General features: G+C 51.5%; 65 protein-coding genes and 2 tRNA genes (1 of these 67 running past the window's edge). 20 read left to right on the plus strand and 47 right to left on the minus strand.

Going from position 1 to position 50,654, the window contains the following annotated elements; all coding sequences use genetic code 11:
• The 7 genes in view from F459_RS22370 to F459_RS0113470 are tightly spaced (at most 16 nt apart) and all read right to left on the minus strand, a layout consistent with a single transcriptional unit that may run on beyond the window.
• Positions 1-293 carry the 5' portion of a hypothetical protein gene (locus F459_RS22370; RefSeq protein ID WP_020613242.1) on the minus strand. 28 nt of this gene lie to the left of the window's left edge, so only the first 293 of its 321 coding nucleotides appear in the window; the start codon lies at positions 291-293; its stop codon lies off the left edge, out of view.
• On the minus strand, positions 286-609 hold the full coding sequence (locus F459_RS0113445; RefSeq protein WP_020613243.1) for a hypothetical protein: 324 nt from the start codon (positions 607-609) through the stop codon (positions 286-288). Before F459_RS0113445 ends, F459_RS22370 begins: the two co-directional genes overlap by 8 nt.
• Before the next feature lie 5 nt (positions 610-614).
• The gene (locus F459_RS0113450) at positions 615-887 is read right to left on the minus strand and encodes a hypothetical protein (RefSeq protein ID WP_020613244.1); all 273 of its coding nucleotides are present in this window, start codon (positions 885-887) and stop codon (positions 615-617) included.
• Positions 884-1,075, minus strand: coding sequence for a hypothetical protein (locus F459_RS0113455; protein WP_020613245.1), 192 nt, complete (start codon positions 1,073-1,075; stop codon positions 884-886). The genes F459_RS0113450 and F459_RS0113455 overlap by 4 nt, the downstream gene beginning before the upstream one ends.
• A gap of 16 nt (positions 1,076-1,091) precedes the next feature.
• Positions 1,092-1,385: a hypothetical protein gene (locus F459_RS0113460; protein ID WP_020613246.1), complete on the minus strand. Its 294-nt coding sequence runs from the start codon at positions 1,383-1,385 to the stop codon at positions 1,092-1,094.
• 3 nt (positions 1,386-1,388) lie between these two features.
• Positions 1,389-1,691, minus strand: a complete 303-nt coding sequence (locus tag F459_RS0113465) for a hypothetical protein (protein ID WP_020613247.1) — start codon at positions 1,689-1,691, stop codon at positions 1,389-1,391.
• Positions 1,688-1,888, minus strand: a complete 201-nt coding sequence (locus tag F459_RS0113470) for a hypothetical protein (protein ID WP_020613248.1) — start codon at positions 1,886-1,888, stop codon at positions 1,688-1,690. Before F459_RS0113470 ends, F459_RS0113465 begins: the two co-directional genes overlap by 4 nt.
• 99 nt (positions 1,889-1,987) lie before the next feature.
• On the opposite strand from F459_RS0113470, the gene F459_RS0113475 reads away from it, so the two are divergent.
• From F459_RS0113475 to F459_RS0113485, 3 genes are all read left to right on the plus strand, one after another.
• Complete coding sequence (locus tag F459_RS0113475; protein WP_020613249.1) at positions 1,988-2,377, plus strand: helix-turn-helix domain-containing protein; 390 nt, start codon at positions 1,988-1,990, stop codon at positions 2,375-2,377.
• A 207-nt stretch (positions 2,378-2,584) separates the two neighbouring features.
• On the plus strand, positions 2,585-3,211 hold the full coding sequence (locus F459_RS0113480) for a hypothetical protein (protein ID WP_020613250.1): 627 nt from the start codon (positions 2,585-2,587) through the stop codon (positions 3,209-3,211).
• A gap of 89 nt (positions 3,212-3,300) precedes the next feature.
• Positions 3,301-3,561: a hypothetical protein gene (locus tag F459_RS0113485; RefSeq protein WP_020613251.1), complete on the plus strand. Its 261-nt coding sequence runs from the start codon at positions 3,301-3,303 to the stop codon at positions 3,559-3,561.
• Here the strand turns inward: F459_RS0113485 and F459_RS0113490 are convergent.
• The 12 genes from F459_RS0113490 to F459_RS0113545 form a co-directional block, all read right to left on the minus strand.
• Positions 3,544-3,915, minus strand: coding sequence for a hypothetical protein (locus tag F459_RS0113490; RefSeq protein ID WP_020613252.1), 372 nt, complete (start codon positions 3,913-3,915; stop codon positions 3,544-3,546). The genes F459_RS0113485 and F459_RS0113490 overlap by 18 nt on opposite strands.
• A 285-nt stretch (positions 3,916-4,200) precedes the next feature.
• A complete protein-coding gene (locus tag F459_RS0113495; RefSeq protein ID WP_020613253.1) occupies positions 4,201-4,416 on the minus strand; it encodes a hypothetical protein in 216 nt (71 codons plus the stop codon).
• Positions 4,398-5,831, minus strand: a complete 1,434-nt coding sequence (locus tag F459_RS23255; protein WP_020613254.1) for a phage head morphogenesis protein — start codon at positions 5,829-5,831, stop codon at positions 4,398-4,400. Before F459_RS23255 ends, F459_RS0113495 begins: the two co-directional genes overlap by 19 nt.
• Complete coding sequence (locus tag F459_RS0113505; RefSeq protein ID WP_020613255.1) at positions 5,824-7,413, minus strand: DUF935 domain-containing protein; 1,590 nt, start codon at positions 7,411-7,413, stop codon at positions 5,824-5,826. Before F459_RS0113505 ends, F459_RS23255 begins: the two co-directional genes overlap by 8 nt.
• Positions 7,400-8,902, minus strand: coding sequence for a terminase large subunit domain-containing protein (locus F459_RS0113510; RefSeq protein WP_020613256.1), 1,503 nt, complete (start codon positions 8,900-8,902; stop codon positions 7,400-7,402). The genes F459_RS0113505 and F459_RS0113510 overlap by 14 nt, the downstream gene beginning before the upstream one ends.
• A 9-nt stretch (positions 8,903-8,911) precedes the next feature.
• On the minus strand, positions 8,912-9,466 hold the full coding sequence (locus tag F459_RS0113515; RefSeq protein WP_020613257.1) for a DUF3486 family protein: 555 nt from the start codon (positions 9,464-9,466) through the stop codon (positions 8,912-8,914).
• A 3-nt stretch (positions 9,467-9,469) separates the two neighbouring features.
• Positions 9,470-9,760, minus strand: coding sequence for a VpaChn25_0724 family phage protein (locus F459_RS0113520; protein ID WP_020613258.1), 291 nt, complete (start codon positions 9,758-9,760; stop codon positions 9,470-9,472).
• Complete coding sequence (locus F459_RS0113525) at positions 9,757-10,149, minus strand: hypothetical protein (RefSeq protein ID WP_020613259.1); 393 nt, start codon at positions 10,147-10,149, stop codon at positions 9,757-9,759. Before F459_RS0113525 ends, F459_RS0113520 begins: the two co-directional genes overlap by 4 nt.
• Positions 10,149-10,445, minus strand: a complete 297-nt coding sequence (locus F459_RS23960) for a hypothetical protein (protein ID WP_154651688.1) — start codon at positions 10,443-10,445, stop codon at positions 10,149-10,151. Before F459_RS23960 ends, F459_RS0113525 begins: the two co-directional genes overlap by 1 nt.
• Complete coding sequence (locus tag F459_RS0113535) at positions 10,357-10,650, minus strand: hypothetical protein (RefSeq protein ID WP_020613261.1); 294 nt, start codon at positions 10,648-10,650, stop codon at positions 10,357-10,359. Before F459_RS0113535 ends, F459_RS23960 begins: the two co-directional genes overlap by 89 nt.
• Complete coding sequence (locus tag F459_RS0113540; protein WP_020613262.1) at positions 10,647-11,060, minus strand: hypothetical protein; 414 nt, start codon at positions 11,058-11,060, stop codon at positions 10,647-10,649. The genes F459_RS0113535 and F459_RS0113540 overlap by 4 nt, the downstream gene beginning before the upstream one ends.
• Positions 11,061-11,073: 13 nt before the next feature.
• On the minus strand, positions 11,074-11,748 hold the full coding sequence (locus F459_RS0113545; protein WP_020613263.1) for a hypothetical protein: 675 nt from the start codon (positions 11,746-11,748) through the stop codon (positions 11,074-11,076).
• 271 nt (positions 11,749-12,019) lie between these two features.
• Here F459_RS0113545 and F459_RS0113550 point away from each other — a divergent pair, with 271 nt between their 5' ends.
• The gene (locus F459_RS0113550) at positions 12,020-12,460 is read left to right on the plus strand and encodes a GTP-binding protein (RefSeq protein ID WP_154651689.1); all 441 of its coding nucleotides are present in this window, start codon (positions 12,020-12,022) and stop codon (positions 12,458-12,460) included.
• A 1-nt stretch (position 12,461) separates the two neighbouring features.
• The gene (locus F459_RS0113555) at positions 12,462-13,139 is read left to right on the plus strand and encodes a vitamin B12 dependent-methionine synthase activation domain-containing protein (RefSeq protein ID WP_020613265.1); all 678 of its coding nucleotides are present in this window, start codon (positions 12,462-12,464) and stop codon (positions 13,137-13,139) included.
• A gap of 61 nt (positions 13,140-13,200) precedes the next feature.
• Here the strand turns inward: F459_RS0113555 and F459_RS0113560 are convergent, their stop codons facing one another.
• The 3 genes from F459_RS0113560 to ilvB are packed head-to-tail and all read right to left on the minus strand — an operon-like array spanning position 13,201 to position 16,651.
• The gene (locus F459_RS0113560) at positions 13,201-14,481 is read right to left on the minus strand and encodes an NAD(P)/FAD-dependent oxidoreductase (RefSeq protein WP_020613266.1); all 1,281 of its coding nucleotides are present in this window, start codon (positions 14,479-14,481) and stop codon (positions 13,201-13,203) included.
• The gene (ilvN, locus tag F459_RS0113565; protein ID WP_020613267.1) at positions 14,481-14,981 is read right to left on the minus strand and encodes an acetolactate synthase small subunit; all 501 of its coding nucleotides are present in this window, start codon (positions 14,979-14,981) and stop codon (positions 14,481-14,483) included. Before ilvN ends, F459_RS0113560 begins: the two co-directional genes overlap by 1 nt.
• On the minus strand, positions 14,978-16,651 hold the full coding sequence (gene ilvB / locus F459_RS0113570; RefSeq protein WP_020613268.1) for a biosynthetic-type acetolactate synthase large subunit: 1,674 nt from the start codon (positions 16,649-16,651) through the stop codon (positions 14,978-14,980). The genes ilvN and ilvB overlap by 4 nt, the downstream gene beginning before the upstream one ends.
• Positions 16,652-16,864: 213 nt before the next feature.
• Between ilvB and F459_RS0113575 the strand changes: the two genes are divergently transcribed.
• Entirely contained in the window at positions 16,865-17,458 is a 594-nt protein-coding gene (locus F459_RS0113575) for an epoxyqueuosine reductase QueH (RefSeq protein WP_020613269.1), read from the plus strand.
• Here the strand turns inward: F459_RS0113575 and F459_RS0113580 are convergent.
• From F459_RS0113580 to F459_RS0113595, 4 genes are read right to left on the minus strand one after another with little or no spacing between them, the layout of a single operon-like run.
• Entirely contained in the window at positions 17,427-18,644 is a 1,218-nt protein-coding gene (locus F459_RS0113580) for a nucleoside-diphosphate kinase (protein ID WP_020613270.1), read from the minus strand. The genes F459_RS0113575 and F459_RS0113580 overlap by 32 nt on opposite strands.
• Positions 18,645-18,672: 28 nt before the next feature.
• Complete coding sequence (locus F459_RS0113585) at positions 18,673-19,896, minus strand: aminotransferase class I/II-fold pyridoxal phosphate-dependent enzyme (RefSeq protein WP_020613271.1); 1,224 nt, start codon at positions 19,894-19,896, stop codon at positions 18,673-18,675.
• Entirely contained in the window at positions 19,893-20,738 is an 846-nt protein-coding gene (locus tag F459_RS0113590; protein ID WP_020613272.1) for an SDR family oxidoreductase, read from the minus strand. The genes F459_RS0113585 and F459_RS0113590 overlap by 4 nt, the downstream gene beginning before the upstream one ends.
• Entirely contained in the window at positions 20,735-21,259 is a 525-nt protein-coding gene (locus tag F459_RS0113595) for a MarR family winged helix-turn-helix transcriptional regulator (RefSeq protein WP_020613273.1), read from the minus strand. The genes F459_RS0113590 and F459_RS0113595 overlap by 4 nt, the downstream gene beginning before the upstream one ends.
• A 139-nt stretch (positions 21,260-21,398) precedes the next feature.
• Between F459_RS0113595 and F459_RS0113600 the strand changes: the two genes are divergently transcribed.
• Positions 21,399-22,601 carry a YgeY family selenium metabolism-linked hydrolase gene (locus F459_RS0113600; RefSeq protein WP_020613274.1) on the plus strand — a complete coding sequence of 401 codons (1,203 nt, stop codon included), beginning with the start codon at positions 21,399-21,401 and terminating at the stop codon, positions 22,599-22,601.
• 51 nt (positions 22,602-22,652) lie between these two features.
• Here the strand turns inward: F459_RS0113600 and F459_RS0113605 are convergent, their stop codons facing one another.
• Both F459_RS0113605 and F459_RS0113610 read right to left on the minus strand, forming a co-directional pair.
• On the minus strand, positions 22,653-24,032 hold the full coding sequence (locus F459_RS0113605; RefSeq protein ID WP_020613275.1) for a sensor histidine kinase: 1,380 nt from the start codon (positions 24,030-24,032) through the stop codon (positions 22,653-22,655).
• Positions 24,025-24,744, minus strand: a complete 720-nt coding sequence (locus F459_RS0113610) for a response regulator transcription factor (protein ID WP_020613276.1) — start codon at positions 24,742-24,744, stop codon at positions 24,025-24,027. The genes F459_RS0113605 and F459_RS0113610 overlap by 8 nt, the downstream gene beginning before the upstream one ends.
• A 73-nt stretch (positions 24,745-24,817) precedes the next feature.
• On the opposite strand from F459_RS0113610, the gene F459_RS0113615 reads away from it, so the two are divergent.
• Positions 24,818-26,368, plus strand: a complete 1,551-nt coding sequence (locus F459_RS0113615; protein ID WP_020613277.1) for a RecQ family ATP-dependent DNA helicase — start codon at positions 24,818-24,820, stop codon at positions 26,366-26,368.
• Here F459_RS0113615 and F459_RS23630 read toward each other — a convergent pair.
• The gene (locus F459_RS23630; protein WP_081623736.1) at positions 26,274-27,251 is read right to left on the minus strand and encodes a C40 family peptidase; all 978 of its coding nucleotides are present in this window, start codon (positions 27,249-27,251) and stop codon (positions 26,274-26,276) included. The two genes, F459_RS0113615 and F459_RS23630, sit on opposite strands and share 95 nt — an antisense overlap.
• Positions 27,252-27,254: 3 nt before the next feature.
• Complete coding sequence (locus tag F459_RS0113625) at positions 27,255-28,355, minus strand: mandelate racemase/muconate lactonizing enzyme family protein (protein WP_020613280.1); 1,101 nt, start codon at positions 28,353-28,355, stop codon at positions 27,255-27,257.
• Positions 28,356-28,510: 155 nt separating this feature from the next.
• On the opposite strand from F459_RS0113625, the gene F459_RS0113630 reads away from it, so the two are divergent.
• A complete protein-coding gene (locus F459_RS0113630; protein ID WP_020613281.1) occupies positions 28,511-29,632 on the plus strand; it encodes a GNAT family N-acetyltransferase in 1,122 nt (373 codons plus the stop codon).
• Between the two features lie 15 nt (positions 29,633-29,647).
• Here the strand turns inward: F459_RS0113630 and F459_RS0113635 are convergent, their stop codons facing one another.
• The 8 genes from F459_RS0113635 to F459_RS0113670 all read right to left on the minus strand — a co-directional run bounded on the left by F459_RS0113635 (position 29,648) and on the right by F459_RS0113670 (position 39,996).
• Positions 29,648-30,601, minus strand: a complete 954-nt coding sequence (locus F459_RS0113635; protein WP_020613282.1) for an ABC transporter permease — start codon at positions 30,599-30,601, stop codon at positions 29,648-29,650.
• Positions 30,601-31,674 (minus strand): ABC transporter permease, encoded by a 1,074-nt coding sequence (locus F459_RS0113640; RefSeq protein ID WP_020613283.1) that lies wholly within the window; start codon positions 31,672-31,674, stop codon positions 30,601-30,603. The genes F459_RS0113635 and F459_RS0113640 overlap by 1 nt, the downstream gene beginning before the upstream one ends.
• Before the next feature lie 5 nt (positions 31,675-31,679).
• Positions 31,680-33,260 carry an ABC transporter ATP-binding protein gene (locus F459_RS0113645; RefSeq protein ID WP_020613284.1) on the minus strand — a complete coding sequence of 527 codons (1,581 nt, stop codon included), beginning with the start codon at positions 33,258-33,260 and terminating at the stop codon, positions 31,680-31,682.
• 83 nt (positions 33,261-33,343) lie between these two features.
• A complete protein-coding gene (locus tag F459_RS0113650; protein ID WP_020613285.1) occupies positions 33,344-34,471 on the minus strand; it encodes a BMP family ABC transporter substrate-binding protein in 1,128 nt (375 codons plus the stop codon).
• Positions 34,472-34,581: 110 nt separating this feature from the next.
• Complete coding sequence (gene thrA / locus F459_RS0113655; RefSeq protein WP_020613286.1) at positions 34,582-37,056, minus strand: bifunctional aspartate kinase/homoserine dehydrogenase I; 2,475 nt, start codon at positions 37,054-37,056, stop codon at positions 34,582-34,584.
• A gap of 106 nt (positions 37,057-37,162) precedes the next feature.
• A complete protein-coding gene (gene rpmB, locus F459_RS0113660; protein ID WP_013255336.1) occupies positions 37,163-37,390 on the minus strand; it encodes a 50S ribosomal protein L28 in 228 nt (75 codons plus the stop codon).
• A gap of 92 nt (positions 37,391-37,482) precedes the next feature.
• The gene (locus F459_RS0113665; protein ID WP_020613287.1) at positions 37,483-39,219 is read right to left on the minus strand and encodes a hypothetical protein; all 1,737 of its coding nucleotides are present in this window, start codon (positions 39,217-39,219) and stop codon (positions 37,483-37,485) included.
• 3 nt (positions 39,220-39,222) lie between these two features.
• Positions 39,223-39,996 carry a DUF4037 domain-containing protein gene (locus F459_RS0113670; protein ID WP_020613288.1) on the minus strand — a complete coding sequence of 258 codons (774 nt, stop codon included), beginning with the start codon at positions 39,994-39,996 and terminating at the stop codon, positions 39,223-39,225.
• Positions 39,997-40,044: 48 nt separating this feature from the next.
• On the opposite strand from F459_RS0113670, the gene F459_RS0113675 reads away from it, so the two are divergent.
• Complete coding sequence (locus F459_RS0113675; protein WP_245540174.1) at positions 40,045-40,599, plus strand: hypothetical protein; 555 nt, start codon at positions 40,045-40,047, stop codon at positions 40,597-40,599.
• On the opposite strand, the gene F459_RS0113680 is transcribed toward F459_RS0113675, so the two are convergent.
• Entirely contained in the window at positions 40,581-42,278 is a 1,698-nt protein-coding gene (locus F459_RS0113680; RefSeq protein ID WP_020613290.1) for a diguanylate cyclase, read from the minus strand. The two genes, F459_RS0113675 and F459_RS0113680, sit on opposite strands and share 19 nt — an antisense overlap.
• A gap of 80 nt (positions 42,279-42,358) precedes the next feature.
• On the opposite strand from F459_RS0113680, the gene F459_RS0113685 reads away from it, so the two are divergent.
• Positions 42,359-42,823 carry a metal-dependent transcriptional regulator gene (locus F459_RS0113685; protein ID WP_020613291.1) on the plus strand — a complete coding sequence of 155 codons (465 nt, stop codon included), beginning with the start codon at positions 42,359-42,361 and terminating at the stop codon, positions 42,821-42,823.
• Here F459_RS0113685 and nth read toward each other — a convergent pair.
• Entirely contained in the window at positions 42,789-43,442 is a 654-nt protein-coding gene (gene nth, locus F459_RS0113690) for an endonuclease III (protein WP_020613292.1), read from the minus strand. The two genes, F459_RS0113685 and nth, sit on opposite strands and share 35 nt — an antisense overlap.
• 81 nt (positions 43,443-43,523) lie before the next feature.
• Here nth and F459_RS0113695 point away from each other — a divergent pair.
• The 9 genes from F459_RS0113695 to F459_RS24565 all read left to right on the plus strand — a co-directional run bounded on the left by F459_RS0113695 (position 43,524) and on the right by F459_RS24565 (position 46,371).
• Positions 43,524-43,596 (plus strand) — tRNA-Pro (locus tag F459_RS0113695).
• Between the two features lie 8 nt (positions 43,597-43,604).
• Positions 43,605-43,678: transfer RNA gene (locus tag F459_RS0113700), tRNA-Arg, on the plus strand.
• Positions 43,679-44,009: 331 nt separating this feature from the next.
• Positions 44,010-44,525: a GNAT family N-acetyltransferase gene (locus tag F459_RS0113705; protein WP_020613293.1), complete on the plus strand. Its 516-nt coding sequence runs from the start codon at positions 44,010-44,012 to the stop codon at positions 44,523-44,525.
• A gap of 266 nt (positions 44,526-44,791) precedes the next feature.
• Complete coding sequence (locus F459_RS23015) at positions 44,792-45,064, plus strand: type II toxin-antitoxin system RelE/ParE family toxin (RefSeq protein WP_020613294.1); 273 nt, start codon at positions 44,792-44,794, stop codon at positions 45,062-45,064.
• Positions 45,061-45,357 (plus strand): helix-turn-helix domain-containing protein, encoded by a 297-nt coding sequence (locus F459_RS0113715; protein WP_020613295.1) that lies wholly within the window; start codon positions 45,061-45,063, stop codon positions 45,355-45,357. Before F459_RS23015 ends, F459_RS0113715 begins: the two co-directional genes overlap by 4 nt.
• Before the next feature lie 13 nt (positions 45,358-45,370).
• The gene (locus tag F459_RS0113720; RefSeq protein ID WP_020613296.1) at positions 45,371-45,634 is read left to right on the plus strand and encodes a DUF2442 domain-containing protein; all 264 of its coding nucleotides are present in this window, start codon (positions 45,371-45,373) and stop codon (positions 45,632-45,634) included.
• Between the two features lie 69 nt (positions 45,635-45,703).
• Positions 45,704-45,982 (plus strand): BrnT family toxin, encoded by a 279-nt coding sequence (locus F459_RS23635; RefSeq protein ID WP_081623737.1) that lies wholly within the window; start codon positions 45,704-45,706, stop codon positions 45,980-45,982.
• A gap of 4 nt (positions 45,983-45,986) precedes the next feature.
• Positions 45,987-46,202 (plus strand): CopG family antitoxin, encoded by a 216-nt coding sequence (locus F459_RS0113725; protein ID WP_020613297.1) that lies wholly within the window; start codon positions 45,987-45,989, stop codon positions 46,200-46,202.
• A gap of 40 nt (positions 46,203-46,242) precedes the next feature.
• On the plus strand, positions 46,243-46,371 hold the full coding sequence (locus F459_RS24565) for a hypothetical protein (protein WP_020613298.1): 129 nt from the start codon (positions 46,243-46,245) through the stop codon (positions 46,369-46,371).
• 295 nt (positions 46,372-46,666) lie between these two features.
• Here the strand turns inward: F459_RS24565 and F459_RS23965 are convergent, their stop codons facing one another.
• From F459_RS23965 to F459_RS24690, 7 genes are all read right to left on the minus strand, one after another.
• Entirely contained in the window at positions 46,667-46,837 is a 171-nt protein-coding gene (locus F459_RS23965; RefSeq protein WP_154651690.1) for a hypothetical protein, read from the minus strand.
• A gap of 174 nt (positions 46,838-47,011) precedes the next feature.
• The gene (locus F459_RS0113735; RefSeq protein ID WP_020613299.1) at positions 47,012-47,473 is read right to left on the minus strand and encodes a hypothetical protein; all 462 of its coding nucleotides are present in this window, start codon (positions 47,471-47,473) and stop codon (positions 47,012-47,014) included.
• Between the two features lie 151 nt (positions 47,474-47,624).
• Complete coding sequence (locus F459_RS0113740; protein ID WP_020613300.1) at positions 47,625-48,572, minus strand: alpha/beta fold hydrolase; 948 nt, start codon at positions 48,570-48,572, stop codon at positions 47,625-47,627.
• Between the two features lie 71 nt (positions 48,573-48,643).
• Positions 48,644-48,943, minus strand: a complete 300-nt coding sequence (locus tag F459_RS0113745) for a hypothetical protein (RefSeq protein WP_026295033.1) — start codon at positions 48,941-48,943, stop codon at positions 48,644-48,646.
• Positions 48,944-49,210: an integrase core domain-containing protein gene (locus F459_RS24685; RefSeq protein WP_407636029.1), complete on the minus strand. Its 267-nt coding sequence runs from the start codon at positions 49,208-49,210 to the stop codon at positions 48,944-48,946.
• A gap of 577 nt (positions 49,211-49,787) precedes the next feature.
• On the minus strand, positions 49,788-50,231 hold the full coding sequence (locus tag F459_RS23970) for a hypothetical protein (protein WP_169517952.1): 444 nt from the start codon (positions 50,229-50,231) through the stop codon (positions 49,788-49,790).
• Between the two features lie 276 nt (positions 50,232-50,507).
• Positions 50,508-50,654, minus strand: a 147-nt coding sequence (locus F459_RS24690) for an ATP-binding protein (RefSeq protein ID WP_169517953.1), incomplete at its 5' end; no start/stop codon positions are given.

A 50,654-nucleotide genomic window follows, 5' to 3' on the forward strand; every position in this document is an offset into this window, starting at 1 on the left:
TGGATGTACTCGATGTTCAGACGGTTCACCTTCTCCATCACCGTCATGATGTTGCGCTGCACCACCCGCATCAGCTCCGCAAAGGTCGGGGTGATCCGCCAGCCGCCGGAGGGCAGCTTCTCCGCCCAGCCCACCGCCTCCAGGTTCTTCAGGTCCCGGAAGATCGCCGTAGTGCCGCCGCCGATCTCGCCGGCCAGCTCCCCCGCGGTAATGCCGTCCAGCTCATGGCCCACCAGGTGCTGCATCACCTTGATCAGCCGCTGTTGTCCGTTGTTGAGGTAGTTCTCAGCCATGGGCGCCCTCCACCGGCATGGCGATGGTGGTGAGGTAGGTCCCGTGGTGACTGCCCATCTCTATGTAGCTCACCAGCCGGTAGCCGATCGCCGCCACCGCCTTCACCATCACCTCCATGGTCACGTCCAGGTTGTCCCGCCGGGGCGGCTCGATCACCTCGATGATCACCACGCCCATCCCCTGGGGGTTGATCCGCGCCACAAATCCGTAGTCCCGCAGGTGACTCTCCATCCGCGCTTTCAGCGCCCTGCGCATCAGCCCCGGATCGGGGACGGTTTCGGTCCTGGTCTCGATAGCCGTTGTCTGTGTAACCATGCTGATTACCTCCTCTGGTCTTCGTATGTCCTCGTCAACAGGTGGCCCCAGCGCTGGGTGTAGGCCAGTGCCGCCCGGACGTAGGCTTCATGGGTTGCGGGGTCCCGACTCACCCGGCTGCGCAGCTCCGCCAGGTGCGCCGTATCCATCCGATACCGGACCGCCCGCACCCCGGAGGTGATCATCACCTTCCACACCGCCCAGGCCCGGATAATCCGGCCCACAAGAGACCCCAGGTGAAAGAAGGTGAACGCCACCAGTCGCTGCTTTCGCCTCATGCCATGAGCTCCTTCTGTACCGCGCTGATCTCCTGCCCCAGGGCGTCGATCCGATCGTTCACCCGGTCGAGCTCGGCCTCGCTCATCGCCTCGCTCTGCTTGCGCTTGTACAGCTCGTGCAGGTTCACCCGCAGCTCCTTGAGCCGATCCTTTGCCGGCCGCGTTGTCGCTTCTGGATTCCACTTCATACTCGCTCCTCCTTCTTCACCACAGCTCCAGCTGGTCCCGTTGCGTAACGATCCGCCACGTCTTGGCCAGCTTCCCGGTCACCTCGCAGCGGCGCTTGCCGCTCTCGGTGATCACACCCTTGTCCAACAGCTCCGTCCGACGGGGGCGTATCTGGTTGGGGTCCCCCGCGCCGGCCAGCTGGGCAAGCTCCCGGTCGGTGTGCTCCGGGTATCGTCGGATCAGCTCGTACACCAGATGCTGCCGTTCCCCGAGGGTCTCGAGGATCTCGTGGTAGCTCTCCACTGATGTGACGGCGATCCGCTTCCTCATCCGCTACGCCCCCTTGACCATCGACGGATCAATCTGGGTGCGCCCGGCAAGGATCGCCTCCCGCTCGCCCGCTGCCCGGTCGTACCGGAGCATCGCGTCGATGATCGCGTCACGGTAGAAATCCCCTTTCTTGAGATGGTGATTCCTCTTGAAAAACGCCTCCATCGCCTCGCGGTCGCCTTTCCTCAGGATTGCCGACACCGAGACGTAGTTCACGTCAGCCGGTCGCGGCTTCCGTGCGCTCTGCCCGGACTTCTTCGCCGTAGTACGCTTCCGTTTCCACCACAACAACCTGGATAGCTTCATACCGCCTCCTCGACGCCCTCCGACGCCTTTCTCTTCTGGTACCGACGGATCTCACGGATGATCGCGTCCCGGTAGAAATCCCCTTTCTTGAGCCGCCGGTTCTTCTGAAAGAACCGCTCCAGCTCCTCCAGGTCTTCCGGCAGCCAGGCGGGGGTGATTGCTCTGTACACCCTATTATTGGTCAACCGCTTGTTCATGCCCTTATTATCGGTTAACCGTTGGGAAATGTCAAGATTTTTATGTATTTTTTTGGTTAACCGATTATAATGCCGATAAGGAGGGGGAGAGGTATGTAGGTGGGACGCCAAGACACGAGGAAGCGGCACAGGTTCAAGGAGACTCTATCTCACGAGCTACAGAAGGCTCGTGGGATTCAATCTCGAGTTGCCAGAGAAGCGGATGTGAAGCAGTCGTCAATTAGCTACTGGACCAACCCGGAAACCACCGCTCTTCCCACCGTCGAGCAGGCGTACGATATCGCCCGGGCTCTCGGCGTTTCCCTGGAATACCTTATTACCGGCGAGGGCGCCGAGCCGCCACCGGCACAACCGAGGCTGTCAAAGCAGGAGGAGCGACTGGTAGCCGCCTTCCGGCGCCTCACGCCGGATCAGCGTAGCCAGATCGTCGCCATGATAGAGACCTTCCTCCCTCGGGAGGATACCGGCAATCAAGAGGAGGCGGGATGATCGGGGCGGGGTCTGGTACGCAAAGCCCTCCGGCGGTAATCCTGGAGTTTCCCACCGGGCGGCGGGTGGAGTAAGGCAAAAACGAAACTGGTTTCGTTTTTCAACCCCCTCTTGGGGCGGCGAATGCAATACTGGTTTTGAATTTCGGCACAACGAAAAGGGCAACTGGTTTCCCTTTTCAGGCAATACATACACCAGGAGGTATCTATGAAAAAGGCATTGAAGTGGATCGGCGGGGCGGTCGTCGTCATTATCGTAATCTCCGCAATCTTTAGTGGTGGCGGAGAAGAGTCAGCCACACCGGTAGAACGTACTGTGTCCCCGTCGGAACCGGCCCAAGAACAACCGGAAGAATCCCGCGCCCAGCGCGTCCGCGCCGGGATGCACAAGGTTGGAACCGATATTCCGCCAGGCGAATACCTCGCCTTCGCCAACAACCGCGCCGGCGGCTACTGGCAAGTGAGCTCCGACAGCACCGGAGACATGGACTCCATCATCGCCAACGACAACTTCACCACCTTTGCCTACGTCCAGGTTGAAGACGGTGAGTACCTCACCCTCACCAACTCCCACGCCTTCCCTCGGGACCAGTACACCGACCCCCTCGTCGAGCCCGGCGAAAAGCCTGGACCCGGCACGTACAAAGTCGGCGTGGACATCGAACCAGGCGAGTACCGCCTCGTCGCCGATGATGATCAAGCCTACTACCACCGCGCCCGCAGCCCCCGGGGCGTCATGGACTCCATCATCACCAACGAACTGTTCAGCGGCTCAACCTACGCCACCATCCAGTCCGGCGAATACTTCAAGATCCAGGGCGCCCACATCGAGTAGGGCGCCGGATCACTACCCCGGCGGGAGAAAGTGGTGACTGGTCACTACTTTGGGGAATGCCGGTAGAACGGTAGGGGAAGGAGGAGGAGATGGATAAGGAAAAGGCAATGAAGAACCTGGGAAAGATGGGAGAGCGGCACGCTCAGAACATGGACACGTTCGCTGACAAGTATGTCGACATTCAGCTCGGCAAGGCGGTCAAACATCTCGCAGAGCAGGGTACGGAAGTCACAACGGAATCGATAGTTCAGTACCTGAAAGAAGAGATTGAAAGACGATCGCTGATACCCGGCGAGGACGTGTATGCAGAATCGGCGCGGAGAGCGATCGCCTTACTCAACAGGCAATAACGTGTAGCGAACCAACGCACCAAGAACCGCGAGCTTCCGCTTTTCGTCGTTGCTTTCAAGCAGCTCTTTGACACGGGAGTCTATCTCAGCGTCGAGCGTTTCTTGTGTGATCTTCTGCTGGTCGAATCCGTCTCGGCCATATTCAGAATCCGGCCCGAACCTCGTCACGAAAAATCGAGTAAGTGCATCTTGCGGGGCGCTGGTTTCAATTAATCGCTCCGCAATCTTTTCGGGGGGCATTCCTTCTTCGAGCGCCTCAGCAATTGGGATTGCCATCGGCTGACGCGACCGCCGCTCTATGTTGTTTAACTCGTCCAAGAGCCTGATCGCCATGTCGTCATCTCGGTCCGGCATCTTCACTCCTCCACGGCGTAGTTCGCCGTCAACACAACAACGATATGCTCAGTCTCAGCGCGGCAGTCCGGGCACGGAAACTCGGCATAGTCTCCGGTATCAAGCGGTACGGTGGAGTCTTGTTGCTCCTCATGATAGCACCCGCAAACCGTGCATCGTACTTCAATCATGCTTCCCAGTATCCTCCCGCCGGAGGCTCATTCCCACGTACGAGCACTTAGTATTTGGACGCAAAAAAGCCGCCCGTTTCCAGGCGGCTCTTCCGTCGTTCCGGCCCTCGGGGCCTCACGGTTCATCGATCGGGTTTTCATAGTCGGGAATACCCTCTTCATCCAGCGGATACAGCTTCCCATCGATCCGCGCCGCTTCCCGGCCGTCATCCAGCACCACCACCACGTCGTAGACCGGTAGTCCACTGGTATCCGCCGCCGCGATCTCCTCCTCGGTAAACCGCCGCACCGGGCGGCCGGAGTAGTCGCTGTCTAATCCTTTTTCAGCCATCCCATCACCTCAAACAACGTGTCGATCTCCTGGGCGATCGGCACAAACTCATCGTGTGTCCACTGTTGAAGTCTAATACCCGGATGCTCCGACTGCAACGTCGTATCCAGCTGATCCTTCATCGTCTGGTTGCCGCTCTTCCAGGCGATGTACTGGGAGTACGCCCGGGCCCAGAGCTCTTCATTACTCTGCAGGTACCGCCGGAACTTCGGGTCCTGAATCGCCGACAATCCCCGGACGGTATCGGTATCCCTGATCCGGTCAATCACCCGCCGCATCTCCGGCATGCTCTGATTGACCGATTCAAACCCTCGTCCGGGTAAGCCGTTGTGGTCGATAAAGTGCCCCACCTCGTGAGCCGCCGTCATCTCCGGGTGGGGGCCGCGGGCCATCTTGATCTTGTTCGCGGTACCGTCTGGATAGAAACTGAATGCGCCGTAGTAGCTTTTTGCCTGGCTTCGCGCTACATCGATCTTCGGCAGCGGCCCGTCTCCGTGCACGCTTTCAATCGCCCGGAGCGCCTGCCGTGTCGCGTCTCCCAGGTCCCCATGGACCCGCACATTCAACGCATCCGATACCGGCGTACCGGACGGTCCCGCCGGGCTCACCGTCTGGGTGAAGCTCACATCCTTCTCCCGGAAGATCTCACCCAGCTGCTCCATCCGCCCGGCGCCGGCGTTATGTTCAAATCCCGGGTCTATCCCCTCGTATCCGGTGTACCTCTCGCCGGTGCGCTTGTTCACATACTCCCGGGGATTTCGCTTCGGCGCCGTCGTCTGGATCGGCTTGCGCCCCGGCTGCCCGTCGCCCTGTACCGGGGCGGGGATCCCGCTCCGCTGGTAGCGCTGAAACTGCGCTTCGCTCACAAATCGGGTGGTGCACTTACACCCCCACCCGTTACGGGGGTTGTGGGTACTCCAGAACGAATCATCCTTCGGGAGAATCAGTCCGTCCCAGGAGAGGTGCTCCGGCCGGTGCTCCTTGCTCGCCCCCACTCGGTACATCACGTAGGGGTGGCTCGCCGAGCGTTGCCCCCGCTCCCAGACTCCCGCCTGGTACGCCTGGCCAAGGTTGACATCCCAGATCGTCTTGAGCCGCCGGGAGCTGCCCAGCTGTGCCTCAACCCGCTCTCCCGTCTCGGGATCGGTAACCTCCTGCCGCCCCCACCAGCCCCGACGGGAGAGGTTGTCCGCCATCTCGTTCCGCCACTGTCGGAACGGCTTTCCTTCCGACATCGCGGTGGTGAGAGACTCACGGATATCCGAGAGGAGATCCAGATCCATCGCCTTGGCCACGGTAAACGCATGGTTGTGCTCCTCCCGCCACACGTCCTGGTAGCTAAACGCCGGCCGGAGATTCTTCCGGTCCAGGTAGTCGATCGCCTCTTGCGGCAGCGGCCCTACGTTGTCACTCATCAGCCTGGAACTCCGCGTCCCCCAGCGCCCGGGCCTTGAACATATCCAGCGCCAGCGCCCTGGTCACGCCGGTGGTATCGATCCGTGCCAAGAGCTCCGGCAGCCGCCGCTCAAACTCCCCGTAGGAGTTGCACTCCGTCGAGAGCTCCGCCACCGCCTTGTGGAGCGGCTTCACAAGCGGCTTCCACTCGGTCGCCTCTGCGATCATCTCCAGCTCATCGTTTGCCTCGGACGCCGCGTTCATCGCCGCCGCGGCGCCTTCCGCGTTCCCGGCAGTCGCCTGTTCTTTTGCCGGGGCGCCCTCCGAGTTGGCCGGTTGTTCCACCGGCGCGGACCCGCCCACCAGTACCTCGTCGTCATCGCCCGGCTCGGTCAGTCCGAGCTTGGCGTAGAGCTCGCTCCGTTTCACCGGGAATCCGAGCGGCACCAGCTTGGAGACGTTATCCACCAGGCCGTTGACATCCTCCGGCCGTGGGACCGGGAGGCGGAGTTTCGGGTACTGCTCCTGGGGTCCGAAGTTGAGATTGATATACGGGATCACCAGGTCCCGGTTCAGCGTGGTCTCAAGCTGACGGGCGTCCGCCTCCATAATGTCCAGCCGAACCTCGTGCTGAGCGTCCTCGTTTCCCAGCTTCCCGGGAGTCCCCTCGGTCGTGGCTGTCTGGCCGAGAATACCCTTCGACAATTGCGCGTCCACCCACCTCGCCAGCTTCTCGAAGTGATCGGTACTACCGCCGGGCTTCACTCCTTCAACGATCTCGATCGCCATGGCATCAGGGATCACCGCGCCAATGTCCCGGCCGATGTTCCGTACCGCCCGCTTGAGCACGTCAATATCGTTCTTGGTAGCGTTCTTCCCGTACTTCCCCACCCGGATCGGGTAGCCGAACACCTCCACAAACGCCGCCCACCCGGCAACGTCGAAGCTCTTGATCAGGTGGTAGTACGCCGCAACCAGGGCAAAGCCGCCCCGGATCGGGAGCCCCGACTTCAACAGCGGCTCGTGTTTCACGAACTTGTAGAGCGGCAGTTCAACCTTGTCCGCCCCTTCCCGCAGGAGCAGCTTCCGCCCGGTCACCGTATCGTAGTCAAACCACCGAGGGTCCCGCCACTCGTACCGCGCCGGCCGCCAGGGGGTACGATCGGTATCCCACATGATTTCATTCACCGAAAACCCTTTCCCAAGGGCATCCAGGGCGTTGGTCACCAGCTCGGCAAACTCCGGGCGGTCTATAATGTTCTGCTTTACGCTCTCAGCCATCTCATGAGCGGTGTCCGAGTCGTCCGCGGGTGTCACCGTCGGATCCAGTCCCACGATCGAGAGCTTCCGTGTCCCGAGGACGCTCCGGTAGTGCAGGTCCCGCTCTTCCATCTCTTCCGCAAGGGTCAGGTAGTCCTGGATATCACCAGCCTTCGCTCCCTGGATCAGGGTTGCCAGTCGGGAGGGATCGAGAGTTGCCGCCACCTCGCTGGCGTTCCATCCCTGCCGAACACTGAAGGCGTCCGGGCCGGATACCTCCTCACTCAGAGATTGCTTATTCAAGCCTTTCAGCGCATCGCGCAGCCGCTTACCAATCGTCATTGTCGCCTTGCCTCCATGGGTTGGGTGCCGTCACCGGCTCGTACTGATACGGCTGGTAGGTGTTGTCGTCGTTCACCTGGGCGTACACCGCCATAACTCCGGCAATCACCGCATCGCCGTGCCGCTTTTTCCCGTCGGCGTCCCGGGTATGCTCGGCGATCATCGGAATCCCTCGGTCCATCACCACCGCTCGGTGGTCGTCCAGGATTCCGGCGTGCTTCGGGATCCGTATCGCGTCGTCCTCAAACTTCGCCTTGTACTTCGGCATGTACTCCAGATAGAACTGCCGGGCAATCATCACCTGGTGCACATATGCAGGGCCGTACCTCTGCGCCGCCAGCTCGGCAATCATCTGTCCGTTACCCCGGGCATCGATCGCCGCACACGAGAATCCCGGCAGCTTGTCCGCCGCGTAGCAAAACACCTGGAACTGCTGCATGAACGGTATGTTCCGCAGCTCCACATACGCAATCGCCTCGAGGGCAAGCTCGGAGCTTTCGAGAAACAGCCCGATCACCGACAGGTCTCCCGATCGGGCAAAGTCCATGCCGATATACCCTCGGGGGCGTCGCCCGCTCTCTGCCGACCGTAGCCGCGCCGCGGTAAGTGCCGGCGCCAGGCTGTCGGCGATCCAGTCTTCGGTGTCCGCCGTCCTTCTGGCGTCCGCAAGATAGGTGAACTCGTCGCTCTGCTCGTAGGCGGCAACCGGTATCGTCTGATCCATCGACCGTTCAACCAGAGCCCTGGGAAAATACTTCGACCCGCTCCGGCTCGGAATACAGAATAGCTCCTCGTCGGCGCCGTCGCCGTAGAACTCCACCAACTCCTCGAGCCACCGTTGTTCACCCTCGGCGGTCCATACTGCATTCTCTTTCTTGGACGCGTTGCGCATCTCGAGGATCCGGCGATAGAGTCCTTGCTCAATCGCCTCGTCGATCGTGATCCGGTGAAGGCTGTAAGGGCGCTTCCCGGCGCGGATGTCCTTTATCAGCTCGTTGAACGGATTGTCCTCGCCGTTGTGGGTGCTGATTATCCGCACGCTACCGCCCCACATAAGGAGTGCCATCGCCGCCTTGAGCACCTCGGCGAGGTTCTCTACAAATGCCGCCTCGTCCAGAATCACCCGACCCTGGCGTCCGCGAAGCGTCGTTGGCCGGGAGGGTAGGCCCATGATCCGACGGCCGCTGGGAAAGGCGATCTTGTAGGCGGTAATGTCCTTGTCTTCGTCCCGGACGATCTCCTCTTCCATATCGCTCGCCGCGTACTGGAAGTTCCGGGCCCACTCGGCACAAGTGAGGATAAAGTCCTTGGTGAACTCCATATTGTAGGAGATATAGAACACGTCGGTACCGTTGTCCGCCGCAGCGGTAAGCACCGCGTCCGCCGCCTCCGCCCAGGTAAGACCTACCCGTCGGGACTTCTCGGCAACCTTTACCTGAGCATCATCCTCGATCCATTTTTGTTGATAGGGAAGCAGCACCGCATCCATCGCGCCCCCTTACGAGATCCCGAGGATACGGTTCTTGATGAGGAGTATCGTCTCCGGTTTCACCCCGGCGGTCTTTGCCGTCTTGGCTACATCCTCGGCCGCAACCGCCACCTCCTGCTTCAGCTTCCGCTCCCGCTCAGCATTAGTGTGCGCCGCCTGCTCCAGATCCCGAACACCCCGTGCCACCTTGTTGATCAGGTTCGCCAGGGCGGGAATCCGCTCTTCGGGATCACCGTCCTGGAGCTCCTGCAGGTTGAGCATGAGATCAAAGACTACAAGCCGCAGCTGGTGGTTGATCACTTTCCCGAGTTGGTTCTGCTTTTCTTCTCCGTACTTGTCCAGATAGGCATCCGCCAACTCTCGGGCTTGCCGGTTCCGTTCGGTAAACTGCCGCATCTTCAGCGCATAACGGTTGACAGCTGACTTACTCACCACCTTCTCGCCGGCAGCATCGTTGATCGTGTCGGCAATTGCTTGCTGGGTAACGTTGGGATCGTTCAGGAGCTCAATCAGGGTACTGCGAAGCTCCGGGTCAAGTCGGTCGATACTCGATTTTCCGCCCATGACTCACTCCGGGATAGGGCGGTCCACACCCTCCACGCGAGCATGGCCTTTCGCTACATCCAGCCCGAGCCTGGTGAGCTTTGCAACGATGATACCGTTCCCCAGATCCTCGGCGGCTACAAGGTTCTGCTCCTTCAACCACTGGATCTGCTCATTCACCTGGGAAACACCGACGCCGTGACCATAGGCCACCAGGAGGCGCTGGAGCATCTCGTTGCTCAAGGAGTAGTCGTTGTCGTTTTCCATCCCCTGCAGCATGATGATCCGCTGGTTGGGACCGAAGATATCTTTCATCCATCCTCCTTACGTCGCGCCATAAAGCGCTCCTGCAGGACCCGCACGATGTTACTGATACCCTTGAGCTCCCCCTCCATGTTGGATAGTCGGTCCAGCAGGGTGGTGAACGTCCGGTTCTCCAGATTGCTCACCCGTACATGCAGCTTGTTCACATCGTCGCTTCGTTTCTGCTCCATTCGATCGATCCGAGCATTGATCTTCTCCTCAAGCTCGTCCAGGTTCGTCTCGAGCTTCTCATGTAGTCCGTCGACGGCTTTTTGCAGGCTACTGGTCACCTGCTCCTGGTGCTCCCGCTTGTCCTTGCGGAGTCGGTGGTTGAGGCTCAGAAATGCCACGATCAACCCTGACAGGCTGATTCCGGTGCTGATCCATACGCTGTAGTCCACTACTCCTCCTTTCCGCGATAGAACTCCAGGGTGTCCCGAAGGTCTGCAATCTCCCGCCGATACTCGATGATGTTGTACCGGAGCGCCCGGTAGTCATCGTAGGTCAACAGGAGTCCGCTGAGCTCCGGCACATCCTTAAAGTGCACCGGCTTGATATCCGCCGGCGCCGGGAGAGGAGGGTGTACCGCCTCCGGTTCCGCTACGCTCTCAATCGTCTGACAGCTTGTCAGGAAAGAGAGCGTTAGCGTCATGAAACAGATCGGAATCATCCGTTTCATCCACACGCCGCTTCTCATCCGCAGCCTCCTGTCTGTTCTCTTGGCGATCTCCCATGAGATCCTGCATATCGTCCAGTTTGTCGTTCGCCCGATCAATCGCCGCCTCGGCCGCTCGGTTCTCCTCCCGAAGCCGTGCGTTCCGCTTGAACAGAAACCACAGCAGACCGAACTCGAGAGCTACCACCCCAAGCAGTACCAGTACCGCCGTAACACCGATACTCACGCGCCCGCCTTGGCTGCGCCGTCCGTACTGGTCGCCGCCTTGTTGGCCTTCATCCCGGCAATCATGATCGCGATAATCCCCACGATCCCCGGCCCGAGAAAACCGATCGCCAGCTCGAGGTTCATCCCACTGAGCTCCTGCCGGACAATCGTCACCACAAAGATCGCCCCCATGAGCGCCATCGCGATCCAGTATTTCCACATGTCAGCTCGCTGGTACTGCCCCTTCGGGAGCTCACCGGTACTCTTGACGATCGCCCGGAGATCCAGCGCGGTATAGGCTGAGGCCGCCGCCAGGAACGCCCCGGCCATCGCGCCGATCACCGAGGTGCTGCCGAGGTACCAGATCGAGAGCGCCGTAATGATCGCCGCAAAGATAAGCAGGCTCAGCTGCTTGTGTCGTACCTTCATAACCACTCCTTTTTCAGACCGCCGATCGGATCACGTGGGCCCACTTCTTCCGATCGCCGGATCGCTTCATGATCCGCATGAAGTCGATCGGGCTCATCGGCGTGTTGTTGCCGTGGTGATCCGTGTAGCTGGTCAGGTAATTTCCGTATGGGTCGTCGATAAACAGCTGGGTCAGCTGCTCAAACTTCGGCGGAAAGTGATCCTGCTCGTTCCCTTGCGGGTAGGCGATCCGGCACCCGGCCAGGCTCACCACGTGACTGAGCTCGCCGCCTCCCTGCAGCGGGAACAAGCCAGACAGCACGATCCCCGCGCCGTCGGTCAGCTCATGGATCAACACGTCCAGATCCCAGTCCACCCGGAAGGTACTCACCTCTTCGCCGAGGAGCTCGTTCACTCCCCAGCTCAACACGGCGTGTACCTCATTCGGAGGATAGAGCGCTTCACCTGTCGCCTTGTCAATCGCCCAGGGCGTCAACCGCCGCAGCGCTTCCATCCCTTTCTCCCCGCGCAGAAACGCGGTAAGATGGTCTTCTGGCTGTACACCCGCCGGCGCCGGAAGATCCCGGCCCGCCTGTTTCAGCGCCATCACCATCGATGTGGTATTACATGAGGCGTGAGGAATCAGCGCGTTATTGCGCTGGGTGTGATAGTCGTTGTCCTGGCTGAAATTGTAGACCCTCGGATTCATACTCCGAGGATAGCCGCCACGTGGGGAGTCTTTAACGTACGACTACTTAGTAATTTGATGTAGGAAGGTACGGCGCCGGCGTTTTCGCGTTTGGTCCCAGGCTCGGTATAACACGCCGTCACCGTGGTTATCGCGTTCGATTGGTCCGCCGTTTTCGTTTCACACCGTGCAAGGCCGCGTTCATTTTCCGTCCCACGATATCCCGTTAAATCCCGCCGTATCCCGGAGTTTTCTCGTCATATCGTGGATCTTTTCACATCACGTCTCAGTAGTGGCTTCCCTCGGTCCCGGAAAGCCGATGTACACCGTCACCGAGGCAAAGATTAATGCTGAAATTCTGACAGGGAATGCTCAAAGTTTCACCATGAAGCCCAATGCGAGGTATAAGGGTTGGGGAGCCTGCGGAAGGCCCAGTTCCTGCATCTTGCGAACAGCATCGCCAGTTGATCCCGAAAAACTGCATGCATTTCTCATAGAGGCAAAACGCTTCGCCTTCCGGCTGAAAGGATACCTGCCGCTTGCTCCCGAAGGGCTGCTCCACTTGGTGGATTGCAGTGATTCACAGATTTCCATAAGGCCGGCTGCCTTCGGCCCAGGGGGAAAAAGGAAAGAGGGGCTTGTAGTAATCGGCAAAAAACTCGCTCCCCCGAACCAGGAGGTAATTACCACCTGGAAGCAGCAGGTGGGAACGGATATCCATATCGAAGAATAGCATGAAAAAGCACTACATAGAGGCGAAAGAGTTTACCATTCCCTTTGAAACCCTTGCCAGAAGAGTCAGGCTCGATCTCGCCCCGGATATGGAAGGTTCCTTGCGCGGGCTTCTGGAAACGGCATTGAAGATCGCCCGCCCCCGGGGAATCTGGATGACAACATATATAGAAAAAAGAGACGATCAGGGATTTAGCAGTGGAGGCGAACGCTTTTCCAGTAGCCTTGCCGCAAGAAACGTGGCAGCGGTGCATCGCATCTTTCCCTACCTCGTCACCTGCGGTCCGGAGTTCGATGAAATGGAACTGCCGGGAACGGATATGCTCGAAGGCTTTTGGCTCGACGAGATCAAGGAACTCGCCCTTGGGGCCGCCCTCAAGGCTGTGAGAACGGATCTGCGCACGACCCATAAGACCACTACCATCCATTCCATGAACCCGGGATCGGGAAACATCGATGTTTGGCCCATCGAAGAACAGCGTCCCCTTTTCAGGCTTATCGGAGAAGATGCCCAAAGATGGAGTGGTGTCACATTGACCGATTCGCTGCTCATGGTGCCGAACAAAAGCATATCAGGCTTCTTTTTTACCGGAACCTCCAATTATGAAAGCTGCGCCTACTGCGACAGGCATGACTGCCCGGACCGCAGGGCCCCCCGTCTCCGCGCTAAAAAAGCCTAAGGAACCATACACACGACTGCCTGATTGCGTTGAGAGAAGTGTTCCGAATAGTGGTGATGGACTATGAGGCGAGTATCCCCTCGGCCGCCCGAATTCCGCTTGCCCAGGCAGCGGTAATACCACGGCTGGTACCTGCTCCGTCACCCGCAAACCAGATGGAATCCGTCACGCGAAAATGGCGATCGCAGAACTCCGGACGGTTCGCATAGGTTTTCAGCTCGGGATAGTACATGATGGTGCTGGGATGCATGACCCCCGGTACGATGGTATCGAGCATTTTCATGGACTTCCAGATGTTACGGAGGATTTTCGCAGGCATGGCAAGGGAGATATCCCCCGGAGACGCTCCGGCCAGCGTCGGCTTAAAATCATACAGATCACCGGTAAAGCTCCCCTGTTTCGAACGCTTGCCGAGACGAAAGTCCCCTACCCGCTGCATCAAAGGACTGCCTCCTCCCATCAGCATGGCCTGAAGACCAAGATTTTCGGCAAACTGCTGACCACTTACAACCGGTTCGGTCAGACGGACGGTATTGAGAATGGCAAAGTTGGCAAGACCGTTGTTTTTTCCCCTGGCGGAAGAGTATGCATGGCCGTTCACCGAATAGAAGGTCTCTTCCCGGGAGCTTTTGTAACGTTCCTGTACCACATGTGCATTACCACTGTTCGTACAAAAGGTCCGTACTTTCCCGGGAAAGAGGAATTTCGGGTCGTAATAATCGCGGACAATGGAGTAATGCTCCACCCGGGTTTCTACGCGAATTCCAATGTCGACGGTATGATCCACGTATGCAATGCCAAGCTTGTCCATAAGCTTCTGAAGAAAAAGGAAGCCCTTTCTTCCCGGAGCCACAAGAAGCGAGGAATAGCCGAAACGACTATCGCCGGCGGTAACAACCCGTGCATCCTGGTCGATATCCTGTACCTCCGAGCCGAGAGAGAAGCGCACTCCCCGCTCTTCCAGACGTTTGGTAAGGACTTTGATCAACTCAAGCCCGCCGTCGGTGCCGAGATGTGTCTGCTGAACATTCAACAGTTCAACTCCCAGACGTTCCGCACGGCGCTGATAGACCAGCAGGTTCGTCTTCGCAAGAATCGTCGGTGCAAGTTCCCGCTTTACCAACTCAAGATAGTGTTCAGCCTCTTCCTTCTCCCAGTTTTCCCGGGGAAAACCGATTGGATAGGTAAAGTTCATCTTGCAGTCGTTTCGAAGCCCCCCGGTGCTGTAACGCTCACCATCAACCAGGAGAATCGATAGCTTCGGCGAAGCCTCGGATATGGCAAAAGCTGCCCCCAGACCGGCAGGACCTGTTCCAATAATAACGACATCAAAGGTTTCCATTAAGCTCCCTTTCCATTCCCGACCTTTTTTCCCCGTTCCAAAGCAATGCGGCCGGTCCTAATGGTTTCAAGTATTCTGAATTGTGAAACCAGATTGATGGCACTGTCAACCGATGCACTGTCCCCGGTAAGCTCAATGATCCAGATATTTTCCGAAGAATCAAGAATGTTGGCATGGAGTGAGGTGACTATCTGAAGAAGCTGCGGTCTCTCCTCCTCGCGAACCTCGAGTTTTACAAGGGCATGCTCCCGCTCTATGATACGCTCACGGTCGATGTCCCAGACCTTGATGACGTGCACCAGTTTCTGAAGCTGCTTACGGACCTGTTCCAGAACCGCATCATCCCCGGAAACGACAATGGTAAAACGGCTTTTCCCCTGTATTTCGGTATTTCCGACGGCAAGACTTTCGATATTGAAGCCCCGACGACTGAACAGACCAGAAATTCGTGTCATGACACCGGGGGTGTCATCGCACAAGATGGAAATGGTATGCTTCATGCTTCTACTCCTTCAATAAGGTCGGTAAGGGTGGAACCTGTCACCATGGGATAGACATTTTCTTCCTCTTCCACCATGCATTCAATCACCTTCGGACCACGAACCGTCTCAAAATCTTTCAGGACATCCTTCAGCTCGTCGGCAGAGGCGACGCGGCGGCCGGCAGCCCCGAGGGCCTCTGCTGCAAGGGCAAAGGAGACACTTCCGCCTATTTTACTCGCATCGAAGCCTCCCCCGTAAAAGGCATCCTGCAGTTGTTTTATCATTCCAAGGCGCCTGTCATGAATAATCACCGCGGTAAGATCCACATCCAGTTCCGCCGCACAGGCAAGCTCCTGAATGTTCATCATAAAAGAACCGTCACCGCTCACAAGCAGCACCCGTTTGTCGGGCCTTGCCAAGGCAGCTCCGATGGCGGCGGGCAGGCCGAAGCCCATGGTACCGAGCCCTCCGGAGGTAATAAAGCTCCTGCCCCCGCGCACGGGGAAGTATTGGGCGGCATAAATCTGATGCCGCCCCACATCTGTGACCAGGATCGGATCCTGAAAATAGGTTTTCACGTCTCGAAGGATGGCGGGAGTCGAGAAGTCGCCATCTCCCCCCGGGAGAGGATGCTCGGATGCGAAAACCGAAAGTTCATCGCTCCAGGATGAGTCGGCGGAGCACTCTATCTGCTCGCACAAACGGGGAAGGATATCCCCGATATCACCGACGATGGGCAGGTAGGCCGGGACATTCTTTCCGATCTCCGCGGGATCGATGTCGATATGGATGATCTTCGCATCGGATGCAAAGCTGGCCAGGGAACCTGTGGAACGATCGCCGAAGCGAGTTCCCACGGCTATGATAAGATCGGCTTCGGAAACCGCCTTATTGGCCACACATCTGCCGTGATAACCGAAAAGCCCAAGATTACGGGGATGTTCGTTGTCCAGAGCCGATTTTCCCATCAGGGTATGCACAACAGGAATCGAGCTCTTATCAACAAAGGAAGCAAAAGCATCGAAGGCATCGGCAAGAAAGATACCACCGCCTGCAATGATCAGAGGCCGTTTTGCTCCATTGATCATTCCCGCCGCCCGTTTTACCTGTCCGGTATGCCCCTTTATGGTCGGAGCGTAGCCCTCAAGCTGACGGTTTTTTTCATTTGTCGTCGAAAACTCAGCAGTTAAGATATCCTTCGGAATGTCGAGCAGAATCGGTCCTTTTCGTCCGGTCGAAGCAAGGTAGACGGCCTGTTCCACTATGGGACCGATCTCTTCGGCATCCTGTACAAGATAGTTGTGCTTCGTAATGGGAATAGTGATGCCGGTGATATCGACTTCCTGGAACGCATCATTACCGATCATATTCCGGGGGACCTGACCGGTGATGGCAAGTATCGGAGAACTATCCATATAGGCCGTGGCGATGCCGGTCACAAGGTTTGTGGCACCGGGGCCGCTTGTGGCCATGCAAAAGCCGACCCCGCCGCCTGCCCTGGCAAAGCCGTCCGCCATATGTGCCGCTCCCTGCTCATGGCGTGCAAGGATGGGGTGAAGGGGACTGCGGGAAAGTGCCTCGTATATTGGCAGGTTGGCACCTCCCGGATATGCAAAGATATATCGTGCTCCTTGCCGTTCCAGCTCCTTCACCAAGCGCTTTGCGCCTGTCGATTTCCCTTTCTTCACGTTCCACCTCCGGCGATAATCTCGGAAACAAAAAAAGGGCCTGTCGCCAATCGGCGGCAGGCCCTGGAATTGCTCCGGTATTCCCTATCCGCTTCTTCGGCGACCTGCGTCAACGACTACTAGTACGACTACTACGAGAACAGATAGAGATACGACAAGATTTCGTACAGTCGCCGTCATCGACACAAAACTCCTATAGATAGGTTCAAGCTTATGGAAGAGAGTGTAAATGTATGCTACGCTTCGGTCAAGATGGCAACTGAAGGAAAAGGCGTAAAGATACTGCTCCACGCATGCTGTGCTCCCTGCGCAGCCCCCTCGGCCGAGAGACTTTTAGAGGAGGGGTTTCTTCCCACCCTTTTTTATTCAAATCCGAATATCGCACCTGAGGCAGAATGGAAACGGCGGCTTGAGGCCCTGGAAGTGCTCGCAGATGCCTTCAAACTTCCGCTTATCGTGGAGAGGTACGACCATGCATCCTGGCTCTCTTTGGTCCGAGGCCTGGAAAAGGAACCGGAAAGGGGCAGACGCTGCACTATCTGCTTTCGCAGATCAATCGATGCGGCGGCAGAAAAGGCACGGCGTCTGAATATTCCCCGTTTTACAACAACCTTGACCCTTAGTCCCCTGAAAAATACCCGCCTTATATTTGCACTCGGTAACCGGCACGAAGGCTTTCTTGAACGGGATTTCAAAAAAAAGAGCGGTGTGGCCAGAAGCGTCGAACTGTGCCGAAGCCTCGGACTCTACCGCCAAAACTACTGCGGATGCGAATTCAGCCTTCGACCCGGGCAATGTAATCCTTAAGCACCCTTCCGCAGTTGTTCTCTTCAATCTTCAGGATCTTCATCTCACGCTTGGCATTCTCCGGCGAATCGGAAGCGTGTGCCGTGTTTACCATGACATTGCTTCCGAACTCCCGACGGACGGTCCCCCCCGGCGCCTTTGTAGGATCGGTAGGTCCAAGCACATCCCGTATCTTATTGACGGCATCGACCCCCTCGTATATCAGAACCATGCTTTTTACCTTTCCCGGATTGTGCTGTTCGTCCACAGGACAATCCTCGGGCCGAATGCCCGACATAAATTCGACAATCTGCCCGAACTGGTCCTCGGCATAGTACACACCAAAGGTGTTGGTAATTTCGCGTCGAAGCTCCTCACCTATCGAAATTCCGAACTCCCGCTCCAGCGTGGCCGTTGCCTTTTTACCGAATACCGGAGAAAGCTTATCCCGCAAAACATTTTTTACCGGCCCGTAAAACTCCAGGGCCTGAGCTACCGACATGCGCTGCACCTTACAACCGATGATACGCAGACCAGTGCGGCTGAACATATCAATAATGGTCCCCGGACGGCTGGATGCAAACTGCCAGTTATCGGGTTTGATGATAACAAGTGTCCGTTCGATCTTTTCCGGCTCGGGATAGGTCATATTGTCGATCAAATTCGGCTCACTGTCGATGAAGTCGGCAAAGACCTTCATATGCTTCAGTGCAGTCTCCTGATTCCGGGGTGTCATCACCGCGGGTTCAAAGTAGCGCACATTGTGGGGATTTTCTCTATCGAGAATAAGGTCGGCATAGGTATCCCGAATCGTCTCGCCCGTAAGCGATTCCGGACCCCGATTTTCCTGGTACAGGGCACCGGCTACATCCGAAAGCTTTTTACAGGCATCTGTACCTCGGAAAAGCATCATAAGCACCCGATGCCGTCGCCCACCGCTAGGTACGAAATTCTGACGGACATAGTCGGCAAGAAGCCTTCCTGCGGAAGGCAAATTGGTATCCTCGTGATGGGGAGGCGTATTTTGTTCAAGGGAAGCGGCATAGGCCTCGGCAAGTTCATTTGAGGGAGCAAAAATCTGCGCCCCAACCAACTCAAGGTCGACGCGGGACAGAAGCCGTGAAATGACACCACCGGTTCTGCTTTTTGCAATGGTATAGGGTGTAGCCAGAATATAGGAAATTTCGTCGCTTTTCTCTTTCTCCATACATTAATCCTCTTGTTTCTCGTATTCTTTAGATAATATGCAGCTTTTTGGCCTCTTCTTCGGCAATATCCAGGAACATATCCAACTCAGCATCCGTATGGATGGACATGTAGCTGGTCCTGATAAGCGCCCGGTTGGGAGGAACGGCAGGACTAATAACGGGATTAACATAGATACCACGTTCAAAGAGGGCCTTCCAGAACATGAAGGTTTTTTCATTATCGCCGATAATCAGGGGAATAATCGGAGTCGACGCAGTTCCAATCTCAAAACCAAGCGAGGTAAAACCGTCAAGCATCTTTCGGGCTATCTGCTGAAGGCGATGGATGCGCTCGGGTTCCGTCTGAATAATAGTTAAAGCTTCCAAGGCGGCTGCCACATTGGAGGGAGGCATGGAAGCACTGAATATGAGGGGCCGGGCAAAATGTCGGATATAATCGATAATGTCCCTGTCTCCGGCAACGAAACCGCCGATGGAACCGAAAGCCTTTGAAAAGGTACACATGGTAAGGTCGGTAAGCAGGCTGTCGCCATAGTACTCACAGGTGCCTCGCCCTGTCTCTCCGACCACCCCGATGGCATGGGCCTCATCAAGATAGAGAGCCGCACCATATGTATCGGCAATGGCCTTTAGCTGTGGAAGCGGTGCAATATCCCCTTCCATGGAAAAAACGCCGTCGGTAACCAAAAGCTTCGGAGCGGATACAGGCAATTTACTTAAGACCCCTTCCAGGTCTTCGAGATTATTGTGACGATAGCGATGAAGCGTAACCTCCCGGTGCAGTCCCCGGGCCAGGAAAATCCCATCCATGATCGATGCGTGATTATATTTATCACTGATTACATGGGCGCCCCTTGCGGCAAGGGCGGAAATGGCGCCGAGATTGGTCTGATATCCCGTGGTAAAGCAGATGGCTGAATCTCTTCCGACAAAAGAGGCCAAACGCCCCTCCAACTCTTCATGGAGGTCGAGGGTCCCGTTCATAAACCGGGAACCTGAACAACTTGTCCCATATTTTCGGACCGCCGCTTCGGCCGCTTCCTTTAAGCGAGGATCCAATGCCAGCCCAAGATAGTTGTTGGAACCTGCCATAAAAAGTTCGCGCCCCTCGATCACGACCTTGGAACCGCGATATGCTTCGATCGGCCGGAAAAAGGGGTAAAGGCCGCTTTCCCTCGCCTGATCTGCTTCCCGATACTCGTGACAAGGCTCAAAAATAGGCTTCATGGCCCTTTCGGAACTAATGTTCATAGCTGATTTTCCTTTCTATCATTTTGTTTTTGTCGCTGATATCTTCTTACCTCACGATCCATAACGGAACGGACGAACCAGGGACAAAATCGTGAAAGAAGATACACCATTTTCGCCCCCGATCCCGGGATAATGAGAAATTTCTTTTTGTATATCCCCGCCAGTAGAGCCGCTGCCACCCTATCGGGAGACATGAGCCTGACATTTCCGCTTACGGCCCTGGTTTCCGGCGGCTTTGTTTGATCTTCCTGTTGAAGCTGCGGCGTATCGGTATCGGGAGGACACAGAACCGAAACACCAATCCCCCTGGGTTTCAGCTCTCCCCTAAGCGCCTCGGAAAACCCCATGACCGCAAATTTTGTCGCCCCGTAGGCCGTATATCCGAAGGTACCGACAAATCCTGCAACCGAAGAAACCGTAACGATATGCCCGCCAGCACTCATATGGACAAGGGACGATTGAACAAAATTCCATGTCCCTGTTATATTAATATCAACCATTTTTCGATATTCTTGAAACGGCAACTGCTGAAAATAATCCGGATAGGCAGTCCCGGCACAGGTGACTAGAATATCGGGAACCCCGACGGATTCAACCGCTTTGCCAATGGCATCATCCACATCCTTTCGATTGGAAACATCGGCCCGGAAGGTATGTACGGCTTTCGGATAGCGTACATTCAAAGCCTGGCCGACATCCCCTAAGCGCTCTATGCCCCGGGCAAAAAGGACCACGCTTGCACCCTCGGCAAGAAAGGCCTCTGCCGCTGCCCGCCCTATACCGCTTGATCCCCCGCTGATATAGACCAGCCTTCCACGGAAGATTCCGACAGGAGGGCTCATACTCCAGACTCCAAAGATTCGCTCTTTTTTCTGGCAAGAAGCCAACCACTTAATTCCCTGTAGTAGCTTCCCTCGAGATGGCTGACAGCCTCGGTAAGCACATTAATAAGCTGCCACCGCTTCTCGTCGCTATCGAGGGCATGAAGGATATTGGCGGCTATGACCCGATCGACCCGATCATGATCCCGCTGAATCGCCCTTCCCGCCTCGGTCAGTTCAAGGCCGTAGGACCTTCGATCCCGATTGCTTTTTACCCGCTTTATCCATCCACGATGAACAAGGCGATTGATACTGCTGGTTACCGTACTCCCGGGCAGCGACATAATATCCCTCAGCTCCTTGATGATGATGTCGGGCTTCAACCAGACAAGGCTCATCAGCTGCAGATCGATGGGAGGAATATTATTCAAACTCGGAGCCCAGGCCCCGGGAAAGCGAACGGCATTAATCAGTGCATGAATAAGAATATTCAGTTCTTCAATTTGTTTCCCGGGATACAGTACCGGATCTGTCTTTTCCATAGCGCATCTAAACTACCATAAAAAAAAGAGAAAAGGAAGCTTAACACTTCGTAAGTATTCTAATAAAACCGTTTTCAAGTTGAACGAATTTCGTATTTCTTGTAAGCTGTGGTGAGATACGGATTGCTGGAGGTGTGTCATGGAAACAGCTGATAGTGCTGGAAAAATCTCTTCGTATATGGAACAAAATAAGGCGGAAATCGTCACATTTCTTCGAAATTTTGTTGCAATCAAAAGCGTCACCTATGAAGAAGAGGCGGCGGTGCGCTGGTATGCCGACCAATTGAAGGATTTCGGGTTTGATGAGGTGCGAATAGACCCGGTAGGAAACTGTATCGGGAGGATCGGATCGGGAAAAACCGTTCTCCTTTTCGATGCCCACATCGATACGGTGGACCCCGGCAAGGTTGAAGACTGGGGAATGGATCCTCTCAAATCAAGCTATGATGATGGAATAATCAGGGGCCGAGGTGCGGTGGACGACAAGGCGTGTCTTACAGGATTTGCCTTTGCAGGAAAGGCACTGAAGGAGTTGCATCTTGATGGAGATTATACCATGTGGGTCTCTGCCAGTATCAGCGAGGAAGATGTCGAAGGTTCCTGCGTCAAGGCAATGATGGAAGAAAACAAGGATATCAAACCTGATTACATCGTTGTCGGAGAAGCAAGCGAAATGCGCATCATCCGAGGTCATAAAGGACGGGCCCTTATCAAGGTGGAGGTGACGGGAAAGGCCGCCCATGCCAGCGCAGCCTGGAGGGGAGAAAACGCCCTAATAAAGGCCCTGCCTCTGATTAAGGGGATCGACGACATGAAAGAGTTTGTGAAGGATCCCTTTCTCGGAGGCGGTTCGATCGAAGTAACGAAGGTGGACTGTGATACCCCGAGCCTCAATACCATCCCAGGAAGGGTGACGGTGACGATGGACCGCCGTATAAGCTGCGGAGAACGTGTACAAGATCTTCTGAACGAGGTAAAGCCCCTGGTGGATCAGGTGGGAGGAAAGGCATCCATCGATGTGGAAAGGGTTACCACCTATACCGGTTACCAGATCGAACAGGAAGACTATTTTCCAAGCTGGGTCATCCCCGAAGATCATGTACTGATCGCTACCGGCGTTACAACCTTTAAAACACTATTCGACCGAGATCCTGTTGTAGGGTCCTGGGATTTCTGCACAAACGCAACTCATCTCTGCGGTCGTACCGGTATTCCGGCCATCGGCTTCGGTCCCGGAGACGGATCACTGTGCCATTCCACCCAGGACAAGGTATTGGATTCCGAAGTAGTTGATGCGGCAAAATTCTACGCCCTTTTTCCTCTCGCCATGGCGGGAAAATAGAACATTGTCCCCCGCCCCGCTCCCGAAAAGCGGGGCGATTAGGGGAAAGCATCATACAGGAAGGAAAAAGTAGAAGTGAGCTCCCGCTTCCGACGGATAGAGACCTACACGGCCTCCGTGTAACTCTACGGCGCTCTTAACGATGGCCAAACCAAGCCCTCGTCCTCCCGGATTCTCCTCAGAACCCGTGCCCCGATAAAAGCGTTCAAAAACCCGCTTTCGCTCCTCTTCTGCAATTCCCGGGCCTTCATCTCGAATGGAAAATTCATATCCTCCATCTCCCTTTACAAGGCCCATGGTGATGGTTGAATCGGGAGGAGAAAAACGAAGGGCGTTTGAAATTAAGTTATCAAGTGCCCTATCGATCTTTACCGCATCGATCATAATTGCGGTCCCTTCCCGAAGAGAACTGTCGAAAACAATCTGCACCGATCGTTCTCTGGCCGCCGGTTGAAAACGGTCCTTAGCACGCAGACAGAGGGCCACAGGATCGCTTTTTTTAAGAGACAGCCGGTCGAAAAGGCGTTCCATGCTGCTGATCGCCCGCAGCTCTTCAATCAAAGAACTCAGGCGGTCGACATCCGACAGGAGGGCATTAAGCTGCCGATCGTCAAGATGGTAAACCCCGTCCGAGACCATCTCCATACGGGACTTCAACAGTGCCACGGGAGTTCGCAATTCATGGCTTACATCGGCAATGAGTTGCCGCTGGCGCTCCTCGCTTCTCCGTAAATTCGCCGCCATCTGGTTGAATTGCACCACAAGCTGGTCAAACTCCGCGGCTCTTCCGGCCGAAGATGGAAGTCTGACCGAAAGATCACCCTCGCCAATCTTTTGTGCGGCCTGCTGTAACTCGCCGATGGGTCTGATAATGCGGTAGGTGATAAAAATAACCGCGGCGATCGCTACAAACGCGGAAAAGAGGGCCGAGAGAAGGAGGGCCCTGGCAACTCCGCCGAGAAAACGCTTTTGATAGGGAAGCAGCTGAGTGCCAAGCATCGATCCGACAAAGACCTCTCCGATCTTATCGTTGCCTACCAAAACCGATACCCCTTCTCGTTTCCGAAGGGCCTCACGTATATCCTCGGTGATATCGGGAAGCGTATGAAAAATAATTCTGCCCTCTCTGTCGACAATAACGATTCGCTGTCTCTGAGGCATAGGAGGTTCTCTATCGCCCATTCCTCCCTGCCCCATCATCGGATGCATATGGTGATCGGGAGAAAAGGGAACAAACTCCAACTCATCCCTGTTTCGATTTGCAAGGGCCATTGCCAAACTCCGGGCAAATTCCCGATCACCACGATCTACAAGATAAGAGAATTCGATACGAATCCGCCGCTGAACCGTAAGCCAGACCATAAGAAAGGCAAAAAGGAGCACAAGGGAGAATGCAAGGGTCAGCATCTTCCAGAGGGAACGACTACTCATCACCCTCTCCCGGAGGAACAGTAAAACGATAACCGATTCCGTGTATTGTTTCGATGTAACGGGGACGTGAGGGATCATTCTCAATGGCCTTTCTGATGTTCTTGATATGAACATCTATGGTCCGCTCATAAACCCCGGTATAATCCCCGGAAACCTCCTGAAGGAGTTCGTTTCGGGTAAAAACCCGATCGGGGTAGGAAACAAGCTGCTTCAAAATGGCAAATTGCCCCGGCGTAAGGGCCACCGGATCATTGCCAAGCCTTACTTTCATACTCACCGGATTCAGCCGAAGGGATCCGCGGACGATCTCCGTATCTGCCTCAGGCTCTTTCTCCCCAGAAGCCGAGCGGCGCAGGACGGCCCGTATCCTGGCCGCAAGTTCCTTCATGCTGAAAGGCTTGGTGACATAGTCGTCTCCCCCAATCTCGAAACCAAGTATCCGATCCGATTCTTCGGCTCTGGCCGTGAGAAAGATGATGGGAAGTCCCCGATCGGCCCGAACCTTACGGGCAACATCAAACCCGTCGAGCCCCGGCATCATAACATCGAGGACAAGAAGGTCCCACTCCTTTTCCCCGATAAGACGCAGAGCCCGGGAACCGTCAGAGGCACTTTCGGTAATAAAGCCCATGGCCGAAAGATAATCGCAAATCATCTTTGCAAGCTCCTTCTCATCGTCGACAACAAGAATTCGCTGTGTATGTTCATCCATAATAGTAAGATATCATAAAAATATGAACAAAGTGTGTCGATCTGCCCTTTATCTATTGTGAAGGAGATAAAACGTGGTAAAGGATATCATCGCGCAATGTGCAAAAGAACATTTCGGGATAGAAACGCTTTATCCTCAGCAGCGAATTGTCATAGCGAATATTCTCAGTGCCGCCGGTTTTTACGGTGAAGAAGAGGCAGACGAGGCGCCTAAAAATCAGTTGGTCATTCTTCCCACCGGTATGGGCAAAAGCATCTGTTTCATGTTGCCGTGCCTCCTCATGAATCCCCTGACCCTGGTGGTCTTTCCCCTCCTTTCACTGATGTCCGATCAAAAGCGCCGGTTCGACAAGGCCGGTATTCCCGTCGTCCTGATACGGGGAGGACAAAGCCGTGAAGAACGGCAAAAGATATTCCGCAGCATAGAACAAGAAAAGGCAACTGCGATTTTAACCAACCCTGAGATGCTGGAATCTCAAAGACTTATGGAGCTCCTTTCAACCGTCGAAAGGATTCATCTGGTCGTGGATGAGGTACATACCCTCCCCGAATGGGGAGAGAGTTTTCGTCCGGCCCTTCTAAAAATCGGGGAACTTTCCGAACGGCTTCCAATCACTCAGATCACCGCATTTACCGCCACCGCAGGAGAACGCATTATCAAGGGAGTCACACGTCTGCTTTTCCACGGAGAACCCCCGAAACTTGTCACCGCACTTCCCGATAGACCGAACATCCATTACCGAGTCATTCCAAGTCTCAACAAAAACGCCGACATTGCCGCCTTACTTGCCGGCGGAATGGGCAAAGGGGAAAATCATCGGGGAGAAGCCCCCACTCCTTTTGCCTCCCCGATGCCGAGGCCAGCGGTCATATTCTGCAGGACACGCAGGGAAACCGAACGGGTGGCAAGAGAACTCCGATACAACATGAAAGAGGACTCAATCCGCTTTTACCATGCAGGGCTCGAGCAAGAAGAAAAAGAGCTATGTGCCGACTGGTTTTTTAAAAGTACAGGAGGGATTCTTGTAGCAACGACAGCATACGGCATGGGTGTCGACAAAGCAAATATCAGGACCGTCATCCATCACCGACCCTCCCCCTCGGTTGAGGCCTTCCTACAGGAATCGGGACGGGCGGGAAGAGACAGGAAACCGGCCTGGTCGGTGGTGCTACTCTCTCCCGATGATCTTCACCCGGACCACGGCGACCAGCGCCATAAGGCCCTGCTTGCCTGCTTCACCGATGCGAATCGTTGTCGCCGGGAAGCACTCCTTCAGCTCCTCGACGCACAGATCAAGGAGTGCGGCGGCTGTGACGTCTGCGACAGAAGTGTTCAGCAAGAGGCACGTGGACGCCGGGAGCTGCTCACCCTTTTCAGGACAATGCCCCTGCGCTGGAAGGAAAAAGAAGGAGCAATCATGGCTGCAATCCGCTTCCCGGACATCACAACGGAAGAGGCCCATACACTCATCACCGCCCTTTTCGCCGAAGGAAGCCTAAAGAGGGTTTCCCGAGGGCCATGGAAGGGACTTATCTACCCGGCTGGTTTTCCCGTTTCCATTTTTCGAACTGATCTTTATCATTCTGCCGCCAGAGGGCGAAATCCCCTTCCACAACCCCGTTGAAACTATCCCAGGGAGAATCTTCCACCTGATAATAGCTCTTACTCAGGGCCCCGGGGCGGATTCTTGCAGCCGTTCCTTCGCCAGAGGACCTTGTAATGGAAACGATTCTTCCCCGATTCCAGAGAGCGCTCAGGGTTGAACCGTCATGAAACAAGATAGCCCCTTCTCCGTGAAAGGTTCCGGCCTGAAAGGCACCTTGATAGCGATCACCATTCTTCCAGAGATACTCTCCCTTTCCGTCGGGAAACCCTCCATGAAAATCACCACGATAAGAATCACCGTTGGAAAGATGTATAAAACCTTCCCCCTCGGGTTCTCCCTGATTCAGATTACCCCTATACGCTCCCTTGGCGTAATCCCGCTCAACCACCTGTGCAGCAGCAGTTTCCGATTGCGATCTACCGGTCTCACGGTAGAACCGATCATCAAGCACTCTTCTGCTCGTGTAGTAATGGTTGTTCCAATAGCGGGAACCGAGGCTTGTTATTGCGACGCCCCGGTTGGGGCCGTTCGAAATCGCATGAATCAAAGAACCTTGCCCCAGATACACAGCCACATGCGTCACCTCTCCCGCCGAAGAGCCGGTAGCGAAAAAGACAAGATCACCGGGAAGCAGTGATTGCCGCTGCACGGTACGGCCCAGACGGGCCATATCCCTGCTGATCCTGGGAAGGTTCTCCAAATAGGGTTTATAGAGGTAGGTAACGAAACCGGAACAATCGAATTTATCGGGCCCGGTAGCCCCAACAGCATATGATGACCCGACCAATTTCATTGCCGGTACGAGAATCAAACGATTAATTTCATTTGCAGATGCAAGATCAACGACCACCGGCAGCAAGAAAAATAACAACAGTGTCCTGATAACCTTGGCTTGACGCATGGTTTATTCTAAAACCAAACGACGATCGATTGCAATCGCCTTTTCGTCGAGGACTGCCCCATGCCCGGGCGCATCTCCCGGAGTAATGGTGGTGCCCTCGTACACGGCGCCACCGATAACAGGATCTATTGTGTGCATAAGGGGGCCGTCGAGGTCCGCATAGCGAAAAATCGGCCGCGCCGATGCAAGATGGGCGGCAGCACTCTGGTAGATTCTGCTTTCGCTCATACAACCTATCATACACTCGATACCCGAGGCCTCGGCAAGGGAGGCAATGGCCAGAGCGCCGGTAATACCCGCCGATTTCGAAAGTTTGATATTGAACAGGTCGCAGCTCTCCTCCTCTATCAGACGAAGGGCATCCGAAACGGAGAAAAGGGATTCATCGGCCATGATGGGAATCGAGGTACGACGGCGCAGCTCCCGGAGCTGATCGAAGCGATCGGCAGCAAGGGGCTGCTCACAGTACTCGATATTCCACTTTTCTATCGCGGTTAAAACCTTTACGGCATCGGGGAAGCTCCATCCCTGATTTGCATCGACACGGAGAAGGACCTCAGCTCCAACGGCCTTACGGATTGCCCTGACCCGCTCAATGTCCAAAGACGCATTGGTCCCAAGCTTTATCTTAACGGCATTATATCCCTTTCGGACAAAAGAACAGGCCCGCTCCGCCATCACCTCCGGTGAGAACAGACCGATGGTATCGTCACTTATCAAAGCCCGCCGGGAGCCCCCAAGAAAGGCATAGAGCGGCATGCAAGCCCGCCTTGCAGCAAGATCCCAGAGCGCAATATCAAAAGCGCTCCTGGCAGTGACATTATTGGGGAGAAATGCCTCCATTGTTTTCGCATGTTCATGAAATGCAGAGGCACTTTTGCCAAGGAGCAAAGGAGCAAGGGCCTCGGCAGCGGCAAATACCGTTCCGATGGTCTCGCCGACAATTGAACGAAAGGGATTTCCCTCCCCCGTACCGGTATTTCCCTCGCTGTCGCTTATGCGAACAAAAAGGGATTCGGTATCTCGAACCTCCATGGTAGCAATCCTAAAAGGAACCTCAAGAGGAATCCTCCCGGTCAAAAGTTCTATCCGTTTGATAAGCATACCCTAGAGTACCCTCGCTAAAACCATTAATCAAGATCCGATTTTCTTCCATGTTTTTCTCCTACCCATCCTTTCGTACAGTATGAAAACCTGGACAATCGTTAAGATTCGGGTGCATACTGATCACCATTGTAGAGCATCAAGGAGTACGCCAGATGGTCGACATCATTCAGGCAACTAATAACAAGATGTTAAAGGAGTTCATCAGATTTCCTTTTACCCTATATTACAACCATCCCTGCTGGGTCCCCCCTCTCTTTTTCGATGAATGGAACACCCTTCACTGGAAGAGAAATGCAGCCTACAGCTATTGCGAAAGCAGGTTTTTTCTCGCTAAGAGGGAGGGAAAAACCGTCGGAAGAATTGCCGCCATCAGAAACGACCGCTTCATTGAAAAGTGGAAACACCGCTACATCCGCTTCGGTTGGGTCGATTTTATCGATGATCCGGAGGTATCGCAGGCACTCTTTGCAGCAGTCGAATCATGGGCCGAAGAGCAAGGGATGGAGGGAATTCACGGCCCTCTCGGCTTTACCGATCTTGACCCCGAGGGGCTTCTCACTCAGGGCTTTGAGGAAGAGGGAACGCTGCCCATGATCTACAACTACGACTACTATCCCAGACATATCGAAGCCCTTGGGTATCATAAAGATGTAGATTGGCTGCAGTTTGAAATCCCCGTTCCGAAGGAGATCGGTCCTAAATTTACACGCCTTAAAAAAGTGGTGCTTGAACGAAATGAACTGCGCCTGGTTCAAGCAAAAAGACGAAGAGACCTTTTACCTCATGCCAGAGGAATTTTCGAGGTCATAAACAGATCGTACGCACAACTTTACGGTGTAGTCGAATTAAATGATGAACAGATTGATGCGTATGTAAGACAGTATTTCGGCTTTGTAAACCCGGACTTCGTCAAAATTATTCTGAATGAAAAGGATGAGGTCATAGCCTTTGCCATTGCCATGCCCCGACTATCATCGATGCTGATCAAACACAGAGGCAGGCTCTTTCCCCTCGGTGCCCTTGCGCTTCTGCATACCCTTCGTAAACCGACGGAACTTGTATTTTATCTTCTGGGGATCAGACCCGATTACCAGGTTAAGGGGCTTACCTCGATTCTCATGACCGAACTCTACAGGGAGTGCATTGATTACGGAATTACAAGAGTACAAACCTGCGGAGAGCTGGAAAACAATTCGAATATTGTCACTTTGATGAACAATTTTGAACACCGACAGCATATACGCCGCCGGTGCTATATCAAAACATGGAAATAGGCCTGGCAGGTGCGATTATTTATCTTCACGCATATAGCTAACGCCAAGAGCCGCAGGGGATCCGACCTTCCTGTTGTGCGTCTCCCACCAGGTCATTACAACGAGAACGATAACCGTCGCAAGATAGGGAGCCATGTTGAGGTAGGCAGCAGGGATGGTGGTACCCGAGGCCTGTAGACGAAACTGGACGGCATTGATGCCTCCGAAAATAATCGCTCCAAGTATTGCCCTGCCCGGATTCCACATGGAAAAAATAACCAAAGCAATGACAATCCATCCCCTTCCACCGGTGATATTCTCGGTCCAGCCAGGAGTATAGCTAAGTGAAAGATGAGCGCCACCAAGGCCTACCAGCATGCCTCCGAGTACGGTATAGACGTAACGTATTTTTGAGACATTCACACCCATGGCATCGGCAGTCTGAGGATTTTCTCCTACAGCCCTGAGATTTAATCCGTAGCGAGTCTTGTAAAGAAAAAACCAGGCAACGGGAATCAGGAGAAAGACAACATAGGTGAGCAGGTCCTGGTCGAATACGGCCCCAATAATCGGAAGCCGGGAAAGACCGGGAATGGCAACAGAATGGAAACGAGGAGCAACGAGCCCCGCAAGATAATAACCGTTGCTCTCAGGACCGAGTCGCTGTCCCAAAAAGCTTGCAAAGCCGCTGCCGAAGATGGTAATGGAGAGGCCGCTGACGACTTGATTTGCACGCATCGTTATGGAAAGAAAGGCATGCAGGGCGGCAAGGAGCGCTCCCACACCCATAGCTGCGAACACAGCAAGAAACAGGTTCCCGGTATGATAAGAAACAGAGAAGGCCGTAACTGCCCCCATCAGCATCATCCCCTCAATTCCAAGGTTGAGGATCCCCGACCGTTCGGTATAGATTTCGCCGATGGTTGCATAAACCAAACTGGTTCCGGCTCTAAGGGTTATGGCAAGAATTGAAGTTATAAGAAGGATCATTATACCCCCTCCTTTTCCGGCTTTATCACTTTCAAGCGATATTCGGTAAAGAGACTACCCGCCAGCATGGGGAAGAGGATCATCCCCTGGAGGACCAGGCCCATGGCAGAGGGAAGCCCCATAGTCATCTGGACTTGATCACCCCCAACCAAAAGTGCGGCCATGAGGAGTCCCACAAATAATGAGGCAATCGGGTTGAGTTGGCTCAGCCAGGCCACAATGATGGCGGTATAGCCATAACCGATTGATAGCCCCTGCTGGAGGCGGTGACTGATCGCCGTCACTTCGCAGGCACCCGCAAGCCCGGAAAGAGCCCCGGAAAGCAGGAGTGCCAGGAGGATATTTTTTCCGATACCGACACCAAGGCAGCGGGCAGCCTTTTGGTTCTTGCCGATCATCTTTAGTTCAAATCCCCAGCGAGTACGATTCATGACGACCCAAAGAAGGAGACCGATGATAATGGCAAACCAGAGGCCGGCATGGGCCCGTCCGGAAAATCGCGGCAGCCAGGCGGCCTCGGGAAACATTCTCGTACCGGGGAAGCCAAAGCCCTTTGGATCCCGCCATGGTCCATAGTATAAACCCTCGGAAAAGAGGATCGCGACATAATTGAGCATCAAAGTGGTAAGGGTCTCATCCACCCCCAAACCGACCTTAAGCCCTGCAGGAATTCCCGCCCACAAGGCACCGGCAAGGGCCCCTACAATAATTGCCACAGGCAACAGAAGAGGAGCAGGCAGCCAGGAAGACCAAAACAGGGCAACCCACGCCGCCGCCACACCTCCGAAGGTAAGCTGCCCCTCGGCCCCGATATTCCAAAACCGAAGTCGGAATGCTATGGAGACCCCCAAACCGGTAAGCATAAGAGGAATCGCCTTGACCAAGGTTTCGGTGAAATTACTCCAAGAGCCAAAGGCACCGGCAAACATCCCTGCGTAGGTTTTCAGAGGATTGGTTCTGAAAATTAGAAGAAGAATCCCGGTAAGAAAAAGGCTGATGATAAACGACACCACCGGAACAAAAATAAGCGCCCGGCGGCTCATGAACTTTCTTTTTTCAAAAACCACTCTCATGGCGGCTACTCCTGTTCACATGTTGCGGCGGCGAGCTTCGCAGCCTCTTCTTCAACCTTGGCAAGGGGAACCCCGGCCATCATCAGGCCGAGCTTTTCAGTATCCGCCTCCTCGGAAGAAACAATTCCCATTATCTGGCCTTCAAACAATACGGCAATCTTGTCGGCAACGGAAAGGAGTTCTTCGAGGTCTTCCGAAACCATAAGAACCCCTTTCCCTTTATCCCGCTGGGCAACAATCTCGTTACGAACGGCCTCGGTCGCACCGACGTCAAGCCCACGACTGGGATAAGCTGCGACCAGAAGACCTCCGCAAGCATCAATTTCTCGGGCCAAAATGGTCTTTTGAATATTGCCGCCGGAGAGGAATTTCACATGGGTCTGTGGCGCGGGAGTCGAAATCTTAAAAAGGTCTATCATTTTCCGTGCCATCAGCAATATCCTTTTCGGATTAAGAAAACCACCCTTCAAAAGAGGGGGCTTTCGGTATCCCTTCATGGCAAGGTTATTGGCGACACTCATATCGCCCACCACTCCCATGGCGATGCGGTCGGAGGGAATATGACTTACTCCCGCCTGAATCATGGCAAAGGGACTACGTCCCGTCATGTCTCGTCCTTCGAGAAATACCTTTCCGCCGGTAGATGAATGAAGGCCGGTTATGACCTCCGTAAGTTCACGCTGACCGTTACCCGCGACACCTGCAATCCCCATGATCTCGCCGGTCCGGACTTCCAGATTAATGCCCTTTAAAGCAGGGAGCCCCTTTTCGCCGTCGGCACGGATATCCCGAAGTTCAAGAACAACCTCTCCGGGGATAGAATGTTTTTTTTCAATTCGGAAAAGGACTTCCCGACCAACCATGAGCCTTGCAAGCTCCTGAGGATTGGTTTCGGAGGTACGCTTCACCGTAACCAGCCGCCCCTTTTGAAGCACCCGTACCCAATCGGAAAAGTCAATCACCTCTTCCATCTTGTGTGTGATAAAAATCGCAGAACGCCCTTCATTGGTCATCTGTTGCAAGACACAGTTTAATTCATCCGATTCCTGAGGAGTGAGCACGGCAGTCGGCTCATCAAGGATAAGGATGGTTGCCCCCCGATAGATCTGTTTCAGGATCTCGACCCGCTGCTGCTCGCCAACCGAAAGCTGCCAAATATATGCAGCCGGATCAACTTTCATGGAATAGTGTTCGGAAATTTCGTGAATCTTGCGATAGACACTCCGCATATCAGGAATCGCCGCGACACTCTTGAGGCCAAGAATAATGTTCTCGGCAACGGTCATCGTATCTACCAGCATAAAATTCTGGTGTACCATCCCAATGCCCAAATCCATGGCATCCCTTGGACTTTCGATATCAACACGCTTGCCGCGAATATAAATCTCACCTTCATCGGGGCGATAGAGTCCAGCGAGAACATTCATCAGTGAACTCTTTCCTGCCCCATTTTCGCCGAGAAGGGCAAGAACCTCTCCGCAGTAGAGTTCAAGATCAACATGGTCGTTTGCCACGACTCCGGGGAACCGCTTGGTTATTCCCTTCATCTCAAGGATAGGGATTTTCCCTACTTCGTCACTTCCCATCTCGTGCAACCTTTGAATATGGTATGAGAAGACCCGGCAGAAGCCGGGTCCGATGATTCGAACAATTGATTGGCTATATGCCGTTAATTACCGCTCTTTCCAAGAACACCGTCCACAAACACACTCATGTTGAGCATATCGGGATCACTCATCTTCTCACCGGCAGGTACCATCATACTCCCATCCTGGGCCTTGACAGGTCCCCAGAAAACATCCCATTCTCCGGCCTCGATCTTAGCGGTCTCTTCATCGACCAGGGATGTAACATCGTCGGTGACCTTCGGGCTGAACTCGGAAAGCTCAACAACGCCGTCTTTCAAGCCACCCCAGAAGGAGTGAGACTTCCAGACCCCAGCCATGGCCTGCTCGATGGTTTCAGCATAATAGGGTCCCCAATTCCACATGGGACTTACAAGGACGGAATCACCAACGAATTTGCCCATATCGGAGTCGTAACCGATGGAAACCATTCCCCGTTCCTGGGCAGCCTTCTGCGGTTCGGTAGTATCCTGGTGCTGAGTAATCAAATCACAGCCATCGTCAAGCAATGCAACGGCGGCCTCCCGTTCTTTTACAGGGTCGTACCAGGTGTTGGTCCAAACGACCTTGACGGTGGCATTCGGATTAACCTTTCTCGCACCAATGGTAAAGGCATTGATTCCACGAATAACTTCGGGAATAGGGAAGGCGCCTACGTAACCGATTTTGCCGCTCTTGGAACTCTTTCCGGCAACCAGTCCGGCAAGATAGCGAGCCTGATACATTCGGCCGAAATAGGTCGACATGTTCTCAGCAGTTTTATAACCGGAACAATGCTCAAAATAGACATCAGGAAACTCCTGGGCAACCTCGTACATGAAATCCATATAACCAAAGCTGGTGGCAAAAATCATGTCGTATCCCTTCTGAGCATACTGACGGATGATCCTTGCGGCATCAGGCCCTTCGGGCACATTTTCGATAAAGGTTGTTTCAACCTTATCCCCGAGCTGAGCCTCTACATATTTTCGCCCCCTTTCATGCTCATAGGTATAGCCGAGATCCCCCGGAACACCTATATAAACAAAAGCAGCTTTAAAGGGTTCTGCCTGTGCTTCCTGCGACTCCGCTGCGGGCACTTCGGCAACCGGTTCTTCCTTTTTCTGGCAGCCGGCAAAGAATACCGACATAAGCACCAGCCCCACAATCAGCGTGAGTAATACCTTTTTCATCTCCACTCTCCTTTTATTGGAAATTTACAACATTGTACAACAGAACAAGAAGGAGGCAAATAGTTTTCATAAAAATAGTGTTCGGAATCGTGGTGATATCGAAACAGCAACTACAACTTAGCACCAAGATAACTGGCAAGACGCAACAGATCGGCGAACACACCTCCAGCCGTTACCTCAGGCCCTGCACCAGGCCCCTGAATAACAAGAGGCTGCTGCCGATATCGTTCGGTCGTAAAAGCCACGATGTTATCGCTTCCCGTGATACGAGCAAAAGGATGATCCATCGGGTAGCCCTTCAATTCGACACGGCAGTTTCCCGACTCATCGATGGAACCGACATACTTGAGCATCTTGTTCTCAGCCTGGGCACCCTTAAGCAACCCGTCCATCTCCTCGTCTATGTCGCTCAGCTGTTCCATAAATTCCGAAACCGGGACCTCCACGAGATGGGGAGGGACCAGGCTCTTCACCGGAACATCCCCGACCTCAACGGGGTAACCGACCTCTCGGGCAAGAATTACCGTTTTTCGAACAATATCCATCCCCGAAAGGTCGTCCCGGGGATCAGGCTCGGTATACCCCAGCTTTTTCGCTTCGGCAACCAACGAGCTAAATGGCGCGGAACCGTCGAATCGCCAGAAAAGGTAGGCCAACGTACCTGAAAAAACGCCTTCGATGCTTATTATCTTGTCTCCGGTACGGATAAGCTCGCGCAAGGTCCCAATGATAGGCAGACCGGCACCAACGGTCGTTTCATATAAGAAGTGGCGACGGCGCCGATTGGCAATTTCCGTCATTTTCGTGTATTCATTCCATGGTGCCGTACCGGCCTTTTTATTGGGGGTGATGATATGGATTCCTCGATTCAACCACTCTGCATACCGTTTGGGAAGTTCATCACTGGAGGTACAGTCGATGATCACCGCATGAGGAAAATAGTCTGCAGCGACATGGTCGACGAAGCGATCGATATCAGCCTCTTCTGCATGCTCTTCAAGCGTCTTTTTCCAGCCGTCGATGTCGATTCCCTGCTCGGCAAGGGTCATTCTCCGGCTATCGGTAATCCCCCTGACCCGAAGATCGAGGTTAAAGGCTTTACGAAGCGCCTTACTTTCACCTGCAATCTGATTGATGAGGGTTCCGCCAATCAGTCCAGGCCCGATAATCCCGATACTGAGACTCTGGGGGGAAAGATAGAAGCCAGCATGTACCGCTCGAAGCGCCCTGGCCGAATCGGAACGACGTATCACCGCGCTGATGTTGCGCTCTGATGAGCCTTGTGCAATGGCTCGTACATTGACACCGGTCTTGCCAAGAGCACCGAAAAAATTCGCGGCAATTCCGGGAATACCGGACATCTGGTCCCCTACCGCAGCAAGGATGGCACAATCCCCTTCTATATCGATAGAGTTGATTCGATACGTGGCGAGCTCGGAGGCAAAGGCTCCTGTCGCCGTCTCCTTCGCCTCTTCCCCCTGGGCGGAAGGAACGGCACAGCAAATCGAATGCTCGCTGGAGGCCTGGCTGATCAGAATAACGGAGATCCCTTTTCCGTTTAGGGCACGAAAAAGTCTGGCGGAAATTCCGGGAACACCGATCATCCCCGCCCCTTCAATATTCAAAAGTGCGATATCCGAGATAATCGAGAAACCTTTTACGGGATGGTCCGCACCATTTGTGTTTTTTCCCGATATTCTGGTTCCCGGGAAATCGGGATGGGCAAAAGGAGAAATGCTGATGGGAATATCCTTGATCATCGCGGGAGTCATGGCAGGAGGATGAAGAATGTCCGCCCCGAAAAAAGCGAGTTCCGTTGCTTCTTGGTAGGTAAGTTCGGGAATCACCTCTGCTCCCGGAACCATATTGGGATCGGCACTCATGACCCCGTCGACGGAGGTCCAAATCCGCACCGCTTCGGCCTCTACAAGATTGGCAAAAATCGTTGCGGTCATCTCCGCACCGTCGGAGTGAAAAGAGGCCCCGCCCCCGTTTTCAAGGGCTGCAAGGCCCCCGGGAACGACAAGGACATCAAAGGAATTGTCTTTTTCCAGAAAATTCTTCCACCGCAGCTCGGTCTCGCTCCAGCACACTTCCGGACCGGATTCGCTGTAGCGAATGACCAAAACCTCTTCCGCATTGCCGTAACGGACGGATAAGCCCTCGGCCTTGAGGCGTGCGGCAATCGCAGCCGTAATCCATATGGTTCCTAGTGAACTGATATAGTAGCGGGTTCTGTCAGAACAGTCCCTGACAAGCCATACGGCCCTGATGATGTCTTCAAGATCATGGAAATCACGCCGCAGGCGCTCATCGAACTGATCACGATAAAGGGAGGGAACCATTTCATCGATCATGGAAAAACGATTCTCCCGCAGCTCCTCCATCCGGCCCCACAATTGTTCGTTTCTGGCCATTGCCAGATGTATCAAAGATATGAGGATCCCGGTGACATCTTTCTCTGAGGCAACGGAGACAACGGAACGCATGTCTGTGCCGTCGGAGAGAATCTCCTTTAAACGATTAATACCTTCGCGGCTTCCGCATGCCCTGCCGTCTACCCGATGTACAAGCCACCCGCTCATATCTTTCTCCTTGTCGTAATAAGATACTAGTAAAAAAAATACCCGAAGCTCCTTAAAGGCGCTCCGGGTATCTGCACTTCGTCGGTTAAAACAGAAAAGCCCTGCTTTACGCCTTCACAACTTTGTTGCTTTTCAGGCAGCGAGTGCAGACTGTAATAGTCTTTTTCTGGTTTCCGACAAGAGCCTTCACCTTTACCAGGTTAGGCTTAAATACGCGTTTCGTTCTGACTCCGATATGCTGGCCGGCCCCCCCCTGTTTCTTGGGTTGACCCTTTCGCGGTACGCTATGGCCGGCTACCGTTCCTTTTCCACAAATTTCACATCTCCGCGACATCGTTTCGTACCTCGACTTATTATTCACCCTACAAAGGCACCGGCACTATAGCAGATTCGGCAAAACATGTAAAGCCATGGAAAGGTGCTATTTTACTCTCTTTCCACGCGACGGGTGTCAAATAAATTCCCGGCAAGAACCCCAGCCGTTTCAAAAGCCGCCGATTCAATTGACGCTGCACTTCGACGAAAGTGGTCGGGATACTGTGAGGCAAAAAGCTCCAGCCGCTCTTTTTCCTCAGGCTTGGCAACTATCAATGTCGGAATGGTATGATTGAAAAAGTAGGAATCAACCCTGCTTATATCCTGCTGCATAAGATACGCCATAAATTCATTCACCAAGAGATAATTGTCTTGTAAGACATTATAACGCTTCCAATCAAGGAAGATACGCCAAAAATCTTGTTCTTCGGCCGAAAGCGTGTTCCAATAGGAAAATACCCGATCACGAAAAGGCTTACTTGAGAAGAAAAGACCGTGATATCCTTCATGGACCAAAAAGAGATAACGCAGCCGGTCGGAAGACTCCCTGGAAAGAGAAAGGAATCCCCCATCCACACCTTTCCAGCCGCCCGCTTCATCGGGAGCAATGATGTTGTTCTCCTCCAGAATATCCCGCAGCATGTATTCTTCGTCGTTTAGAGGGAATTCCAGACGCTGTGCCTCGGTAAAAAAGCGAGCAAGATCTTCGCTACGATAGTCGTGGGCATTCCAGCCGTGGCGCTTTTCCAGCGCCTCATTTGGTAAGAGCTCCCCGGCGCTGCCCTTTTTTTCGACAAAAAAAGCAAGCCGTTTCAACATTGCCGATTGGACCGCATAGTCCCGATAATCAAAAATCAGGAGCTGAGGAAAAAGGTTCCATGAATAGAGTTCAAAATCACTCCGTCGCCATGTGGAGGCCGAACGGTCGAGGACCTCACCCATGTCTGCGGGCATGGGCGACCATCGGTTATCGGTCCACAAGGCCCTTCGATTGATGCGCAGGGCCTGCGGGGTAAGCCCCTCTTCGCCTTCAAGCTCAATCCGAAGATCGCCGGACAACGAAAAATCAGGAAGAAAAAAGAGCTCATGCTCGCCGGGGCGCAAGGTAATCGTGTAGTCGGAACGAAACGCTCCTTCATTCCGAAAAATCCGAATTTCTGCCTGTCCCGGCATTTCCAGCGCCGCATCGAAACGATAATCAAGTTCAAGCTCATGCCGATAGAGACTGCTTCCATCCGGTCCGATATAAAACTCGAGGTTCCATTGTCCCGGTTCGGCCCCACCTGCATCAACACGGCAAGATGGATAAAGCGAGGCCTCCCAACGTTGGGAAGTCTCCTTTTCAAAATCGGGAAAGCGCACAGCAAAAAGATGTTCCGTCGGATCTGCAAAGCCGACTCCACGGAGCAGAAAAGAGGAATATGCCGGAACCTTCCCTGCCCCTATCCTGAACCACGGCAGCGATGTCTCCATTGTGATGGGTAAACGTACCGTGGTTTCCCAGGATTCAGGCGTATGAGGAAGCGGAAACGCGAAAGTCTTCTTCATGCCTAATACCGAGTCACCGGCCTCAAGGTTCAGGTCTATTCCGGGGCTGATATAGTCGACAAGAAAATCACGACCGGAGAAAAAACTTGTATCGCCTTTGATATAGTAGCGAGGAGTGACAGAGCCCTTCTCCGAGACAAAGAGTCGACCTTCTTCAGCTCTCGAACGATTTGGCCGTTCCCGAAGATGCAAGTTCGCGTCGGTGCCGATAATCTCGACCGATTTCACGGATCCGCCACAGGAGGCGAGCAGTACTGCACATCCCATAAAAACAAAAGAGAACAATAACGTATGTTTCATATTTCATCCATGCATCAGGAGTATGCTTCTCGTCAACAGCTCTGCAACTTCCCGTTTCCGCTCCGGGCCGAACTCAACATCGTCCCGCATGAGCGAATCGAAGCGGCCGCGAAAATTCTCGGGTAGTACTGGAAGAGTAAGCACCTGCTCTCCCAGCTGCCGGGGGGATGGCTCAAAGCGATGATTTACCGCGAGAAGGAAACTGCAAATTCTTCGGATAAAGCCTGCAAGGCTGATGACATAAAAAAGGGAATCACCCCGTACAACCGCCGATCCGAGATCTGCAAGATGGTGTTCGGCCCTTGCACGGTGCGCCTCCGACAGCTGCGTCCAGAAAGAAGCAGGGATCCGGTCGAGTTGGCCACGGACCTCATCGAGCCAAACGCCTTCCTGGAAGATGATTCGTCCGTAGCGGAGACGATAGAAGGTATAGGTACCGGAATCGCGGAAGGCCGCAAGGTTTTCATCAGGGCTTCTCAAAAGGCGATTGATAAAATCGATATATTTATATTCGATTCGAACCGGCAGGGTATCGATAAAAAAACGGTCTTTCATTGCATAGGCGGAACTTTCGAAAGCCCCTAAACCGGAAAAAATATCTTTTCGAACCTGGGGGTCGGGAAGCGAACCCCGATAGTATACATCGAGACTAAGATAGAAATAGGGATCATCGGGAGATATTTCCGCGGATTCATGAAGCGTAATTGCCTCTATCCCTGAGATAACCTTTAACTGCTCAATAAGCTTTTTTGCAGCCTGGGCAACATCGCGTACCATCAAATATCCTCCTTGCGCAACCGGGGATCCTGTGACATGCTTTTCGGCATGGAAACGATACCCGCAGGTCGGTATGGGGTCATACTGCCAAACGACACCCTATCTTCGGCAATCACATCGTTGCAGACACGCTTATATCGGGAGCTCGGCCTCTTCCAGGCCAGATTCTTCCCGCCAATGGTGCCGCTGTTTCTCCTCAAGCATAGCGATTTCTCAGAGGAAAGACCAGTCCGAAGCGAAGAGGGGCGATTGATCGGGAAAGAAATCCGTACGGCTCTTCCCGGTCTGCTGCACTACACAACACCGGCGGCTTTTCCCGACGGAAGCATGGGGCTGCCTTTGGGGGAAGACGAAAGCAGTGCACTTTCATCACTGTCTTCCAGAATTTCAGGAGCGCAGGCGCTTTCGTCTATAGAGACTGTGATTCTCATCCTCCCGGGAAACAATCAAAAAAAGGGAAAAGAGAAAAACGAAGCATTGAGGCTCGCAAAGAATTGTTTTCCGACAGGGGGGACCCTTACCAAATGGAACCCCGCCTTTCTCGACATCAGAACGATCGATGAAGAGGGGATTTTCTGGACACTTTATCCCTTGATCTCTTGATGATGATAGACAACCACACGGTTGCGCCCGTTTTCTTTGGCACTATACAGGGCCTTATCGGCGGCCAGACTGAGTGTCGATGCATCCGCACATTCGGGAAAACCAGCTATGCCACAGCTAAAGGTCACAAAGAATTGCTCTGATTCTGATTGCTGAATTACCCGTGAGAAATTTTCCCTAATTTCATTCATGATACGCTCGGCGGCGGTGACATCTGTATTCAAGAGGATAATACCGAACTCTTCACCGCCGTAACGGCCGATGATATCGGTACGCCTCAAACGATCAAGCAGAAGTCGCGCCAGATTCTTTAAGACACGATCTCCGGTGAGATGGCCATAGGTATCATTTACCCGTTTAAAATGGTCGGCATCGATCATGGCAAAGGCGAGGAACGTTTCCGAACGTGAGGCTCTGAGGAGCTCACGGGAAAGATGTTCCTTGAGATTCGTATGATTCAAAAGTCCCGTGAGGGAATCCCGCTCCATAAAATACCGAATATTTCTGTTTCGTTCGGCCCGGGTACTGACAACTTGGACCAGATAATCAGGATTAATAGGTTTGGTGAGAAAATCATCTCCGCCCCTGCAAATGGCTTCCATCTGTTTCTCTTTGTTTGATTCAAAGGAAAGAAAGACGATGGGCACACCTACAAATGCCTCATGCTGACGAAGGAGTGCGGTTAGTTCGATTCCGCTGCATCCGGGCATGTACATATCCATGAGAATCAACTCAGGTTTCGATTCGATCAGGATGCTCAGCACCTTCATGGGATCACTGGCAACCGAGGTTACCATACCTGCCTGCTGGAGAAGAAATGCATAGTAGGCCACCTGTTCGGGATCATCGTCGACAATAAGAATATGATACGGAGCAGCCTCAACCCTGGAGACAAGGCCGTCTATTTTATCCACGAGACGCCCAATATCCAGAGGCAGGAGAAAAAAAGCATCACCGCCCGCCCGTACAGCCTGCAGCCGCGTCATGAAATCTTCGTGTTCCGAAACAAAGATGATACCAAGCTTATTGCGGTAATGCCGTTTTACGGCCGATAAACCAGCTGAAAGCTCTTTATCGTGAAGAAGATGCTCGGTGTTGACAATAAGAAGCCTTCGCCCTCCCGACTCGAGTTTCCTCCGTACAATCGAAAGGTCATCAATCTCCTCAACCTCATATCCGTAATAGCCCAGCTGCTCGACAACATTGGAGGCAATCACGCCTGTACGGTCGACAAGATGGATAATTTTCTTTTCGGAAAGGCTCCCTCCCCCATCGCTCTTCGAATCTGGGCTTTGCTGTAACTCAGAAAAATCCGGGGCTTCCAACTCCTCCAGTTCTTCCGGCTCGCCCTCTTCACAGAGCCCCTCCAGAGCAGTTATTGCCTCCCTGAGACGGGAGTAATCTTCCGGCTCAGGAGGCTCTCCACTTTCAATAAGCTGCTCCAATCGATTTTCCAGGGCCTTTCCATTTCGAGAAAGTTCTTTAAAACCAAAAGTAGCCCCGGAACCGGCAAGTTTATGGACAAGAAGACGAAGTGTAGGAAGACTCCCGGCAGAACCATCCCTTTCCGCCATCATTAAAGCATCTTTAATTTCCCGGAAACGTTCGGGAAGCATTCTTATATACTCATCCGCAAGGGCGGCAAGCTTTTCTTTTAATTGAGCGGAGAATTCGTCCATCCTTCGATTATGGTTGAGAAGATATGCCGAGTCAAGGAAGAGGTTGCCTTGAAGCCATCTCTTTAGTATAGTGTTATACTATGATCAATGATAGTGACTTGTCGGCCAGCCTGGAAGACTACCTCGAAGCCATCCTGATACTGGAAAAACGTAATCGAGTTGCCCGTGTAAAAGAAATTGCGGAAGCGCTAAATGTCCAAATGCCCTCGGTGTCCGGGGCCTTAAAGGTTCTTCGCAGCAGAGGATTGGTCCACTATGAAAAAAACAGTTATATACGTCTGACGGAAGAAGGGATGAAGGTGGCCAAATCGATCCAGGATCGACACTTTGCCCTTGCCGGATTCTTACGAAAGGTGCTTAATCTTTCCGCAGATAGCGCTCAGGATATCGCCTGTAAAATCGAGCATGTCATCACCCCAGAACTTGCATCAAGGTTCAGAAGTTTGACTCAGTATATCGAAGACGAAGTTATTGCTAATCAGATGAGTCGAGATTCTTGGGAAATGCTCATTACCGGTCATCAGAAGAACGATTCCGATAACTGAAATAGCGACACACATCTTGTACAACACATTCGGAACATCGAGGATTCCTGGATAAACAGACATAGCGCCCGTGCAGGTTGGCGGCCATGGAAAAATCGGTTTGGTCGGCAGAGGGAATCAGGCTTTTGAGTTCTCTCTCAACAATCGCCGGATTTTCGCTATCGGAAAGGCCGATACGTCTGACAACCCTTCCGAAGTGAGTGTCAACAATGATTGCAGGCTTGCCAAAGCACTCCCCCAACACTACATTGGCACCTTTCCGCCCCAGCCCCGGAATCATCAACAGCTCTTCCATAGATTCCGGCACTCTTCCATCGAATTTTTCAAGTAAAGCAGCGGCTGCTGCCACAATGTGACGTGCCTTGACACGATAAAAGCCAACCGAATGGATAAGGTCCTCAATCTCTTCGCCATCGGCCTCGGCAAGCGATTTCGCATCAGGAAAACGTCGGAACAGTTTCTCGGTAACAACATTAACCTGCGCATCTGTTGTTCTGGAAGAAAGGATGACGGCAATCATAAGCTGATAACAGTTATCATGCCGCAAAAGCGTTTCGGCCTTTGGCCATGTCTGCAAAAGGCGCTCGACCACCATTGCCGACAGCGAATCTCGATTCATAAAGATAGCCTATCATAAGCGCAGAAGAAGGCCAACGGCTTGACCCAAAAGAGGACGATCGTTATACTTTGCCTCGGTCTCCGGGATGTAGCCTAGTGGCTAAGGCGCCTGCTTTGGGAGCAGGAGATCGCCAGTTCGAGTCTGGCCATCCCGATGATGCATGCGTCCATAGCTCAGCTGGATAGAGCAACGGCCTTCTAAGCCGTAGGTCGCAGGTTCGAATCCTGCTGGACGTAGTTTTAATTCTTTATATTATAAACAATTATACAAATAATTCATTTTTATCAATTTTGTTTCTGTCTTCATTGCACCCCAAACGATTTTATGACACAAGAATTTTATGCCTCGGAAACCAGATCCATGGACAGTTGAACGAATTCGCGGTCTGGCCGCCTCTATCATCGTGAATGTGCTGCAAGCTGTGTTTTGATTTGTGTGTTTGGTGGAGGTATAGGAGTTGTACCCTTCGCATGGCAGAATTATAATACTCCCACGTCATTTCGATGGTTATCTGCATGAATTTTATGTTGATAAAAGAAGTTATATGTCATTTTATCGGAGATAGTAGTGAAAAGAATATTAGAAACAGAGAGACTCTTTCTCAGAGAGTTAGTTGCAGACGATAAAGTAGAGCTATCAAAAATATTAAGCAATCCAGATTCAATGCAATTTTACCCAGCGCCATTTAGCGATAAAGAAGTTGAGGATTGGATTAAATGGAGCATTGATAATTACAAAAGATATAGGCATGGACTCTGGGCTGTCATTCTAAAAGAAGGGAATATTTTCCCTGGCGATTGTGGAATAACTATGCAAGACATTAAAGGTGAAAAACTACCTGAACTTGGATATCATATCAAAAAAGAATATTGTAATAAAGGATATGCCACAGAAGCAGCAAAAGCATGTATGGACTATGCATTTAGAACGCTATATTATCCAGTTCTTTATACATATACAAAACATGATAATAGGCCTTCAGATAGAGTTGCAGAAAAAACCGGAATGAAGTTTGTGAAGTGTTTTGAGAAAGAGGTAATGGGAGAAGTGGTTAAGGAAAAACTCTACTGCAAACACCGATAAAACGACATATAACAGCGAATATGCGTTTTCGTCGCCTGCGGCTTCACCTAAATGGCCTTTGGCCGCAAGCTTCCTATGACAAGTTGGTGTATTTACGGAACGTTTGATGTAATATCAAATTTGAAGATAACGTTTTTAGGCTGTTATAGCTAAAAAGAAAGCAAATTATTTTTGTTGAGGTCTTGCTTAAAGTTATCATTTATGATAACTTTAAGTCTATGAAATAGGAAATTGTATTTTTTAGTGAAAAGGTCTCAAAAGAGACAATGAAATTTCCCAAAGGAATATTGGCAGACTTCTTACATATAGCTGAAATGATTGAAAGCTTTGGTCCGTCTCTTGGGATGCCATATACAAGAGCCATGGGAGGGGGGCTATTTGAAATCCGAGCAAAAGGGAAAGAAGGCATCGGACGGTCCTTATTTTGTACTGTTAAGGATCAGAAAGTGATAATTTTACATTCGTTTGTAAAGAAAACGAATAAAACGCCAAAGCAAGATTTAGAACTTGCTCGGAAACGACTGAAGGAGGTTCAATGATGGAAACAGTTTCTTTTAATGATTTCAAGAAAGAGGCGTTAAACGATCCTGAAGTTCGAAAAGAATATGAGACACTCAAGCCAGACTATGAACTCCGGAAGAGATTAATTGAATTACGACTTCAGGCAGGCTTAACCCAGGAAGAATTAGCGAAGAGATTACATACTCAGAAAAGCAATATTTCCAGGATAGAGAATGTGAATACAAAGAACTCGCCGCGTCTTTCTACGATAGAAAATTATGCGCGTGCAGTTGGATATAATATAAAAATAGATTTTATCCCGACGACATAATGCCGAGGAGTTCATGTATTTGGGTGTTAAAGACGTAAAACCTCTTCAAGATTACAAATTGTTACTTACCTTCGAGAATGATGAAGTACGTTATTTTGATATGTATCCCTATCTTGATTTAGGAATTTTCTCGGAGTTGCGGGATATCGCAAAATTCAATGCGGTATCGGTTAAATTTGATACTATAGAATGGTCCAACGGGGCAGACTTAGATCCTGAAGTTCTTTATAGCGAAAGTTCTGTTGAGGCCCCCCCATTTACCTACGACCAACTTTAGCTATTGGTAAAGCTTTGTTGAAATTCAAAATGACTTGATTTATACTGACTTTATAATTATAATATAATTATTATATCTTTTGAATGGGATGAGACAAAAAATGCGATTAATATTCAAAAGCATGGCGTCTCATTTGAAGAAGCACAATCCGTGTTTTATGATGAAAATGCTGTTGAGTTTTTTGATGAATCGCACTCTGATTTAGAAGATAGATTCATCATGTTGGGATTTAGTAGCCACTTACGATTATTAGTTGTTTGTCACTGTATACGAAAGAAAGAATCCATAATCCGAATTATTTCAGCTCGTAAAGCTACTACTAACGAATCAAAATACTATGGAGGGTGATATTATGAGAGACGAATATGATTTTTCTAAAATGAAATCTCGTAAAAATCCATATGCGAAAAAGATCAAGAAGCAAATTACCATAAGGCTTGCAGTAGAGACTATAGATTATTTTAAGGGCTTAGCGGAAGAATCGGGCTTACCATATCAAACCCTTATAGATTTATATTTAGATGATTGCGCTAGAAATAACAAGAAAATGGAAGTTAAATGGAACTAAGAGGCATTTTCGACTTCCGATAGCAGAGGAAAGCGGCGGTATGAAGAACGAGGTTAAATACGAAAAGGCTCCGGAAGACATACGAGAAGAATTGTTAGTGGCTAAAGAGGTGGAAGATGTACTCCCCCCTCCAGAGTTGTTAATACCAAGAGAAGAGACAAAAAAATAACGATCACTCTTTCTAAAAAGAGCATTGATTTCTTCAAGCAAATCTCGGAGGAAACAAATACTCCATATCAACAAATGATTCGTAAGGTCTTAGATACCTATACAGATCATTATGCAAAATGAGAAAAATGGACGCGCTGATATGCGGTTCCATCATCATTATAGTGTAATGTAAACCATGTTGAATTTCTTTCAAAATACGTTAATAGAATCGTCAATAAAAACTTTTTGAGGATGCCTAGTTACAGAATTTTAATAGTGTGTTACCCTATAAAAATAGGCGAAAAACAGGCAATCTATAATGGCTTTAATTCTTCTTGTGGTAATTGTGCAAGGAATATCGGGATTTTTGTAGGGCCTGTAGTTTTGACGCTTACAATACTTCCTGCCAATTCTTTATTATCTTCCGCATTCCATTCCTCCGTAAATATTTTCACGGAGAATAATACATTTTCAGATTTTTCCAAGAAGGGAAGAATTACCGCTTACGTTTATCTGAATCAAGTAGATAGAAAGAAACTTTTAATGTAAATTCCTCTGCGTGAATCTTTGGCAGTGTCCCTCCTGGGTCGATCGCAAATGGTATTTATAGTTCATTAAGAAGTTCCAACTAATTCTCCTGCAAGATGTTTACTGATATATCATTTATTCAGGCCAAGAAGATTTCTTGTCAGTATAATATTCTCATCCTTTTGCTGGATGTTTATTTTAAGATTCCTTAACGTTCTCTGAAAATTTTGTTTTTGATTATTTTCAAGCCACTCGAACCCAATTTCTTTTACAAATTTTAGTATCTCAGAGACACAATTGTTTTGGGAGTATTCATCAACCGAAAAGTCCGGATAATAGTTTTTATATCCCTCAGAATTGGGCCCATTTAGTGCTATAGCATCAAAATTGTCATATTCATGTCTTAATGCAATATGAACCCGAAAGGATGAAGCGTAAGAGAATTTATGGAGATGAATAATTTCATACCAAGGTCGATGAGTTTGTCGAACGAAGAAAGTTGGTTTTGTGTGAGAGAATCCCAATTCTTTCAGTTCTCTTCCGAGTTGATTTTGAATTTTTCGAACCAACTTCTTCTCTTCAACTTTTTCCAATGCTTATTCCTTATTATTCAATTCGTTCTATAGTCAATTTAGAATACATCGTGTGTCTGCATAACATACGCTTCAGCTGTAATGCACCTGTGTTTTAAGGTGCGCGTCAGTGGATCCAAGGATAGGGCGGATTATCAGCTGGAAGCGATTGTTAGTCGGTTTCTCTTCGAGAGTTCTCAATCATTTCAAATATTGATTCAATTACTATTTCTGGCCTTTCCAGGTGAATATAGTGTCCGACACCTTCGAGTATGGATTGTTTGCTGTTCCTACTTAATCCCAACAGTTCCGATTGGAGTTTTACCCAAAGTTTCTCTCTGTCACTAATTATTTTCCCTGCCTTTTTTGATGTTAGAATATGCAATGGAATATTTCCAAAGTCATTATAATCTTCAGCTTGTTGCAACGATCGTACAGATGCTGCAGTCTCATCAAACCATGTAAGACTGTTCTTCTTATAGCACGTTAGTGCTACTCGGTATAAATCGTTTGGTATTCCATACTGCTTTAAAGATTCCTTCTTGATCCCTAACTTCAACAACAGCCATATTAGTGGTCTAATTCTTTCATTGGGTATTGTCTTCTTAACTCCTACTTCCTTCATTCGCTCAAATGCTTGTGGATGCAAGGGATCTAGGAAAACCATCCCGACTATTTTTTCAATATTCATCCCGGCAAATATACGCCCATAGATTCCGCCCATTCCGTGACCTACGATTAGGTAGGGACCGGTATCTCCTTGAGCGGCAAGCAATGCTTCTACTTCTAACGCAATTCTTTCGCCAGTCCTTGGTAATTCGCCTTCATCGCTCCAGAAATAGCCTAGTCTATCAAAGCAAACCGTTTTTGTTTGCTTGCCAATTTCATCCTGGATTTCCTTCCAGTTAATAAATGTTCCGTACATATCAATATCAGAGAAAAATATGACTGTTGGACTTCCCTTTCCTCGTATGCGGATATGCATTGCCTTATTATTTACTAATACAATATCGCCAAAGTGTTCATATCTTTCCATATTATTAGGTTCAGAACCAAAGCAGCTGCAGCTAATGACTATCATAAATAGGGGCAGCAACCATTTTCTATTCATTCTGATCATGTTTCTCCTTCAATCAGCCTAGGCTCCATGTATTAGCCAATGCATGATGAACGAAAGTCCAACCACATTGATTACACTCTTTTTACGTAATCATACTCCATTATATCATAGATTTTGAGCTCATGTTCATTTAAGTAACCAAGGAGAAATCCCCTAAACCAAACGTGATAAATCCCTTCCCCTATATCTCCAAAACCAAGTTGCTTACCCTTGAATGCTGTTCCCACGAATATACTATCATCCTTACCGACACGGATGATTCCATTCTTGCAGATGTTTCGCACTCTGTATTCTGAAGGGTAGCTCCATTCCTCTATTTTCTTTGGATATGACCTTTTCGATTTCTCATAAATTGAAACAGGAGTTACCATCTATAGAGCTTCATGGGGACGTTCTATATTATATTCTCTGGTAAACTTATTGAACTTTATCTGTTGGCTTCTGAGACTTTTACCAGGATCCCTACAAGCTTCCGCTTTCAACACTCGATGCATCCTTTCATGCTTTCCATTCTGCTGTGGGGCTGCTGGAGCACTGAATACGGGAAGGATACCTAACTCCGTCAACCAGACAGAAAGCTGTGTATACCTTCCGAGAGAACGAACGTTGGCAAAGGGCGAACCATTGTCTGTATGCAATTGTTCAGGAAGTCCATATTCTTTGAAGGCAGTTTCAAAAACAGGCTTAGACTGCTCCAGATTAGGTCTGGAGAGACCTTTTATCTTTATTATGAAACGGGCGTAGGTATCTCAGATGGTAAGGGGATAACAATATTTATTGTCCGTTGTTTTGAACTCCCCTTTGTAATCGGCACTCCAAATATCGTTACATTCTTCCGCTTCAAATTTGGGATAGCGTCTTTCTACATGAATCCGTTTTTTTTCGCTCGGGAATCAGGTCATTTCTTTTTAATACGTTATTGATCGTTGATCGGGCTGGGATATGATTATAAATCCCCACTTGCTCCAATTTCCATTGGAGCTTCTTCGCACCCCAGGTATGGCTGCGTGGCGTTCACTGGCATGTGTTTGTGCTCTTTCCTTCATGCATTATACCATATCTTTCATAGATTAGTGCTTCCACTTTAACCCAAGCTCTTCTTTACCCAATCTCAAGCACAAACCATGACAGTAGCCACGTCTGCTCCAATTGTTGGTTATGTGGAAGTCTATTGTATTTAGGCTTAAAGGAATATTTAATTCCTCTATTCAATGGCTATTTCGCTCGGTAGTGTGATCTTACATAAGTTCCATCTTTACGGTAGTAGCCATGAACAAAAACTGTTTCGCGTCGACCATCACCATCATTATCAACACCATACAAATCTCCATTTTCAGCGCGAATTCCTGTTGCGGGTAAAACCTTGAAATATTGATTTACATTGAAAATTTGATTCCAAGCATATTTAGTGTAAACGCTATTCGGCATTTGAGTACTTAGTCGTTGATATGCTTGGTAATATAAAGAATATGTATTTGAATTAAAACCATATAGCATCCTGTAGGAATATGCGGTTCGATACCAAGTCATTGCATCGTTACATTCATTTTTCAGAATTTCTATATATAAAGGTAGAGCATGAACATAATCATCTGAATTGTAATAATCATTGGCTGTATGAATTAATGAAATAGAGGTTGAATTGTTTATCATTGTCACTTCAGTGACACTATTCCCTGTAGAGATTGAAGCAATACTTGAGTTTCTGGTTGTCTCAATGCTTACAAAAATGCAGACCGTAATAAAAATAGATAGATTATTATATGGCTCGGTTTAATTTTCATCTTAGAATTTAAAAAAATCCCCAAAATGCCATCATACTTAATTTTTCAAATATGGAATAACTTTGGGATCATTTTCATAAATTACTGTCAACACCGGAATGAAATTGCAGTTTTCCACCGGAGCTAAATTGCAGACATCCGGTAAAATTTTTTAGAAGCCAACGGCTCCAATTTTCATTCTGTCTTTCATGCGATACGAATCACCCTTCAGGCTGACTACATGCGAATGATGTAGGAGCCGGTCTAAGGTAGCAGTGGCGACCGCATCATCAGCCATAATCTCACCCCACTTGCCAAA

This window comes from Sediminispirochaeta bajacaliforniensis DSM 16054, assembly GCF_000378205.1.
In the GTDB taxonomy this organism is placed as follows: domain Bacteria; phylum Spirochaetota; class Spirochaetia; order DSM-16054; family Sediminispirochaetaceae; genus Sediminispirochaeta; species Sediminispirochaeta bajacaliforniensis.

What these genes read in the sequence shown, in the direction of transcription:
- F459_RS0113445 (WP_020613243.1), bottom strand. Translation starts at nt 609, where the DNA reads ATGGTTACACAGACAACGGCTATCGAGACCAGGACCGAAACCGTCCCC.
- F459_RS0113450 (WP_020613244.1), bottom strand. Translation starts at nt 887, where the DNA reads ATGAGGCGAAAGCAGCGACTGGTGGCGTTCACCTTCTTTCACCTGGGG.
- F459_RS0113455 (WP_020613245.1), bottom strand. Translation starts at nt 1,075, where the DNA reads ATGAAGTGGAATCCAGAAGCGACAACGCGGCCGGCAAAGGATCGGCTC.
- F459_RS0113460 (WP_020613246.1), bottom strand. Translation starts at nt 1,385, where the DNA reads ATGAGGAAGCGGATCGCCGTCACATCAGTGGAGAGCTACCACGAGATC.
- F459_RS0113465 (WP_020613247.1), bottom strand. Translation starts at nt 1,691, where the DNA reads ATGAAGCTATCCAGGTTGTTGTGGTGGAAACGGAAGCGTACTACGGCG.
- F459_RS0113470 (WP_020613248.1), bottom strand. Translation starts at nt 1,888, where the DNA reads ATGAACAAGCGGTTGACCAATAATAGGGTGTACAGAGCAATCACCCCC.
- F459_RS0113480 (WP_020613250.1), top strand. Translation starts at nt 2,585, where the DNA reads ATGAAAAAGGCATTGAAGTGGATCGGCGGGGCGGTCGTCGTCATTATC.
- F459_RS0113485 (WP_020613251.1), top strand. Translation starts at nt 3,301, where the DNA reads ATGGATAAGGAAAAGGCAATGAAGAACCTGGGAAAGATGGGAGAGCGG.
- F459_RS0113490 (WP_020613252.1), bottom strand. Translation starts at nt 3,915, where the DNA reads ATGCCGGACCGAGATGACGACATGGCGATCAGGCTCTTGGACGAGTTA.
- F459_RS0113495 (WP_020613253.1), bottom strand. Translation starts at nt 4,416, where the DNA reads ATGGCTGAAAAAGGATTAGACAGCGACTACTCCGGCCGCCCGGTGCGG.
- F459_RS23255 (WP_020613254.1), bottom strand. Translation starts at nt 5,831, where the DNA reads ATGAGTGACAACGTAGGGCCGCTGCCGCAAGAGGCGATCGACTACCTG.
- F459_RS0113505 (WP_020613255.1), bottom strand. Translation starts at nt 7,413, where the DNA reads ATGACGATTGGTAAGCGGCTGCGCGATGCGCTGAAAGGCTTGAATAAG.
- F459_RS0113510 (WP_020613256.1), bottom strand. Translation starts at nt 8,902, where the DNA reads ATGGATGCGGTGCTGCTTCCCTATCAACAAAAATGGATCGAGGATGAT.
- F459_RS0113515 (WP_020613257.1), bottom strand. Translation starts at nt 9,466, where the DNA reads ATGGGCGGAAAATCGAGTATCGACCGACTTGACCCGGAGCTTCGCAGT.
- F459_RS0113520 (WP_020613258.1), bottom strand. Translation starts at nt 9,760, where the DNA reads ATGAAAGATATCTTCGGTCCCAACCAGCGGATCATCATGCTGCAGGGG.
- F459_RS23960 (WP_154651688.1), bottom strand. Translation starts at nt 10,445, where the DNA reads ATGAGAAGCGGCGTGTGGATGAAACGGATGATTCCGATCTGTTTCATG.
- F459_RS0113540 (WP_020613262.1), bottom strand. Translation starts at nt 11,060, where the DNA reads ATGAAGGTACGACACAAGCAGCTGAGCCTGCTTATCTTTGCGGCGATC.
- F459_RS0113545 (WP_020613263.1), bottom strand. Translation starts at nt 11,748, where the DNA reads ATGAATCCGAGGGTCTACAATTTCAGCCAGGACAACGACTATCACACC.
- F459_RS0113555 (WP_020613265.1), top strand. Translation starts at nt 12,462, where the DNA reads ATGAAAAAGCACTACATAGAGGCGAAAGAGTTTACCATTCCCTTTGAA.
- F459_RS0113560 (WP_020613266.1), bottom strand. Translation starts at nt 14,481, where the DNA reads ATGGAAACCTTTGATGTCGTTATTATTGGAACAGGTCCTGCCGGTCTG.
- ilvN (WP_020613267.1), bottom strand. Translation starts at nt 14,981, where the DNA reads ATGAAGCATACCATTTCCATCTTGTGCGATGACACCCCCGGTGTCATG.
- F459_RS0113575 (WP_020613269.1), top strand. Translation starts at nt 16,865, where the DNA reads ATGGAAGAGAGTGTAAATGTATGCTACGCTTCGGTCAAGATGGCAACT.
- F459_RS0113580 (WP_020613270.1), bottom strand. Translation starts at nt 18,644, where the DNA reads ATGGAGAAAGAGAAAAGCGACGAAATTTCCTATATTCTGGCTACACCC.
- F459_RS0113585 (WP_020613271.1), bottom strand. Translation starts at nt 19,896, where the DNA reads ATGAACATTAGTTCCGAAAGGGCCATGAAGCCTATTTTTGAGCCTTGT.
- F459_RS0113590 (WP_020613272.1), bottom strand. Translation starts at nt 20,738, where the DNA reads ATGAGCCCTCCTGTCGGAATCTTCCGTGGAAGGCTGGTCTATATCAGC.
- F459_RS0113595 (WP_020613273.1), bottom strand. Translation starts at nt 21,259, where the DNA reads ATGGAAAAGACAGATCCGGTACTGTATCCCGGGAAACAAATTGAAGAA.
- F459_RS0113600 (WP_020613274.1), top strand. Translation starts at nt 21,399, where the DNA reads ATGGAAACAGCTGATAGTGCTGGAAAAATCTCTTCGTATATGGAACAA.
- F459_RS0113605 (WP_020613275.1), bottom strand. Translation starts at nt 24,032, where the DNA reads ATGAGTAGTCGTTCCCTCTGGAAGATGCTGACCCTTGCATTCTCCCTT.
- F459_RS0113610 (WP_020613276.1), bottom strand. Translation starts at nt 24,744, where the DNA reads ATGGATGAACATACACAGCGAATTCTTGTTGTCGACGATGAGAAGGAG.
- F459_RS23630 (WP_081623736.1), bottom strand. Translation starts at nt 27,251, where the DNA reads ATGCGTCAAGCCAAGGTTATCAGGACACTGTTGTTATTTTTCTTGCTG.
- F459_RS0113625 (WP_020613280.1), bottom strand. Translation starts at nt 28,355, where the DNA reads ATGCTTATCAAACGGATAGAACTTTTGACCGGGAGGATTCCTCTTGAG.
- F459_RS0113630 (WP_020613281.1), top strand. Translation starts at nt 28,511, where the DNA reads ATGGTCGACATCATTCAGGCAACTAATAACAAGATGTTAAAGGAGTTC.
- F459_RS0113635 (WP_020613282.1), bottom strand. Translation starts at nt 30,601, where the DNA reads ATGATCCTTCTTATAACTTCAATTCTTGCCATAACCCTTAGAGCCGGA.
- F459_RS0113640 (WP_020613283.1), bottom strand. Translation starts at nt 31,674, where the DNA reads ATGAGAGTGGTTTTTGAAAAAAGAAAGTTCATGAGCCGCCGGGCGCTT.
- F459_RS0113645 (WP_020613284.1), bottom strand. Translation starts at nt 33,260, where the DNA reads ATGGGAAGTGACGAAGTAGGGAAAATCCCTATCCTTGAGATGAAGGGA.
- F459_RS0113650 (WP_020613285.1), bottom strand. Translation starts at nt 34,471, where the DNA reads ATGAAAAAGGTATTACTCACGCTGATTGTGGGGCTGGTGCTTATGTCG.
- thrA (WP_020613286.1), bottom strand. Translation starts at nt 37,056, where the DNA reads ATGAGCGGGTGGCTTGTACATCGGGTAGACGGCAGGGCATGCGGAAGC.
- rpmB (WP_013255336.1), bottom strand. Translation starts at nt 37,390, where the DNA reads ATGTCGCGGAGATGTGAAATTTGTGGAAAAGGAACGGTAGCCGGCCAT.
- F459_RS0113665 (WP_020613287.1), bottom strand. Translation starts at nt 39,219, where the DNA reads ATGAAACATACGTTATTGTTCTCTTTTGTTTTTATGGGATGTGCAGTA.
- F459_RS0113670 (WP_020613288.1), bottom strand. Translation starts at nt 39,996, where the DNA reads ATGGTACGCGATGTTGCCCAGGCTGCAAAAAAGCTTATTGAGCAGTTA.
- F459_RS0113675 (WP_245540174.1), top strand. Translation starts at nt 40,045, where the DNA reads ATGGAAACGATACCCGCAGGTCGGTATGGGGTCATACTGCCAAACGAC.
- F459_RS0113680 (WP_020613290.1), bottom strand. Translation starts at nt 42,278, where the DNA reads ATGGACGAATTCTCCGCTCAATTAAAAGAAAAGCTTGCCGCCCTTGCG.
- F459_RS0113685 (WP_020613291.1), top strand. Translation starts at nt 42,359, where the DNA reads ATGATCAATGATAGTGACTTGTCGGCCAGCCTGGAAGACTACCTCGAA.
- nth (WP_020613292.1), bottom strand. Translation starts at nt 43,442, where the DNA reads ATGAATCGAGATTCGCTGTCGGCAATGGTGGTCGAGCGCCTTTTGCAG.
- F459_RS23015 (WP_020613294.1), top strand. Translation starts at nt 44,792, where the DNA reads ATGAAATTTCCCAAAGGAATATTGGCAGACTTCTTACATATAGCTGAA.
- F459_RS0113715 (WP_020613295.1), top strand. Translation starts at nt 45,061, where the DNA reads ATGATGGAAACAGTTTCTTTTAATGATTTCAAGAAAGAGGCGTTAAAC.
- F459_RS0113720 (WP_020613296.1), top strand. Translation starts at nt 45,371, where the DNA reads ATGTATTTGGGTGTTAAAGACGTAAAACCTCTTCAAGATTACAAATTG.
- F459_RS0113725 (WP_020613297.1), top strand. Translation starts at nt 45,987, where the DNA reads ATGAGAGACGAATATGATTTTTCTAAAATGAAATCTCGTAAAAATCCA.
- F459_RS24565 (WP_020613298.1), top strand. Translation starts at nt 46,243, where the DNA reads ATGAAGAACGAGGTTAAATACGAAAAGGCTCCGGAAGACATACGAGAA.
- F459_RS0113740 (WP_020613300.1), bottom strand. Translation starts at nt 48,572, where the DNA reads ATGATCAGAATGAATAGAAAATGGTTGCTGCCCCTATTTATGATAGTC.
- F459_RS0113745 (WP_026295033.1), bottom strand. Translation starts at nt 48,943, where the DNA reads ATGGTAACTCCTGTTTCAATTTATGAGAAATCGAAAAGGTCATATCCA.